Genomic DNA, 50,744 nt, shown 5'->3' with positions numbered 1-50,744 from the left:
AGCCCATCCTGACGGATGGGCTTTTTTGCGTCTGTGCGGGATGAAAACCGCCGGATGCGGCGTACCGCCTTATCCGGCCTACAAAAGCCCGTCAGTGAATGCGTTTCAGTAGGCCTGATAAGCGCAGCGCATCAGGCAACACGTCTGCACACTACCGGATACGGCATATCGCCTTATCCGGCCTACAAAAGCTAGTCCTGCTACCCGCGTACGAGGTTGAGTAACGGGTACGGTCGTCCGAGATCGTCCACCTCTGTACGTCCCGTCACGCTAAATCCCATCTTCTTATAGAATCCAACCGCCTGCTCATTCTGCTCGTTAACGTTGGTTGTTAGCGTTGAACTCATTGATAAAGCATGTTCAATCAGCAGTTTACCAACACCACTACCACGCACATCCGGATCGACAAACAAAGCATCAATATGCTGGTCGGTCAGGAGCATAAAAGCGACGGGCTCATCCTGTTCTGTCACTGCAACCCACAGAGGGGCTTCTGGTAAAAATGAACGTACCAGCTCCTCCAGCTCAATCCGATAATCCGCAGAGAGGAAATGGTGCGTGGCATCTACTGAGCGACACCAAATAGAAACTAACTTATCTCCTTCGTCCTGACGCGAACGACGAATGGTAAGGTTCATAGCATTCTCCTTTTTTTCTTTACTGCACTATTCTACAGCAAGGAGCCGTGAAACTTTCTCAACTTGAGGATGCAAGCTCGACATTCGCATGATTCCTGGGTATCTTCAGCTATCTGGATGTCTAAACGTTTAAACGTATGTTGTGAGGTTATCAGGTTATGCCAATTCGCGTGCAGGACGAGCTACCCGCCGTCAATTTTTTGCGTGAGGAAAACGTCTTCGTGATGACGACATCCCGCGCTTCCGGTCAGGAAATTCGTCCACTGAAGGTGCTCATCCTCAACCTGATGCCCAAGAAGATTGAAACGGAAAACCAGTTCCTGCGCTTACTGTCTAACTCACCGCTGCAGGTTGATGTTCAGCTATTGCGCATCGATGCCCGCGAGTCACGCAACACCCCAACGGAGCATCTGAATAACTTCTACTGTAATTTCGAGGATATCTGCGATCAGAACTTTGACGGATTGATCGTGACCGGCGCGCCGTTGGGCCTGGTTGAATTTAATGATGTAGCTTACTGGCCACAGATTAAACAAGTGCTTGAATGGGCCAAAGATCACGTTACCTCGACGCTATTTGTCTGTTGGGCGGTGCAGGCCGCGTTGAACATCCTGTACGGAATTCCCAAGCAAACCCGCACGGACAAACTCTCAGGCGTCTATGAGCACCATATTCTGCACCCTCATGCGCTACTGACGCGTGGATTCGATGATGCGTTCCTGGCCCCGCATTCCCGCTATGCTGATTTCCCTGCAGCGCTTATCCGCGACTACACCGATCTCGAGATCTTTGCTGAAACCGAAGAGGGAGATGCCTACCTGTTTGCCAGCAAAGACAAACGTATCGCCTTCGTGACGGGTCACCCTGAGTATGACGACCATACACTCGGCAGCGAATATTTTCGTGACGTCGAAGCGGGCTTATCGCCGGAAGTACCCTATAACTATTTCCCGAAAGATGACCCGCAAAACAAACCGCGGGCAACCTGGCGTAGCCACGGTAATTTGTTGTTTACCAACTGGCTCAACTATTACGTCTACCAGATCACGCCATATGATCTGCGTCACATGAATCCAACGCTGGATTAATCTTCTGTAGCAGACGATCCTTAAGCGTTTCAGCATATTGAATCAGGCACCTTCGGGTGCCTTTTTTATTTCCGAAACGCACCTCATCGTGTAATTAAATTTTATTTATATTGTTATCAATAAGTTAATTGATAATTAAATTAAAAATGGAAATTGTTTTTGATTTTGAAATTTAAATGAGTAGTCTTAGTTGTGCTGAACGAAAAGCGCACAACGATCCTTCGTTCGCATTGGGAATGTGTTTGGATCAATGACGAGGAACTACGCAATGAATCAACAGGCAACGACAACCGATGAACTGGTCTTCACCAGGCCGTTTGGCGAACAGGAACAGCAAATTCTGACCGCTGAAGCAGTGGAGTTTCTGACTGAACTGGTGACAAGATTTACGCCAAAGCGGAATAAACTTCTGGCTGCACGTATCCAGCAGCAGCAGGATATTGATGACGGTAAGTTGCCTGATTTTATTTCGGAAACAGCTTCCATTCGTGAAGGTAACTGGAAAATTCGCGGAATTCCTGATGATTTACTGGATCGCCGCGTAGAGATCACCGGACCCGTTGAGCGCAAGATGGTCATCAACGCGCTGAACGCGAACGTCAAAGTCTTTATGGCCGACTTCGAAGATTCACTGGCTCCTGAGTGGAGCAAAGTTATCGACGGGCAGATCAACCTGCGCGATGCGGTCAATGGCACCATTAGCTACACCAACGAAGCGGGTAAAATTTATCAGCTCAAACCTAATCCGGCTCTGTTGGTATGTCGCGTTCGTGGTCTGCACCTGCCGGAAAAACACGTCACCTGGCGTGGCGAATCCATCCCGGGCAGCCTGTTCGACTTTGCCCTCTATTTCTTCCACAACTACAAAACGTTGCTGGCGAAAGGCAGCGGCCCTTATTTCTATCTGCCAAAAACGCAGGCCTGGCAAGAAGCGGCATGGTGGAGCGAAGTGTTCAGCTATGCAGAGGACCGCTTTAACCTGCCGCGCGGTACCATTAAAGCGACCCTGCTGATTGAAACGCTGCCTGCCGTCTTCCAGATGGACGAAATTCTGCACGCCCTGCGTGACCACATTGTGGGTCTGAACTGCGGTCGTTGGGACTACATTTTTAGCTATATCAAAACACTGAAGAACCACCCGGATCGCGTGCTGCCGGACCGTCAGGTGGTGACGATGGATAAACCATTCCTCAGCGCCTATTCGCGTCTGCTGATTAAAACCTGTCATAAACGTGGCGCATTCGCGATGGGCGGCATGGCAGCGTTCATTCCCAGCAAAGATGCGGAACGTAACAACCAGGTTCTGACCAAGGTAAAAGCGGACAAAGCACTGGAAGCAAATAACGGTCATGACGGCACATGGATTGCCCATCCGGGACTGGCAGATACCGCCATGGCGGTGTTCAACGACGTACTCGGTGAAAACAAAAATCAGCTGTTCGTGACCCGTGAAGAAGATGCCCCGATTACCGCAGAGCAACTGCTGGCACCTTGTGAAGGTGAGCGTACCGAAGAAGGCATGCGCGCCAATATCCGTGTCGCGGTGCAGTACATCGAAGCGTGGATCTCCGGTAACGGCTGCGTACCGATTTACGGTCTGATGGAAGACGCGGCCACCGCCGAAATCTCCCGTACCTCCATCTGGCAGTGGATCCACCACGAGAAGACGCTCAGCAACGGCAAGCCGGTTACCAAACCGCTGTTCCGTCAGATGCTGGCCGAAGAGATGCTGGTGATTCAGGACGAGCTGGGCGAACACCGCTACAGCAGCGGGCGTTTTGACGATGCCGCGCGCCTGATGGAGCAAATCACTACCTCTGATGAACTGATCGATTTCTTGACCCTGCCAGGCTACCGCCTGCTGGCGTAATTCACCGCATAACAATATGGAGCATCTGCACATGAAAACCCGTACTCAACAAATCGAAGAATTACAGAAAGAATGGACTCAACCGCGCTGGGAAGGCATCACCCGTCCATATAGCGCGGAGGAAGTGGTGAAATTACGTGGCTCGGTCAACCCGGAATGCACGCTGGCGCAGCTTGGCGCGGCGAAAATGTGGCGTCTGCTGCACGGTGAATCGAAGAAAGGTTATATCAACAGCCTCGGCGCGCTGACTGGCGGTCAGGCGCTGCAGCAGGCGAAGGCCGGTATTGAAGCGGTCTACCTTTCAGGTTGGCAGGTGGCGGCAGATGCCAACCTGGCATCCAGCATGTATCCAGACCAATCGCTGTATCCGGCGAACTCGGTCCCGGCTGTGGTGGACAGGATCAACAACACATTCCGTCGCGCCGATCAGATCCAATGGTCAACCGGTATTGAGCCGAACGATCCGCGCTATGTCGATTACTTCCTGCCGATTGTTGCCGATGCGGAAGCTGGGTTTGGTGGCGTACTGAACGCGTTTGAACTGATGAAATCGATGATTGAGGCTGGTGCAGCGGCCGTTCACTTCGAAGATCAGCTCGCATCGGTGAAAAAATGTGGTCACATGGGCGGCAAAGTGCTGGTTCCGACTCAGGAAGCTATCCAGAAACTGGTGGCCGCCCGTCTGGCAGCAGACGTCATGGGTGTTCCGACGCTGGTGATTGCGCGTACTGATGCTGACGCAGCCGATCTGATTACGTCTGATTGCGACCCTTACGACAGCGAGTTCATCACCGGCGAACGTACCAGCGAAGGGTTCTACCGTACGCATGCGGGCATTGAGCAGGCGATCAGTCGTGGCCTGGCCTACGCACCGTATGCGGATCTGGTGTGGTGTGAAACTTCCACGCCGGACCTCGAACTGGCGAAGCGCTTTGCCGATGCGATTCACGCGAAATTCCCAGGCAAACTGCTGGCCTACAACTGTTCGCCGTCGTTTAACTGGCAGAAAAACCTCGACGACAAAACCATTGCCAGCTTCCAGCAGCAGCTGTCGGATATGGGTTACAAATACCAGTTCATTACCCTGGCGGGTATTCACAGTATGTGGTTCAACATGTTCGACCTCGCGCATTCCTATGCGCAGGGCGAAGGCATGCGCCACTATGTTGAGAAGGTTCAGCAGCCAGAATTTGCGGCGGCTAAAGACGGTTACACCTTCGTATCCCATCAGCAGGAAGTGGGTACAGGCTACTTCGATAAAGTCACCACCATCATTCAGGGCGGTACTTCCTCGGTGACCGCGCTGACCGGCTCGACCGAAGAATCGCAGTTTTGATTAATGCCCGGTGGCGCTGCGCTTACCGGGCCTACGAAGGGATGTAGGCCGGATAAGCGAACGCGCCATCCGGCATGACGTTGTGCCGGATGGGAGAAATCGATGACGCGTGGCCTGGAATTACTGATTGCTCAGACTATCTTGCAAGGTTTCGACGCCCAGTACGGGCGTTTTCTGGAAGTCACCTCCGGCGCGCAGCAGCGTTTTGAACATGCCGACTGGCATGCGGTTCAGCAGGCGATGAAAAGCCGTATTCACCTTTACGATCATCACGTGGGTCTGGTGGTGGAGCAGCTGCGCTGCATTACTGACGGTAAAAGTACCGACGCGGATTTTTTACTTCGCGTGAAAGAGCATTACACCCGGCTACTGCCGGATTACCCACGCTTCGAGATTGCGGAGAGTTTCTTTAACTCCGTCTACTGCCGGTTATTTGACCACCGCTCGCTGACTCCCGAGCGGCTGTTTATTTTCAGTTCTCAGCCAGAGCGCCGTTTTCGTACGATCCCACGTCCGCTGGCGAAAGACTTCTTTCCTGATACCGGCTGGGAGTGGCTGCTAACGCGCGTTCTCAGCGATCTGCCTCTGCGTCTACCGTGGCAGAACAAACATCGTGATATCCACTACATCATCGAACACCTGACCGAAACTCTGGGTGCGGATATGTTGCAGCGCTGTCATTTACAGGTGGCGAACGAACTGTTTTATCGCAACAAGGCCGCCTGGCTGGTTGGTAAGTTGATCACCCCTTCCGGGACGCTGCCGTTTTTATTGCCAATCCACCGGACTGACGAAGGCGAATTGTTTGTCGATACCTGTCTGACCACGACGGCGGAGGCGAGCATTGTGTTTGGCTTCGCCCGCTCCTATTTTATGGTTTACGCCCCTTTGCCCGCGGCGCTGGTGGAGTGGCTGCGCGAGATCCTGCCCGGTAAAACCACCGCCGAACTGTACATGGCGATTGGCTGTCAGAAACACGCGAAGACCGAAAGTTACCGCGAATATCTGCTCTATCTTGCCCATTGCGATGAGCAATTTATTGAAGCACCAGGGATCCGCGGCATGGTGATGTTGGTGTTTACGCTGCCGGGTTTTGACCGAGTGTTTAAAATCATCAAAGACAAATTTGCCCCGCAAAAAGAGATGTCTGCCGCCCACGTCCGCGCCTGCTATCAACTGGTCAAAGAACACGATCGTGTTGGGCGGATGGCTGACACCCAGGAATTCGAGAATTTTGTGCTGGAGAAACGGCAAATCGATCCGGCGCTGATGGCGCTGTTATTGCAGGAAGCCCCGGAAAAAATTACCGATCTCGGCGATCAGATCGTCATTCGCCATCTGTATATTGAACGACGGATGGTGCCGCTGAATATCTGGCTGGAGCAGGTCGAAGGTCAGCAACTGCGCGATGCCATTGAAGAGTACGGCAACGCCATTCGTCAGCTGGCCGCCGCCAATATTTTCCCCGGCGATATGCTATTTAAGAACTTCGGCGTGACCCGTCACGGGCGTGTGGTGTTCTACGATTACGATGAAATCTGCTACATGACGGAGGTGAATTTCCGTCATATCCCGCCGCCACGCTACCCGGAAGATGAGATGAGCGCTGAGCCGTGGTACAGCGTATCGCCGGGAGATGTCTTCCCGGAAGAGTTTCGTCACTGGCTATGTGCCGATCCGCGTATCGGGCCGCTATTTGAAGAGATGCACGCTGACCTGTTCAGCGCTGACTACTGGCGCGGCCTACAGACGCGCATCAAACACGGTCACGTGGAAGATGTTTACGCCTACCGACGTCGTCAGCGGTTCAGCGTGCGTTATGAAACCGACCGTAGGCCGGATAAAGCACTTGCGCCGCCATCCGGCAATGTGCGCCGTGCCTGATGCGCTACGCTTATCAGGCCTACAAATCTGCCCTAACCTTGGATAGCAGGCCGGGTAAGGCGTAGCCGCCACCCGGCAACCCCATCTTAGCGAAATCCACCGTACGCCAGCGTTACTTCTTTCGCCGCTTTGATCGCCATGGCGCCAAACTCGGTCACGCGATCGTCGGTAATACGCGAAATGGGTCCGGAGATGGAAATCGCAGCGAACGGCTCGCGGTGCTCGTCATAAATGCACGACGCCACGCAGCGCAGACCCAGCGCATGTTCCTCATCATCAAAGGAATAGCCGCGCTTGCGCGTCTGGGCCAAATCCTCTTTCAGATGCACTGGCGACACCAGCGTGGCGTGTGTATAAGCATGCAGGCCTTTGCGGTGCAGCAGGCCAGTCACTTGTTCTTCGCTCAGTTGGGATAAAAACGCCTTACCCGCACCGGAGGCGTGCATCGGCAGCTTGCCGCCGATAGGCGCGGACATGCGCATCAGTTGGGTGCACTGCACCTGGTCGATAATAATGGCCTGATGGTCGCTTTGATCCAGCACGGCCAGGTTTACCGTCTCACCGGAATCTTCCATCAGCTTGCGCAGGATCGGATGCACAATTGCCAGCAGATTACGGCTTTGCAAAAAGCTGCTGCCTACGATGAACGCATGCGCACCTACGGCCCAGTGGCCTAATTCACCCACCTGACGGACAAAACCCTGCTGCTGCATGGTGGTCAGCAAACGGTGAGTCGTGGAGTTTGGCAGGCCGGCCTGCTGAGCCAGCTCGGTCAGCGCCACGCTGCCGTTGGATTCCGCAATCCACTCCAGCAGCTTCAGGCCGCGGGTCAGAGACTGAACCTGCCCGGTTGCAGGCGCAGTAGCGGCGGCGGGTTTTCTACCGCGTTTCGCGGGGACAGTGGCTACCATGGCAGACTCCTTTTCTGTATCGTGGAAATCATTTTCGTTTTATTCAATTATAATGCAAGAATTCCTGTACTGATCGGATGAGTGAAGCTGAACATGTCTCATGTTGGCCGTTGTTCTCTTTTCCGCCTCTCAGGTTTGTGCCAGTATGACCTGTTGAGTTTTTTTCGGTCTGGTTGAGCGTTGTCGGGAGCGAGTGTGAGCAGCAAAGTAGAACAATTACGTCAGCAGTTAAATGAACGTATTCTGGTGCTGGACGGCGGTATGGGCACCATGATCCAGGGATATCGTCTGAGCGAAGAGGATTTCCGCGGCGAACGCTTTGCCGACTGGCCGTGCGATCTGAAAGGTAACAACGACTTGTTGGTGCTCAGCAAACCGGAGGTCATCGCCGCCATCCATAACGCCTACTTTGAGGCGGGCGCGGATATCATCGAAACCAACACCTTTAACTCGACGACTATCGCCATGGCGGATTACCAGATGGAATCCCTGTCGGCGGAAATCAACTTTGCGGCAGCCAAACTGGCGCGTGCGGCGGCTGACGAATGGACGGCGCGCACGCCGGAAAAACCGCGCTACGTCGCGGGCGTGCTCGGCCCAACGAACCGTACGGCGTCTATCTCGCCTGATGTTAACGACCCGGCTTACCGCAACATTACCTTTGATCAGCTGGTGGCCGCCTACCGTGAATCCACCAAAGCGCTGGTGGAAGGCGGCAGTGACCTGATCCTGATTGAAACCGTCTTCGATACTCTGAACGCCAAAGCCGCTATTTTCGCGGTTAAAACCGAATTTGAAGCGCTGGGCGTTGAGCTGCCGATTATGCTCTCCGGCACCATCACCGATGCTTCCGGGCGTACGCTCTCCGGCCAGACTACCGAAGCATTCTACAACTCCCTGCGCCACGCCGATGCGCTGACCTTCGGTCTGAACTGTGCCTTAGGTCCGGACGAATTGCGCCAGTACGTGCAGGAACTGTCGCGCATAGCCGAATGCTACGTGACCGCGCACCCGAACGCCGGTCTGCCGAACGCCTTTGGTGAATACGATCTCGACGCCGACACCATGGCGGCGCAGATTCGCGAGTGGGCTGAGGCCGGTTTCCTGAATATCGTCGGCGGCTGCTGCGGCACCACGCCGGAACATATCGCCGCCATGAGCCGCGCAGTGGATGGCTTACCGCCGCGCCGCTTGCCGGAAATCCCGGTTGCCTGCCGCCTTTCCGGCCTTGAGCCGCTGAACATCGGCGACGACAGCCTGTTTGTGAACGTCGGCGAGCGTACCAACGTCACCGGTTCGGCCAAGTTTAAACGCCTGATCAAAGAAGAGAAATACAGCGAAGCGCTGGACGTCGCCCGTCAGCAGGTGGAAAGCGGCGCGCAGATCATCGATATCAACATGGATGAGGGGATGCTCGACGCCGAAGCGGCAATGGTGCGTTTCCTCAACCTGATCGCCGGTGAGCCGGATATCGCCCGCGTGCCGATTATGATCGACTCCTCGAAATGGGACGTTATCGAGAAAGGGCTGAAGTGCATTCAGGGTAAAGGCATCGTTAACTCCATCTCGATGAAAGAGGGGGTTGAGACCTTTATCCATCACGCGAAGCTGCTGCGTCGCTACGGTGCCGCGGTGGTGGTGATGGCCTTTGACGAGCAAGGGCAGGCCGACACCCGCGCACGTAAAATCGAAATCTGCCGTCGGGCGTACAAGATTCTTACCGAAGAGGTGGGCTTCCCGCCGGAAGACATCATCTTCGACCCGAACATCTTTGCTGTCGCGACCGGTATTGATGAGCACAACAACTACGCGCAGGACTTTATCGGCGCGTGTGAAGACATCAAACGCGAACTGCCGCACGCACTGATCTCCGGCGGCGTTTCTAACGTTTCATTCTCGTTCCGTGGCAACGACCCGGTACGTGAAGCCATTCACGCGGTATTCCTCTACTACGCCATTCGCAACGGCATGGACATGGGGATCGTCAACGCCGGACAGCTGGCAATTTACGACGACCTGCCCGCCGAGCTACGCGATGCGGTTGAAGATGTGATCCTCAACCGTCGTGACGATGGCACCGAACGACTGCTGGAGCTGGCAGAGAAATATCGCGGCAGTAAAACCGACGACACGGCGAATGCCCAGATGGCGGAATGGCGCACCTGGGAGGTGAAAAAGCGCCTCGAATATTCGCTGGTGAAAGGCATTACCGAGTTTATTGAGCTGGATACCGAGGAAGCGCGCCAGCAGGCTGCGCGTCCGATCGAAGTTATTGAAGGACCGCTGATGGACGGCATGAACGTCGTTGGCGATCTGTTCGGCGAAGGAAAAATGTTCCTGCCGCAGGTAGTGAAATCCGCCCGCGTGATGAAGCAGGCGGTGGCGTACCTCGAACCGTACATTGAGGCCAGCAAAGAGAAAGGCTCCAGCAACGGTAAAATGGTCATCGCGACTGTGAAGGGCGATGTGCACGATATCGGCAAAAACATTGTCGGCGTGGTGCTGCAATGTAACAACTACGAAATCGTCGATCTTGGCGTGATGGTGCCCGCGGAGAAAATCCTCAGAACGGCGCGTGAAGTGAATGCCGACTTGATAGGCCTTTCCGGGCTGATTACCCCGTCGCTGGACGAAATGGTCAACGTGGCGAAAGAGATGGAGCGTCAGGGTTTCACTATTCCGCTGCTGATTGGCGGCGCGACCACCTCAAAAGCGCACACGGCGGTGAAAATTGAGCAGAACTACAGCGGCCCGACGGTGTACGTGCAGAACGCCTCGCGTACCGTTGGCGTGGTGGCTGCGCTGCTCTCTGACACCCAGCGCGATGACTTTGTCGCCCGTACGCGTAAAGAGTACGAAACCGTGCGTATCCAGCATGCGCGTAAGAAACCGCGTACCCCGCCAGTAACGTTACAGGCTGCCCGCGACAACGATCTGGCCTTCGACTGGGAAAACTACACCCCGCCGGTGGCGCATCGTCTGGGCGTGCAGGAAGTGGAAGCCAGCATCGAAACTCTGCGCAACTACATCGACTGGACGCCGTTCTTTATGACCTGGTCGCTGGCCGGGAAATACCCGCGCATTCTCGAAGATGAGGTAGTAGGAGAAGAGGCGAAGCGCTTGTTCAAAGACGCCAACGACATGCTGGATAAACTCAGCGCTGAGAAGACCCTGAATCCGCGCGGCGTGGTGGGGTTATTCCCGGCAAACCGCGTGGGTGACGATATCGAGATTTACCGTGATGAGACGCGTACGCACGTCATCAACGTGAGTCATCATCTGCGCCAGCAGACGGAAAAAGTCGGTTTCGCCAACTACTGCCTGTCTGACTTTGTTGCGCCGAAATTGAGCGGCAAAGCGGATTACATCGGTGCTTTCGCGGTGACCGGGGGACTGGAGGAAGATGCGCTGGCGGATGCCTTTGAAGCCCAGCATGACGACTACAACAAGATCATGGTGAAAGCGATCGCCGACCGTCTGGCGGAAGCGTTCGCAGAATATCTGCATGAGCGTGTGCGTAAAGTCTACTGGGGCTATGCGGCGAATGAGAACCTCAGTAACGAGGAGCTGATCCGCGAAAACTACCAGGGGATTCGCCCGGCACCAGGCTATCCGGCGTGCCCGGAACACACCGAAAAAGCCACCATCTGGGAACTGCTGGATGTGGAAGCGCACACCGGGATGAAACTCACGGAATCCTTCGCCATGTGGCCAGGCGCGTCGGTTTCCGGCTGGTATTTCAGTCATCCGGACAGCAAGTACTACGCCGTGGCGCAAATCCAGCGCGATCAGGTTGAAGATTATGCCTTCCGTAAAGGCATGAGCGTGGCGGAAGTGGAGCGCTGGTTAGCGCCGAACCTCGGCTACGACGCCGACTGATTCACAAAACTGTCATCTTTCTTTACAACAAACAGGGCGCTCAATGAGTGCCCTGTCTCTTTATTACGTTTAAACCCTTATACTGAAAGGGGGCCGTTGCCGGATGGCGGCGTAAACGCCTTATCCGGCCTACATAGGGATGATTTGTAGGCCTGATAAGCGCAGCGCCATCAGGCAAATGAGCCTCAAAAAACCATAAAAATAAGGAGAACCTGATTCCGTGTTAACTCTGTTACACCTGCTTTCTGCTGTATCTATGCTGGTTTGGGGTACGCATATTGTGCGTACCGGCGTGATGCGTGTCTTTGGCGCCCGCTTGCGTACCGTCCTCAGCCGTAGTGTTGAAAAGAAGCCGCTCGCCTTTTGTGCGGGTATCGGCGTGACGGCGCTGGTGCAAAGCAGCAACGCCACCACCATGCTGGTGACCTCGTTTGTCGCCCAAGATCTCGTGGCGCTTACCCCGGCGCTGGTCATTGTGCTGGGTGCCGACGTGGGGACCGCGCTGATGGCGCGTATCCTGACCTTCGATCTCTCATGGCTATCCCCACTGCTGATTTTCATCGGCGTGATCTTCTTTCTCGGGCGTAAGCAGTCCCGCGTGGGGCAACTGGGGCGGGTTGGCATCGGGCTGGGGTTGATTTTACTTGCGCTGGAGCTGATTGTGCAGGCGGTCACGCCGATCACCCAGGCTAACGGCGTACAGGTTATTTTCGCCTCGCTGACCGGCGATATTATGCTGGATGCGCTGATTGGCGCTATGTTTGCGATTATCAGTTACTCCAGTCTGGCGGCGGTGCTGCTGACGGCCACGCTGACCGCGGCAGGCATTATCTCGTTCCCGGTGGCGTTGTGTCTGGTGATTGGTGCCAACCTCGGCTCCGGCCTGTTGGCGATGCTCAACAACAGTGCTGCGAATGCTGCTGCCCGTCGCGTGGCGCTCGGCAGCCTGCTGTTTAAGCTGGTGGGCAGCCTGATTATCCTGCCGTTTGTTCATCCGCTGGCCAATCTGATGGATGAACTGCCGCTGCCGAAATCTGAACTGGTTATCTACTTCCACGTCTTCTACAACCTGGTGCGCTGTGTGGCGATGGTGCCGTTCGCCGAACCGATGGCGCGTTTTTGTAAGCGCATCATTCGCGATGAGCCGGAGCTGGATGCACATCTGAAACCCAAACATCTGGACGTCAGCGCGCTGGATACGCCGACGCTCGCTCTGGCCAATGCCGCCCGTGAAGCCCTGCGTATCGGCGACGCGATGGAGCAGATGATGGACGGGCTGAAGAAAGTAATGCACGGCGAACCGCGTGAAGAGAAAGAGCTGCGCAGGATGGCGGACGACATTAACGTGCTGTACACGGCAATTAAGCTCTATCTGGCGCGGATGCCAAAGGATGAGCTGGCGGAAGAGGAATCGCGCCGTTGGGCGGAGATTATCGAAATGTCGCTCAACCTTGAGCAGGCTTCCGATATTGTCGAACGTATGGGCAGCGAGATAGCCGATAAGTCGCTGGCCGCCCGCCGGGCATTCTCTGTCGAAGGGCTGAAAGAACTGGATGCGCTCTACGATCAGTTGCTCAGCAATCTGCAGCTGGCGATGTCAGTGTTCTTCTCAGGAGATGTGACCAGTGCCCGTCGTCTGCGTCGCAGCAAGCACCGCTTCCGTATTCTCAATCGTCGTTATTCGCATGCGCACGTTGACCGTCTGCATCAGCAGAACGTGCAGAGCATCGAGACCAGCTCCTTGCACCTGGCGCTGTTGGGCGATATGCAGCGTCTGAACTCGCTGTTTTGTTCCGTGGCTTACAGCGTGCTGGAACAGCCGGATGAAGACGATGAGCGGGATGATTACTAATGAGGACAGGTGAAATATTGCCCGATGGCGCAGTCCGGTAGGCCGGATAAGGCGAAGCCGCATCCGGCAATGTGCGCTGAACTGCCTGATGGCGCTGCGCTTATCAGGCCTACAGTTGTAGCCCGGATAAAGCGAAGCCGCCATCCGGCATCAGACAACAAATCAACTAAAAGCAGTGGCCTGCTTCAACGGCAACCGCTTCTTCACCCGCTTTAAAGATATACGTGGTGTTCGGGCCGCCGAGCACGGACTTACCGTTACTCACCTTAATCCAGTTCCCTTCCGGCAGGCCAATCACCGTCAGCTCCGGTGCCACAACCAGCAGCTCGCGGATACGCTGTTCACGCGTTTCGCCTTTATGGCCTTCCGGCAGCGCGTTGGTGAAGTGTGGGTTAATCTGCAGCGGGAACAGACCCAGCGCATCAAAACCTTTTGGATCGACAATCGGCATGTCGTTGGTAGTGCGGATGGTCTGGCAGGCAAGGTTGGAACCTGCGCTCCAGCCGATGTACAGCGCACCGCGTTTGACGACATCCACAATCGGCGCCAGCAGTCCGCGTTCGCGGCTTTCTTTCAGTAACTGGAAGGTATTACCCCCGCCGACAATCACCAGCTCTGCGTTTTCAATAGCGGCAATCGGATCGGCAACGGTATGAATACCCGTAACGTTGACACCCATTGGCGCAAAGATGGCTGCCGTTTTCGCTGTGTACTCATCCCAGGTTTGCGTCACGCCAGCGAACGGAATAAACACCGCCGTACGGCGACCATTCAGTTGTTCAGCAATCAGCGGCAGCGCATGTTCCATCCAGCCTTTGCCCGGCAGCGTCGAGTTACTCAATAAAAGCAGTTCCATCATTTCTCCATGTAATCAGAAAATTACAAACCGCGCTAATGCTACCACTATCAGGCTAACGCCTTACTGATATGGCTCACGATGTTGGAAGGGGGAGATAGAAGCTGAGGCTATTTTTTAAGTGTCAATTCAATGCCGAGTACCTTCATCACTGCAAGGGTGGTTTTCAGCGTCGGGTTACCTTTCTCACTAAAAGAGCGATAAAGCTGCTCGCGGGATAATCCCGTTTCTGCCGCAATGTTCGCCATTCCCTTAGCGCGAGCTACCACGCCCAGTGCTTTTGCAATGTATGCTGCATCGCCTGTTTCGAGGGCATCGGCCATAAACACGGCAATTTCTTCATCATCAACCAGCGCAGTCGCGGGATCGTAGTGAGTAAGTTTATTCATGGCAGAAGATCTCCTGTGAATCCAGTGTACGGGCGAGCATTTTTGCAAGAGTAATATCGTTGGCTTGTGAGCTTTTATCGCCCCCACATAACAAAATGATGATGCGGCAACCTTGCTGTTTAAAGTAAATCCTGTAGCCAGGACCGTAAGAAATGCGCATTTCGCTGACGCCTTCCCCAACAGGTTTAACATCACCAGCTAAACCATTAGCCAGACGAAAAAGGCGTGTGGCAATGAGCGTTTTAGCTCTCCTGTCCCGTAGGTTTTGCTCTCAACGCCGGAAAACCATTGTCTGAAGAATTTCCATGATGACGTTCCATGTATTTTATAAACTACATTATGAATTGACAAGTTGAGACTAGAGAGTAAAAAAATGGGGAGTAAGGGGAAATGCTTGCTGGAGGAAACAGGAAAGTGTCTCGCAATAATACGTAGTTTTTCAGGATGCTGCGGTTGATACGAGAATCGATGATAGGGGATTGGGAGGGCTTTGTGCCAGGAGCGGAAGCTATATGTCCACTAGAATATGACAGATTCATGCATGGTGATTCACCACTACACGTAGTTGCCGTCTTAGCAGGGTTTTATCTTGGAAAGAATAAAATCCACTCGCTCTTCTACAGAAACACATGGTAATTCAATCAACTGATAGTCATACATACGGTATGTTTTTACCATTGCGTGATATGTCGCGATGGCAACATCGAAAGATTGTTTGCGCTCTGTGTCCTGTACATATATTTCACGCCAGGGTGGTGCAATAAATACGATTCGGTTATAGCGAAATTTCTCGATGGCGTTTTCCAGATGCCTCGGTATGGTAAGTTCAGAAAGACATAAATAACCTACAACATCAGGAACACCACGATCAAAGAAGCAGGGTTGTGTATGCCCTTCCGCTTCATGCCACGAACGCATTTCCCAGGATAGCATCAGCTCTGCAAATGCAGTCTGGTTGGCCCACGGTAATGCATCGCCGCCGATGTTAACCTGGTCTTGGATCACACCTCTTCCAGCTTCTTTAGAACACCAAAACCCTCGTTTTATAATCGTATCAATTATCGTGCTTTTGCCTGACCCTGGGCCACCAGTCAGAATGAATCGATGCTGAAACGCTGAAGACATTGAACTCTCCCAAACCTTCTTAGACGCGATGATTTAGCAATTGATGGCGTACTTTTTGCGTATCGTCATATTACCTGCTGATGGCATGACTAACTACGTTTTATCCCCATTTTAATGTCCGCTATTCTCTCATTTCACAGGCCGATCTACTTTATTTCTCACTCGCCGAGGCGTTCCGCCATCTTGATTGTAGCCATCTCACTACTGAAGAAAATCTGGCGCTATCGTTTGGCTGTGAAGAGGCGCTGGCAGGGTTGTACCAGACGCTGAATTTTATGGGCGAAAGCCTGCTGACCATGGCGGGTGAAGGTCAGGAACATTTTGCGTATGAGAGCATATGCCAGTTAGGACACAGTCTGGTCAACATCAGCCAGTTGATTCCCGCACTGGTGCAGTTAGAAGCGAAAGCTGACCAGCAACTGTTCGCTGTTGCATAGTACCTAAAATTGACAGAGCGCCCACCCCTGGCGCTCTGTTCCTGCTCTCTTACCCCGCCCGCGCAAATTCTGCCGCTTCGGCGATTAGCGCGTCATCTGGGCGTACGCCGGTGTACATGGCGAACTGCTCTACGGCCTGTAAGGCAATCACCTCTGCACCGCTGATGGTCTTTTTACCTAATTGCTGTGCCAGTTTGATTACCGGTGTTTCCGGCGGCAGGGCGACGACGTCAAACACCACGCTGGCGGCAGCGACCATTGCTTCGCTGTAGGCCAGTTCATCGCTCTCTTTACCGCCAGCCATGCCGACTGGCGTCACGTTGACCAGAATATCGCAGGTAATCCCTTCCGGCTGCGGTTGCCACTGGAAACCGTACTGTTTTGCCAGCGCCGGACCGCTCTCCCGGTTACGGGCGGCGACGATCACATCGCGAAAACCGGCATCGCGAAATGCAGCAATGACCGCTTTACCCATTCCACCGCTGCCGCGGATCATGACGCGTGCGTGGTTATCAAGCTGGTGGCTGGTAATCAGGCTTTTTACCGCAATGTAGTCGGTGTTAAATCCTGTCAACGTACCGTTGTCATTAACAATGGTGTTAACGGAATCAATGACTTTTGCGGAAGGGTCGATGGCATCCAGAAACGGCATGCAACTCTCTTTAAACGGCATAGAGACCGCACAGCCGCGAATCCCGAGTGCGCGAACGCCTTTCACTGCGGCCTCAATATCCTGCGTAGTAAAGGCTTTGTAGATAAAATTTAACCCTAACTTTTCATATAGATAGTTATGAAAGCGTGTGCCAAAGTTGCCGGGGCGACCGGCAAGCGACATGCACAACTGGGTGTCGCGGTTAATCATGTTAAATTTCCTCGGCGTGAGACAATATGTACTGTTCGGCTTCCTGCGACCAGATCCCCTGATGACGCTCCAGGATATCGCGCAAGGCCGGATCGTCAATCTGGGTGAGCGCAGTTAACGGCAATGCTTTTCCGGTGTAAACCAGTTTTTTACCCCCACCGACTTGCGGCAGTTCCAGCGTTGTTTCACCTGCCGCATTCAATCCCAGAATGTGTGTCACCACTTTTGCCGCCTGAACTTTCTTCTCTTCGATCAGTTTTACCGCCGTGCGCATGTCGTCGGTATTGCCGCCAGATGTCCCAACATAATGGGTGAAGGCATAGTGCACGTCGTAGAAGTTAATCGGCGCGCTAAACTGCTTATCCTGCGGACCGGCAAAAAAGTTCATGCAACCATCAGCAACCAGCAAAGAAGAGGCCAGCGTAACCAGCTGTTCGTTGGGCACAAAAACAAAGATGTCATCAAACCCGTGTCCGCCGCTCAGCGCCATCAAGGTGTCATAACCCGCATCCTGGGCGTGGAGATAATGGATCAACGTTTGTGGTTCTGATGGATAGTGCTTGCGGGCGTAGTTCAACTTGTCGTTATTGGTGTCGGTCACCACCAGCAGCGCCGGGTTAACCGGTCCATGCAGTGCATAGTCGATCGCCAGTAGTCCCATTGGCCCGGTACCGCCGAGGATTAACGTGCGCCCCTGCGGACGAATGCCCATCTTATGGTTATAAGTGCCTTCCTGTAGGTGATAGTTGGCGTTGAATGCGCCAATCACGCAGGACAGCGGCTCAACCAACGAGCCTTCAAAATAGGTTTCACCTTCGTAGGCTAACAGGCAGTCCTGCTCCATGACTTCATCAGGAATGATGACGTGCGTGGCTTCACCGCCTACCCACGGGAAGGAGTAGCCGGGGCAGTCCGGGCGATCCGGCAGTTGCAGGTTAGCCTGAATGACATAGCGCTGGCCGGGCTGAAACTTATGCTGCCATTTTTTGCCTACGGCAATGATATCGCCGCAAAACTCGTGACCGATGATGATCGGGTTGGTAGCCACATCGTCCGGCACCTTTTTGTGGTTCTCGCCCTGGTTAGCCTCTTTCCAGGAAGAAAGGCACAGGCTGTCGGTTACGACTGAGGCCAGAATTTCATCGTCCTGCATTTCAGGAAGATCGAAGGTTTCCAGGCGCAGATCGCGTTTACCATAAAGACGTAAAGCTGTTGTTGTTTGCATTGTTACCACCTCTTCCTCTTTCGAGGACTATTTGTTGAAGTTGCCCCGGCATCGCCGGGGCGAAAAAATCAGGACAGGAAGCCCAGCGCGTTACCGATAATTCCCAGCGCAAACAGGGCGAAGATCAGCCATACCGGATTAATTTTCCTGTTGAGCAGACGCACCATCAGCAGCGTCAGACCCAGCGCCAGCAGGCCGGGGCAGAGTTGGTCGAGAATGTTCTGCACGGTCATGGTGACGGTGGTGCCGTCTGCGCCAGGCGTTTGCGATACCACCAGCGGCACGTTGATGCTGGTCCATTTGGTGACCAACACCCCCATGACAAACAGGCCGAGAATCGATGCGCCTTCGGTCAGTTTCTGCAGCAGGTTGCCGCCCATGTCGCTGACGATATTGACCCCTTTACGAAAGCCAAGCTGTAAGCCGTACCACTTCATGGCAAGACGTACTGCATTGAAAATAAAGAAGAACAATAGTGGGCCGAGAATGTTTCCGGACAGCGCCAGCGATGCGCCGAGCGCGGCGGTAATCGGGCGCAATGTTCCCCAGACCAACGGGTCGCCAACACCGGCCAGCGGGCCCATCAGCCCAACTTTGATGCCGTTGATGGCCCCGTCGTCAATTTCCGCACCATTAGCGCGAGCTTCTTCCATCGCGGCGGTCACGCCAATCACCGGGCCGCACACGGCAGGCGTGGTGTTGAAAAACACCAGGTGGCGTTTGAGTGCTGCAACCTGGTCCTCTTTCAGCGGATACAGGCGCTTGATGGCAGGGATCATGTCGTAGCAAAAGCCCAGTCCATGAATGCGTTCAAAGTTGAATGACGCCTGTTGCAGATTGGAGCGAACAAACATGCTAAACAGGTCAGATTTGGTCAGTTTTTTCTGTTCCATGGCTGGCTCCATTAGTCATCAAGCTGATCGAGAGCTTGAGAAGAGGCGGGTTGCGCCTGCGGTTCGGCTTTACGCCACTGTGGGTTCAACTGGATGTAGACCAGCGCGATAATCACGCCAACCCCACCGAAAGCCAGCAGGCTCAAATCGAGATAACCCCCAGCGATAAACCCGAGGAAGAAGAAGGGCATCAGGTACTTCACGCCCATCATGCGCAGCACCATGGCGTAGCCGACCACCACGATAAAGCCACCGGCAATCTGCAATCCGCGGGTGACGAATTCCGGAATGGCGTTGAGCATATTGCTGACCATATCGGCGCTGACAAACAGCGAGACGATTAATGCAGGGATGGCAACGCGCAGCGCCTGTACGCCGAGAGCGGAAACGTGCAGCATGTCGATGGTGCGAAAGCGAGCGTCTTCGGCTGCTTTATCTGCCGCGTGCTGGAACACCACGGTGATGGTACGGGCAAAGACAGTTAGTACCTGACCTGCCGCCGCGACTGGCAGGGCGATGGCGATACCGGTAGCAATGCTTTGCTGACCGACGATAACCAGAATGGCGGAGATAATACTGGCGAGCGCCGAATCGGGAGACTGCGCTGCGCCGACGTTCATCCAGCCAAGAGCGATTAACTCCAGCGTGCCGCCGAGCATAATCCCGGTTTTTAAATCACCAAGGATTAGGCCGATAACGGTACAAGCAATTAGCGGACGGTGGGTCTGGAACTCATCCAGCACGCTGCCCATTCCGGCAATACAGGAAAATAGGAATATGGCGATAATTTGTAGGGTACTTATTTCCATAATATGTCACCTTGTGAATGTGATCATCCCTGCCTGTTAAAGCATAAGTACACAGGCATTTTTATTTATTCAGCAAACGATTGTTCTTCTATTTTTTCGAGAATATTAATAGATGGATCGGATGCGACAACGCGTAAATCCAGCGTAACACCCAGTTTATCTAACTCACGAAACGCATTAATGTCGTCGCTGTCTAAAGAAATGGCTTTGGTTAATTGTTTTTTACCTGGTCGCCAGGCCATGCCGCCAATATTTAACGTGGCAATTTTTACCCCTTGTTTTACCATTGCTAATGCATCCTGTGGGCGGGTAAATAGATAAAAAACGGTTTCGTTCTGGTATTGCGGATTATGGTAAACCGCGACCGCCTTTTCGATATTAACGACGTTCACTTTCATTCCCGGTGGGGCAGCCTGACGTAATAATGTGCGACGTACTTCATCGTTATAAACGTCGTCATTACAGATAATAATCCGTTGGGCATTCGCCACCTTCGACCAGACGGTGGTGACCTGACCGTGAATCAGGCGGTCATCAATACGAGCAAGGGTAATGTTCATCAGAAATCCTCTTCGGCCGTTTCCAGATGCTTCCAGACGACACAGGTTTGTTGAGCAATGGTCGTCAGGTGTTCGCACAGTTCATCTACATTCATACTGCTTTGGTTGTCTACCAGCTCCAGCGCCAACGGCAGTGATAACCCGCTAATGACCCGTATCGCCGGATTGTGCATCGCCAGCGTCGCGGCAGCATTCCAGGGACTGCCACACTGTAAATCGACAGCAATCAGCCATTCATCGCCGGTGTGAATACTTACTAACTTTTTTAGCTTTTCCACAATGTCGCTGGCGTTCTCTCCGGGGACAAATGCCACGGCTTCAACGTTGGCATCACCGTAGACCATCTGTACCGATTCCAGCATGGCGCAGGCCAGTTTGCCGTGAGCACAGAAGATTGCATTGACCATAAAACCTCCTTAGCCGCGCGTTTTTCCGCCCGCAATGTTAGTGGTTACTCCGGTGATGTAACTGGCGCGCTCAGATAAAAGATAACAAACAAAATCAGCGACTTCGCTTAAGCGCCCTGATCGACCAATCGGGATCGCGTTCTTGGTGTAGCCCTCGCGCAGCTGTTCGACGGTGATGTTGCGGGTCCAGGCCAGCGCTTCTTCATACTCGGGGGTCCGCAGTCCGGTTTTTTCCAGAATGCCAGGTGCAATACCAACCACGCGGATGCCGTGTTTGCCCAACTCTTTCGACCAGGAACGGGTAAAACTATTCAATGCGGCTTTGGTCGCGGCGTAACAGCTTTGACCTTCAGAACCTTCCAGTCCGCTTTCGGAAGAGACATTCACAATCACGCCGTTACGCTGTTTTATCATTTGGCGTGCCGCTGCCTGCGACATTAAGAACACACCTTTCTGGTTGATATTAACCATTTTTTCGAAAGCAGCTTCGTTGAGTTCGTATTGCCCGGCGGGTGCTTTTTCATCGACCAGCAGACGCGGAAAATTAACGCCAGCATTATTTACCAGCCCATCAATATGTCCGTAGCGTTGGATAATTTCAGCGACAGTATGATTAACCTCTTTGGCACTGGAAATATCCGTTGGCCAGAAATGATACCCGTCATGGCTATCGTATTTACCTTCTCCGCCATGAATATCTGCCATTTGTACATTAGCGCCTTGCGCTAATAACTCTTCGACAATCGCCAGACCAATTCCGGATGCACCACCGGTAACAATAATGACTTTGCCCTGCAAGTTTAACCACGTTTGCATAATAAACTCCCGATTCAGATAAGGGGATCCCACATAAAATTAATTATGGCAGGACCAATTAGAATTTATTTACTTCAACAATAATTCAGCGGTATGACTGTTGGTGACTAAACAGTTAATATAATTCCCACGTAATGCGCCTAATATCCCACTGTATTTTTCTTCACCCATTGCAATGCCAATGGAGTAACGCGCCTGTTTTAATTTATTGGTTTCGATGGAGAGCGTCTTTTCACTCATATTGGTCTCTACGGTTACACCGTTGATATCGTAAAAGCGCGAGCAAATGTCTCCGGCGACCTGGCGGGCATGCAGGTCATCACTCTCTTCACTGCCGTAAAAGGCGTGCCAGTTGGCGCCATCACGTATCGCCGGAGATCCAATCCCGACCAGCGCGATGTCCAGATTATCCCAGTACGCAGAAATCGATTTAAAATGTCGTGACTGCATGATCCCGTTACGGATCAGCGGGTTTTCCAGCAGTGCCGGGAAATCTGCCAGGTGTGATTCCCCTTTGAGCTTTGCCGCAGCGCCGTAGGTCAGCGTATTGACGTGGTAGCGGCTTTCAAGCTTGCCGGATGGTCCGCCGATAATCGGCACACAGATCAGCTGGCGCGACTGGCTGGCAGGAGATAATCCTTCCACCAGTCCCCGTACCGCGCGGCCCCATGAGAACCCGATAATGTCCCCAGGTTCCAGTAAGCGTTCCAGCAACTGTGCGCCATGTACGCCCATCATATTAAGTTGTTCATCTTCCTGCTCGCTATCGCAGGAGACTACGACCGCCTCTTTCAGGCCAAATTTCTGTTTTAGCTGCTGTTCCAGCCACAGATTTTCGTTGTAGTCGTAATTAATGGCGATGGTGACGATACCCTGCTCGCGTCCACGTTTTAGTAACCGGCTGATTGTGGTGCGATAAATACCCAGCTCGCGGGCGATTTGCGCTTGTGTCATATCCTGTTCGTAATACAGCTGCGCTATTTTTACGATCAGGCGGATATCATCGCTGTTTTCCGTCGCCATTTTTGGACTCCTGCACATTTGTGCAAATCACGAAATTGCCTTCTTGATCTGATATAACCCCATCTGTTCTCCATCTCAAAGCTATTTTCACTTATTTCAGCGCCCTGAAATGACCGATTGTGTTGCACATTTGATGTGGTGATGGCGCGTTGTCGGCACAGATGTGCATACCTCTCTAATGTATTGATTCTGCTTGTTTTCACTCAACAAAATTGCAGGGATGGATCGCTGACACTTTTGTGTCAAAAGGTGTGACGGATCACAAATAGCGCGTGGACAGTCGAACACGATTATTTTTTATCGTCCGCAAGGTAGGGTATATTTCGCTGTCAAAGGAGAAACTATGCTGCCCGACTCATCCATCCGATTAAATAAATACATCAGTGAAAGCGGAATCTGCTCGCGCCGCGAGGCGGATCGCTTTATCGAACAAGGGAATGTCTTCCTGAATGGTAAACGCGCCACCATCGGCGATCAGGTGATGCCTGGCGACGTCGTAAAAGTAAATGGTCGGTTGATTGAGCCGCGTGAAGCGGAAGATCTGGTTTTTATCGCGCTGAATAAGCCGGTAGGGATTGTCAGCACCACCGAAGACAGCGAACGCGACAACATTGTTGATTTCGTGAATCACAGCAAGCGCGTGTTTCCAATTGGTCGTCTGGACAAAGATTCTCAGGGACTTATCTTTCTGACCAACCACGGCGACCTGGTGAATAAAATCCTGCGTGCCGGTAACGATCACGAAAAAGAATATCTGGTGACGGTCGATAAGCCGGTCACTGATGACTTTATCCGTGGTATGGGGGCCGGTGTGCCCATTCTCGGTACCGTCACCAAAAAATGTAAGGTGAAGAAAGAAGCGCCGTTTGTGTTTCGCATTACGCTGATTCAGGGGCTTAACCGTCAGATCCGTCGTATGTGCGAACACTTTGGCTATGAAGTTACCAAGCTTGAGCGTACGCGTATCATGAACGTTGGTTTGTCTGGTCTGCCGCTTGGTGAATGGCGCGACCTGACAGATGACGAACTGATCGATCTGTTCAAGCTGATTGAGAACTCGTCCTCAGAAGCCAAACCGAAGGCGAAAGCGAAGCCAAAAACCGCAGGCATTAAGCGTCCGGTGGTGAAAATCGAAAAATCAGCGGAGAAAGAGAAATCGCGCCCGGCGGCAAACGGTAAGCGTTTTACTTCGCCGGGACGTAAGAAGAAGGGACGTTAACGTCTGCCGCGCGTCGGCGTATTTGCTGACCAGGAAAACGATGCTTCCGCATCCGGTTTATAGGCCTGCTTTTTCTTCAACTGGCGGGCTTTTTTAGCTTCTGCTTCGCGCAAGGCCATCAGTTTATCGATGTACTCTTTCTTGATGCTGTTGGTCTCTGCGTTGGTCAGCAGGCGACCATGCGCAATGCGCGCGCGGTCGAGCAGCGTTTTCAGTTCACGCTGTTCGCGCTCGGTCATCTCTTTTTGGGTAATGCGGGGGAGTGCCATATGGGTGCCCTCTGTTAGCCGATATCCTCAGTGTACGGTAATCCAGAACCTGCTGATAGCGTCATGTATTGTATTATTCAGCAATACGTAATTTTCCGGCAAAGTCCTGCTGTGTATAGCCCGTTGTTCTGAATCGCTTGTCTGTGATGATGTTATCGATCTCTTTTAATGTGGCGATACACATCACACCGTCCTGGCCAAATTTTGTATGGTCGGCAAGAATTACCGACTTTTTACTCATAGCAATCATTGATTTGGCAACATAGGCTTCATCGAAGCTTTTCACCAGCACACCATGTTGAGGTGAAATACCACCCGCGCCGATGAAGCAGATATCTGCGTGAATAGTGTTTATTTGCTGACAAACGGAGACGCCGAGATTGGCGCGGAAATGGTAGTCATATTCACCACCTAATACATAAACGCGCGCTTTGAGATTATGTTCTTTGATTTTATCGGCAATCAAGGCTGAATTAGTAATAACGGAATAGGCCAGAGGAGGTAATTGTTCGGCCAGAATAAGATTGGTTGTGCAGGAATCAATGAATAGAGTGTCGTGCTCGCTGACCATCCCGGCGGCAAGTTTACCAATTGCCATTTTTTCTTCGCGGTGTATATCAATCCGCGCGCCAAATTCATCTTCCTGAACAACCTGCTTCTTGACGGCTCCACCGTGAATCTTGGTAATTTGCCCTTCAGACTCCAGGATGGAGAGATCGCGGCGAATGGTCTCTGATGTGACTTTTAGCGTTTCCGATAATTTGATAACCGTCACTTCACCGAATTTATTTAATTCATCGAGGATATGTTTTCTTCTTTTAATCGGGTTCATTATTTTCCGCCAACGTCGTGCTTTGGCGCATGGTAACTGGATGTGCAGAGCAACGCAACCACTCCAACGCACAGACAATACCCTCATCATCATTAGAGGCCGTCACATAGCTGGCTTGTTGTTTTACTGCCTCTGGCGCATTCCCCATTGCAATACCAATGCCGGCGGCGGAAAACATACTGATATCGTTTTGCTGGTCGCCAATCGCCGCAACCTTTTCTGCTGTTATATTTAACTGGCGCATTAACATGCTAATAGCATAACCTTTATTTATTTCGCTACGTTGGATATCAATGTAATTCTCCCCAGTGATAGTCGCTGTATAGCCATAAGGTAATTTATTATTCACTTCTGCAAACAGTGCATTTATTTTTAACTGCTCAGTAACGAGTGTGATTTTATAAATATCATGCCGGTTTAAAATATTTCCAGGTGCTGCCGAAATAAGTGGTAATTCAAATAAACGGGCTTCATAAGTTGTCCATGGCGCTACCTGTAGGTCGCAACGATGATAAATAGCATCGGCGCTAAAAAAGTGATGAGGGCAGAGGGAAAGTGCAATATGTCGGTCAATATCCCGAAGATTCATACAAGAGAGCGCTGCAGTATGAATATTGCGCTGCTGCGCCATCTCGAGGATCTGACCTCCGTTAAAGCCTGCGCACCAGCCAAACAGCGCATTAACCTGCTGCTGCTGTAGCAGGCGCATCATAGAGGAGACCGGTCTGGCGGAACAGGCGGCCAACAGGCCACCGCGCTGGTGGAATTCTACGAGTGCTTGACGAGTGCGTGGACTGATTGTCTTTTGCGAAGTCAGTAGTGTTCCATCCAGATCGGTGACCAGTAACATGCTTTTTTTCCCTTAATATCAATGCGCAATAAACGGTGTGACAGCCTCTTTGGCGGCGTTGCAGACCATATTGTCGATTGCCGTACCGACGACCAGAATATTGACCCCGGTATCCTTAAACGCTTTGGCATTGGCGAGGTTAATTCCGCCTTCCGCCAGCGTCGGCACGCTTACCGCGCCGACCAGTGCCCACAGGCGATCTTTAATGGCTTGCGGAATATCACCTGCGGCTACGCCTTCGTAGCTCATACCGGTCATTAAACCAATCATGTCGACGCCAATTTCCTGCATCCGTTTTGCTACGCTGGCGACCTCTTCCGGAGTGCGCGCAGGAATACCGAAGGTATGCAGGTCATCCGGGTGACCAATATAAGCATCAACGGTCAGGCCATACTGATGGGCGAGATTAACGATGTCCTGTAGATCGTCCCAGTCGGATTTATGGGTGTGTAAGCCATCGGCACCAGCACGGGCAATCTCCAGTATCTCTGTTTCCGTGAGCGGGACTGGTAACGTTTCGGTAAAGCCACCTGCGATACCGACGGTAATGAAGATATCGTCAGGGACCACATTACGTACGCCATGTACTGCTTCGGCCATCTGGCTGTTAGTAATTTCGTGGCGGATTTGTTCCGCCGCGTGCATGTTGCTCACCCCCTTATGCCCACGCGCTAACGCCAGTGCGGGATGGTTCGGTTCGAGCAGCTTAACGCCCGCCTCACATACTGCTTTTGCCAGACGCGCATCGTCGCCGGTTATCCCTGTGCTGAGGATGGTCTGCCCGCCGTGCAGCGTGATGGCATCTTTCACTTTCTGTAACGCTTTAGCGCGTTTTTTATTCATATCGCCTTTAAACATGGTGTACCTCTGGTGTTGGTGCATTAATTAATGGGCTGACGCGGTAGATTCTTTCTGTGCGACAGCCTTAAAACGGTTGGCAATAATGGTGGAAATACAGGTCAGGCCCATGACGGTAACCATCACAATCGCCATTTGCAGCGCATTGCTGGATAAGAACGGAGAGGCAAATGCGGGGACATAAGCCACGCCTTTGACGTTAAAGAAACCCAGCATCATGCCGCCCAGACCGGCCCAAACGATCGCTGAACCAAAGACAATTTTGTTGGCAAACATGAACGGATAGGCCGATTCAACGAAGGTCCCAAAGCCGAGGTTGATAAGCAGGCCGGGCGTCGCGACGGCTGCTTCGCTTTTTTCTCGTGGTGCGATGACGTTAGCCAGGTTGATTCCTGCAGCAACCATCACCAGGCCTACCATATCGACAGCGCCGAGGAAGCTGACTCCGGATTTTTCCATTTCCAGGAGCACCAGCGGCAGAATGACTGCGTGATAGACTCCCCCCAGAATAGCTGGCCAGATAACCAACCCAGCCAGCAGGCCAGCAAGAATAGGGCTGAAGGCCAGCGTGCTTTCGATAGCCAGTTTGATGTAATTACCTGCTGACAGCGCCAGCGGACTCAGCAGATAGTGCATGATTAACCCAGCGGCCAGGCCTGAGATCCCACCCGCTACAATGTTGACGGTGGTCATCGGAAAGCGCCAATTCAGGCATAATTCGAACAGCCAACGAACGAAAATCCCGGCCATCAAACCACCGATGATCCCTCCAATCAGACCGCCTTCGACGGAAAGTACTCCGGCGACCACCCCGGCAACAATTGAGACTTCATCCAGTTCCGAAATCTGTTTTGCTGCGAGAACCGCAACTAAAACCGGTAGGCCCTTCAGTAGAATTTCAAAGATATCGTTGAGTTTTTCCAGGCCCGGAATGTGACTGAGTGCGAGCACGATTGCCATGGCAATAAAGCCCGGCAGCGCAGGGATCATTATGCTGCGAATATTGAAGCGCTTAAGCAGACTTTTTCCAGAACCGCCCTGTGAAGGAGAGGCACTGCCCAACTGTGGTTTGTATTTAACGCCCCAGTGCTTACACAGTGATGCGATGAAGGAGACTGCGCGGGTCCGGCTGGTGGTACCCGTCGTGCCCGAGGTTGCGACGACATTTGCCCCTTTTGCCGCCACTAGCGCCATTGAGGTTCCGCCGGTGCCAACAATCGGTGTTTTCATTTCAACAGCTGCGGCAAAGACCGCCTGGTTGGCCTTCACCGGATCGGCGCTCATCACGATGATCCCGTCGATCTCACCGTTACGGATCATTTCAGCAATCCTGCAATCGCTCTCAACTACCGAGTCGTTCACATCTGAAAGTTTGCCCTGAAATATCCTTTGTGGTTTTTGTTGGTTTTCTGTGGTTAGTGCAAATACCGACGCTGGCGTGTGAGCTTTGGCAACGTCCATTGAGGCTTCTGCCGCAATGAACTGCACAGCGGCAACTTCCACTCCTGCGGCTTCGCACTGCTGGTAAATTTCCTGGAGTAGCTTTTCTGGTTCAGCACCACCCAGGTTGTAGAGGTTGCCTCCACTGCTTCCAATAATCGCAATTTTTTTCATAGCGGCCTCGAAGATAGGGTAAGGGTTTATCTGTGTTGTAGTGGAATTATATTCCCAATTAAAACAAACCAAATCAACATGCATAAAATGATTGAATTGGGGTTTTAAACAGGTTTATTTGTATATTTGATTGAAATATAACAATTAAATAATTATTTTGTTTTGTGTTGATATTTGTTGTTTTGTGATGGGGTTCAAATGCAGGTAGGGAGAAATGGAGGATGCCTCCTCCATTTATGAAGATTAGTGTTGTTTTACTGCGTGTGGTTTCTCTTCAATCGGCTTACCGGACCAGTAGCCAGCCAGCAGCGAACCGGAAAGGTTGTGCCAGACGGAGAACAACGCGCCGGGCAGGGCGGCAAGCGGGCCAAAGTAGATCTTGCCCAGCGCAGCGGCAAGTCCTGAATTCTGCATGCCCACTTCGATAGCCAACGTCCGGCAGGTTGACTCGTCGAAACCAAACAGTTTTCCGCCCCAGTAGCCGCCGAGCAGGCCAATGGTGTTATGCAGGATTACGGCGATAATCACCACAAAGCCGACCGACGCAATGTGCGAGGCAGAACCCGCCACGACGGCGCTGATGATTGCCAGAATGCACACCATAGAAAATGCGGGCAGATAGGGTTCCACGGCTTTTACGACGCGTGGGAACAGGTGGTGAATGACCAACCCCAACGCAATCGGAATGACCACGATCTGCAGGATACTCAGCAACATACCCATCACATCGACCTGGATATGCGCATCGACATACAGCCGTGTCAGCAGCGGTGTGGCGACAACGCCGACCAGCGTTGAAACCGATGAAATAGTCACAGAGAGTGCCACATCGCCTTTTGCCAGATAGATCATGACGTTTGATGCCGTTCCGCTGGCGACGCTACCGACCAGCACCATCCCTGCGGATAATTCCGGCGGCATGTTAAATGCCAGCGCTAAAATCCATGCGGCGAGCGGCATCACCAGATAGTGCAGGAAAATACCCGCCGCGACGGGTGCTGGACGTGAGAGTACGCGTTTAAAGTCGTCCACCTTCAGGTGAACGCCCATGCCGAACATGATCAGCATCAGTAACGACGGCACGAATGGCCCGACAGGCGTAAAGGTGGTGGGCGTGTAATACGCAATCACAGAGAGCAGCAGCGCCCATAACGGGAACAGCCGCGTGAGAGTAGCGAGCATGTTATATTCCTTGCGATTGAAATGTGTTGTGTTGTTATAAAAAGCCGGGTTCGAGCCCGGCTATAGTTATTGTTTATCGCGTGATGAAATATTATTCAAACAAATTATGTTTATGTTCCGCTGCGAACGTTTTCCCAGCTCAGCCCGAAGCGGGCGAGATATTTTCGCAAGCGGTCTGCATCGTTAGGATTGGCTTTTTTCTGCCGTGAGACGGCAAACAGTTCGCGTCCGGCTTCCGACAGCGACGCGCTGCGGCGGCACACTTCCAGAACCGTTTCTAACTGGCGGCGATCGAAAAGGTCAATGTCCATGTCCATGTTCAGTTCCGGTTGCGTAGCGGTAATCTGCCAACTCTCTTTTAATAACGCAATTTCTTCTTCGACAAGGGATAAGGTGATGCGTCCCTGTTCGGCAAGCGTCGCCATTCGCGCGATGGATGAACTTAGCTCACGAAAATTGCCGCGCCACTGCGCCTGTGGGGAGCAGGCAAATGCCAGATAACAAGCACGTGCCTCTTTGTCGAAACGGATCTGCATCTGTTTACTGCTGGAAAAACGGTGTAGCTCATACTCGACGTTCGGAGCGATATCTTCCCGCCGCTGCGCCAGACCGGGCAGGGCGAAGTTCCACATATTGATACGCGCGTAGAGATCTTCGCGAAAACGGCCCTCGGCGACCCATTGCTGCATGTCGCGATGGGTTCCGGCTATCAGTTGAAAATCGCTGTGTACTTCTTTGTCCGATCCAAACGGGAAAAAGGTTTTTTCCTCTATCGCTTTTAGCAGCATGGCCTGCTCGTCCAGCCCTAACTCGGCTATCTCATCAAGGAACAGCACGCCGCCATCCGCTTCACGCAGCAGTCCGCTGCGCGCCGTGAGTGCGCCGGTAAACGCCCCTTTCACGTGACCGAACAACGTAGACATCGCATTGTCGCCACGCAGGGTTGCGCAGTTGACGGCGACCAGTTTCCCTGCCACCAGATGCCTCGACTGGCGTAGCTGAAAAATACGTTTCGCCAGGAAGGATTTACCCGCGCCGGTGGGGCCGGTGAGCAGGATCGGGTCGGTCGAACGTAATGCTACACGCTCAATGCGATCGATCAGTTTATTGAAGGTGGCGTTGCGCGTATCAATCCCGTCTTTCAGAAAGGAGACAGACTGTTGCTGTTCGCGCTGAAAACGACTGGTGAGCGTGGCGTAGCGGCTTAAATCGAGATCGATTATCGAGCAAACGCCGGCGGCGACGGCCTCATCCGATGAACCGGCTGGTGCCGGGCTGGTTTGCAGCAGGCTGGCGGGCAGGTAGCGGGCTTCCGTTAGCAGAAACCAGCAGATCTGCGCGACGTGCGTCCCGGTGGTGATGTGCACCAGATACTCTTCGTTTTCTGTATCAAAGCTGTAGTGGGTGGCGAAGTCGAGAAAGGCGGCGTAGACCTCCTCAAAATCCCAGGGGTCGTTAATAGTCACGGCATGCGGACGTACTTCGGTGTCAGGTGAGAGCAGCGCGACGTCTTCAATCAACCTTTGCGCCATGCCTTCATCGCGTGGCTGGTGGAGTAGTTCCAGTCTGTCGACAGGGAAATCAGGCTGTTGGCACAATCCAACCGTGGGGCGCCACTTTTTAAACCGATTGGCGCGTTTACCGCGTTTGTCCAGCACCGTACCCAGTACGCCAATTACAACCCGCCGCTTTTTCATGGTTTATCCAAAAAGATAAGTTAAGAGATTAAAAGATAAAAAAATTAACCAAGTGAGACAACTGCCAATATTGGCGAAAACAATTAAATTTATATAAATCAATTTATTAAAAATAAATTCTGACGATTTTCATTTCTGGCACGCTTCTGGCAATAACTCTTACGTCAATCACGCTGAAAACGCAGGGGGTTAAACCCCGCCGGCACGTCAGGAACGGCACAGGCTGTTTTCCGGGAGTGTTCCGTCAGCCGCTGACACACAGTGGGTTCGATTCCCAATTTCATCCTCCGAATGAAAACTGGTTGTTAATCATAGAAATAAAACGGAGCGATGCGCAGTTAGCACGCTCCAGAACAGGCTGCCGGTAAAGATGCCGTGCGACAGGCAAAAGGGAATTCCCCTGCCGCTTCGCCCCTGCACCCGCACCTGACTCACAATAAGGAATAAAAAATGAAGAAAAAAATCACTATTCGTAAAGGCCAGCTTGGCCTGTTATCCCGACAGGGTGATTACTATCAGATACTGGATGCAGGTGAACACCGTTTGCCATGGTTTAACACACCGGATGTTCTGGTGATCAATACCGATGGCAGCGAAATTCCGGAAGCGCTTGCGGAGTATTTACGTCGCTTCCAGCCTGCATGGGTGGAGCAGTACTGTGTGGTGGCCGATTTAACCGATACCGAAGCGGGTGCGCTGTATGTGAACGGCGTCTTGCAGGAAATTTTGCCACCGGGAACGCGCCGTCTGTATTGGCGCGCAGAGGAAGCACTGAAGCTGGTGCGTATGGATACGCGTCAGGTTTCGGTACCGGTTGAGGTGATGAATGCAGTGCTACAGCCACGACGTAACGGTACGGTGAAAGGTCGTGAAGCTATCTTAACGGTACAGGTTCCTGCGTGGCATGTTGGTGTGCTGAAAATTGATGGCGAAACCCAGACGCTGTTGCCGCCAGGGTTGACCGCATACTGGAAGGTAAACCATCTGATTGAAGCCGAAGTTGTTGATACTCGTTTACAGGTACTGGAGGTCGGTGGACAAGAGATCCTGACCAAGGATAAGGTCAACCTGCGTTTAAATCTGGCCGCAAACTGGCGTTATGGCGATGTGTTGCTGGCTTTTGGCCAACTAACCAAACCGCTGGATCACCTTTACCGCGAATTGCAGTTTGCCCTGCGGGAAGCGGTGGGAACGCGCACGCTGGACGAGCTGCTGGAAGATAAGCAGGTGATCGATGAGGTGGTGAGCGCACAGGTGAAAGCCCGAATGACACCGTTTGGTATCGAGGTCGCTTCGCTCGGCGTGAAAGATATTGTCCTGCCGGGTGATATGAAGGCCATCTTGTCCCAACTGGTTGAAGCTGAGAAATCCGCCCAGGCCAACGTGATCCGCCGTCGTGAAGAGACTGCCGCGACGCGATCGCTGTTGAATACCGCGAAAGTGATGGAAAACAACCCGGTGGCGCTGCGCTTAAAAGAGCTGGAAACCCTTGAAAGAGTCGCTGAACGTATCGATAAAATCTCGGTGTTCGGAGGCCTGGACCAGGTGCTGCACGGCCTTGTGAACATAAAAGGATAAGAATAATGAGCTACAACACAGTGGACGGCGCGATGCGCGAAAGGGTATTGCGCCAGCTAAAAGAGGTAGAGCAGCGCTATGGCGTCAGGGTGCTGTATGCCTGTGAATCCGGCAGTCGTGGCTGGGGATTTGCCTCGCCGGACAGCGACTACGACGTGCGATTTCTCTATGTTCATCCGCCTGAGTGGTATCTGCGGGTTGAAGCGCCACGAGATGTTATCGAGTTGCCGATAGATGATGAGCTGGACGTCTGCGGCTGGGAATGGCGCAAGGCGCTGGGGTTACTGAAAGGCGCAAACCCTACGCTTATTGAGTGGCTGGATTCGCCAGTGGTCTATCAACAGGATGAAGTGACCGTGTCGGCGCTGAAAGCGTTGGTGCCCAAATGGTTTTCCCCGCTACGTGCCCGCTGGCACTACTACTCGATGGCGCGGAAAAACTTCCGTGGCTATCTGCAAGGTGACGACGTGCGATTGAAAAAGTACTTTTACGTCATTCGCCCGCTGCTGGCGGTGCGTTGGGTGGAGGAGGGGAAAGGCGTGCCACCGATGCGTTTTGCCGATCTGCTGGCGGGAAGTGAACTGGATGCGCCATTGCGTCAGGAAATTGATGAGCTGCTGGAGCGCAAGCAGTGTGCGGGTGAAGCGGAATACGGCCCGCGTCGTCCACTGTTGCATGCGTTTATCCGCGCCGAGCTGGAAAGAGGAGAGATTCCGCCGACGTTACCGGATAGTCGGGAAGGCGATGTCAGGGAGTTGGACAGATTGTTATATGAAACGGTGATGCGGTGAAAATGCCCGATGGGACAAGAGCCATCGGGCGTTGGCATCTACTCACTCAAACAAATTATGGTGCAGCTTCTGTACCACCTGTTCGGCTTCAGTACCGGGCACCAGGAAGCACAGGTTATGGCTGGACGCGCCGTAGCAAATCATGCGGATGTTGAATGGCTCCAGTACGCCGAACACCTCTTTACCCACTCCACAGGCTTTGGACAGGTCGTTGCCAATCAGTGCCACCAGCGCCAGGCCTTCTTCCACTTCAACCCGACACAGGGCAGACAGTTCCATCAGCAGAGACTGTGTTAACAGTGTATCGCCGGTGGAGGTCGAACCGGTGGTATCCAGCGTCAGCGCCACGCTGACTTCGGATGTGGTAATTAAATCGACCGAAATATTGTGGCGCGCCAGGATGCCGAACACTTCCGCCAAAAAGCCGCGAGAGTGCAGCATATTCAGGCTATGCAGCGTCAGCAGCGTTTGCTTACGACGCAGTGCCAGCGCCCGGAACAGCGGTGGATTCGCGGTTTTATTGCATACCAGCGTACCGCCTGCTTTTGGATCCTTACTGGAGCCAACAAACACCGGGATATCGCTACGCACGGCAGGTAACAACGTTGCCGGGTGCAGCACTTTCGCGCCAAAGGTCGCCATTTCTGCTGCCTCTTCAAAGGCGATTTCATCAATACGCTGCGCCGCCGGAACAACGCGCGGATCGGTCGTGTAAATGCCAGGAACATCGGTCCAGATATCGACGCGCGTGGCGTGCAGCGCTTCGGCCAGCAGGGCAGCCGTATAATCGCTCCCGCCGCGCCCCAACGTGGTGGTGCGGCCTTTACCTTCACTGCCGATAAAGCCCTGAGTAATCACCAGACCTTCGCTCAGACGCGGGGCCAACTGGAGCGTTGCCAGTTCGGCCAGCGCCGCGACGTCAGGTTCTGCGCGGCCAAAACGATCGTTGGTGCGCATCACTTTACGTACGTCAAACCACTGCGCCTGCACGTTGCGCTCACGCAGGATCTCGACGAACAGCAGGGTAGACATCAGTTCACCGTGGCTAACCAGTTCGTCGGTCAGCGCGGTTGAGGTCGCCAGTGACGCTGCTTCTGCCAGCGTGGTGATGTTTTCCAGCAGACGTTCAATCTCTTCACGTATCACGTTTGGATAACGCAGGCGTTCCAGAATATTGAACTGAATTTGACGAATGGCATCGAGTTTTTCGAAGCGCGCGGTTGGCTCCAGCCCTTCAGCCAGTGCGACCAGCAGGTTGGTGATTCCCGCAGAAGCGGAAAGTACCACTACACGGACGTTAGCATCAGAAAGTACTACATCAGCGCTGCGATTCATGGCATCAAAATCCGCCACGCTGGTACCGCCAAATTTGGAGACAACTACATCAGTCATAACTACCTCGTGTCAGGGAATGAATAGAGCGACCATGGCACATAAGGCAGAACAGAAACCGGTGCAGGCGCAAATGCAAATACCGTATTTATAAATAAAATGTGTAGCTTGCACTGTCAACGCTGGGATTATGCGGATTTTTCATGCTGCAACTGCGTTGAGTAACGGTACTAATAACAACGCTGATAACCGCTATACTATTTAGCCACGTTTGGCGGATGCCCTGGCAATGGCATTAAAACAATCACACTTTTCTGTGACTGGCGTTACAATCGATCTCAGTCACAATTCTCAAAATCAGAAGAGTATTGCTAATGAAAAACATCAATCCAACGCAGACCTCAGCCTGGCAGGCACTACAAAAACACTTTGAAGAAATGAAAGACGTTACTATCGCGGATCTTTTCGCGAAAGATAGCGATCGTTTCACTAAGTTTTCCGCGACGTTTGACGATTTGATGCTGGTGGATTTCTCCAAAAACCGCATCACTGAAGAGACGCTGGCTAAACTGCAGGATCTGGCGAAAGAAACCGATTTGGCGGGTGCCATCAAGTCCATGTTCTCCGGTGAGAAAATCAACCGCACTGAAGACCGTGCCGTGCTGCACGTGGCGCTACGCAACCGTAGCAATACGCCTATCATCGTTGACGGCAAAGATGTCATGCCGGAAGTGAATGCTGTGCTGGAGAAGATGAAATCCTTCTCTGAAGCGATCATCTCCGGAAGCTGGAAAGGCTATACCGGTAAAGCCATCACTGATGTAGTAAACATCGGTATCGGCGGTTCTGACCTCGGCCCGTTCATGGTGACTGAAGCGCTGCGTCCTTACAAAAATCACCTGAACATGCACTTTGTGTCTAACGTCGATGGTACGCACATTGCCGAAGTGCTGAAGAAAGTGAACCCGGAAACCACGCTGTTCCTGGTCGCTTCCAAAACCTTCACCACCCAGGAAACCATGACCAACGCCCACAGCGCGCGCGACTGGTTCCTGGCGACCGCAGGCGACAACAAGCACGTTGCCAAACACTTCGCAGCGCTCTCCACTAACGGTAAAGCGGTTGGCGAGTTTGGTATTGATACTGCCAATATGTTCGAGTTCTGGGACTGGGTTGGCGGTCGTTACTCCCTGTGGTCTGCAATCGGTCTGTCCATCATCCTGTCCGTAGGCTTCGACAACTTTGTTGAGCTGCTCTCCGGCGCGCATGCGATGGACAAACACTTCTCCACCACTCCGGCTGAGAAAAACCTGCCGGTGCTGCTGGCGCTGATCGGTATCTGGTACAACAACTTCTTCGGTGCCGAAACCGAAGCAATTCTGCCGTATGACCAGTATATGCACCGTTTCGCGGCCTACTTCCAGCAGGGCAACATGGAATCCAACGGTAAATACGTTGACCGTAACGGCAATGCGGTGGATTACCAGACTGGCCCAATCATCTGGGGTGAGCCGGGTACTAACGGCCAGCATGCGTTCTACCAGCTGATCCACCAGGGCACCAAAATGGTTCCATGCGATTTCATCGCGCCGGCCATCACCCACAACCCGCTGTCGGATCACCATCCGAAACTGCTGTCTAACTTCTTCGCGCAAACCGAAGCACTGGCATTCGGTAAATCTCGTGAAGTGGTTGAGCAGGAATACCGCGACCAGGGTAAAGATCCGGCAACGTTGGACCACGTTGTGCCGTTCAAAGTGTTCGAAGGTAACCGCCCAACGAACTCCATCCTGCTGCGCGAAATCACGCCGTTCAGCCTGGGTGCGCTGATTGCACTGTACGAACACAAAATCTTCACTCAGGGCGCTATCCTGAACATCTTCACCTTTGACCAGTGGGGCGTTGAGCTGGGCAAACAGCTGGCGAACCGCATTCTGCCAGAGCTGAAAGATGGTTCCGAAGTGAGCAGCCACGACAGTTCTACCAACGGTTTGATTAACCGTTATAAGTCCTGGCGTGCCTGATAGCACACACTTGTAGGCCGGATAAGGCGTTTAGCCGCATCCGGCATTAATGAAATAAAAAGCCGATATTAATATCGGCTTTTTTATAAGAATGCTCCAGGATATCTACGTTTTAACTTCATACCTTAATTGAGCTTAATCCTAAAATAATTTTATTAATGTTATTCAATTTCTGATGTTTTCGGATTTACCGGATATTGCATTTTAATTTTTATATTTTAATTTATTGATTTAATTGTTTTTGTTGTATTTTTTAATCATTTTTCCTTTCGTTATCTAATTATCCTAAATTCCCGCGTGGCGTAATTTGCACACTTTGGCTTGTGTATACTCGATCTCGCCCGAAATTCTTTTGGGTAAATCTCCATTCATACAATGAAGGGAATTTGTGATGAAAAAAGTTCTGTATGGCCTGTGGGCTATATCTGCGCTTGCGGCAACTTCTGTCTATGCCGCCCCCGTTCAGGTGGGTGAGGCTGCAGGGTCGGCTGCCGCGTCGGTTTCGGCAGGAAGTTCCTCCGCAACCAGCGTGAGCACCGTAAGTTCTGCAGTGGGGGTCGCCCTGGCGGCGACCGGTGGCGGCGATGGTTCTAATACCGGAACCACAACCACCACAACCACCAGTACCCAGTAATAAAGGTACGTTTAATTCTAACCACACTTCGGTGTGGTTATTTTGAATTGCCAAAAGTATGTGGGATTTGTAGGCCGGATAAGCGTTGCGCCACCCGGCAATAATGCGGAGAAACGTCGTGAAGCGACCAGCGCTCATAATGGTTTGCCTGTTACTGCAGGCGTGCTCAGCCACCACCGAAGGGTTGGGGCATTCGCTGTGGGATAGCGTGTTTGGTACTCCCGGCGTACAGATGACGGACGATGAAATCCAAAATATGCCCTACGCCAGCCAGTATATGCAGCTAAACGGCGGTCCCCAACTGTTTGTGGTACTCGCATTTGCGGAAAACGGACAGCAGAAATGGGTGACTCAGGATCGGGCTATTCTCGTCACGCAGCATGGGCGCATTGTGAAAACGCATCTCGGCGGGGACAACCTAATTGAGGTGAATAATCTGGCGGAAGACCCACTCATCAAACCCAATCAGATAGTCGATGGCGCAACGTGGACCCGCACAATGGGCTGGACTGAACATCAGCAGGTACGCTATGCCACCGCGCGATCGGTTTTCAGATGGGATGGCGCAGACACCATCAAGGTCGGCAGCGATGACACCCCGGTACGGATCCTCGATGAAGAGATAACTACCGATCAAACGCGCTGGCATAACCGCTACTGGATCGACAGTGAAGGGCAGATTCGCCAGTCGGAACAGTATCTTGGCGCGCATTACTTCCCGGTGAAAACCACGCTGATTAAGGCGGCAAAATCATGATCAAACGAGTCGTTATGGCGCTGCTGTTGAGCCTGAGCGCAGCGTCTGTTTTTGCTGCGGGCAGCGTCAAGGTCTTTACCTCCGCCAGCGAAGAGCCAAAAACGCTGACCGGGGCCGAACATCTGCTCGACCTGGTTGGACAGCCGCGGTTGAGTAATAGCTGGTGGCCAGGCGCGGTTATCAGCGAAGAGCGGGCAACGATGGAGGCGGGACGTCAGCAGCAGGCATTACTGGCTCGCCTGGCGACACTGGGCGCTGAAGAAAGCGGTGACGATGCCGAGGCTATCAACACCTTACGCCAGCAAATTCAGGCGCTGAAGGTGACCGGCAGACAGAAAATTAACCTTGACCCGGATGTGGTGCGCGTCAGCGAGCGAGGTAACCCGCCGTTGCAGGGCAATTACACGCTGTGGGTCGGAGCGCAGCCAACGCATATCACGCTGTTTGGCCTGCTAAGCCATCCGGGTAAACAACCGTTTATGCCCGGGCGTGATGTTGCCAGTTATCTCGATGGGCAAAGTCGGCTCAGCGGCGCGGATCGTAGCTTCGCCTGGGTTATCTATCCTGACGGGCGCACGCAAAAAGTACCGGTCGCTTACTGGAACAAACGTCACGTTGAGCCGATGCCCGGCAGCATCATTTATGTCGGACTCTCTGATGCTGTCTGGAGCAGCACCCCGGATGAAATTAATGCCGACATTCTTCGCACCCTGACCCAGCGGATACCCGAATAATGAGAAAAACTTACCTGCTCAGCTTACTGGCGCTGGGCGTAAGCGTTGCCTGCCACGGTGAAACCTGGCCCGCGCCCATTGGACCTTCGCAGTCCGATTTTGGCGGCGTGGGGCTGCTGCAAACCCCAACCGCACGCATGGCACGTGAGGGCGAAATGAGCCTCAATTACCGCGATAACGATCAGTACCGCTACTACTCTGCGTCGGTGCAGCTCTTCCCGTGGTTGGAAACCACGCTGCGCTACACCGATGTGCGTACCAAAAAATACAGTAGCGTGGAGTCGTTTTCTGGCGATCAGACTTACAAGGATAAAGCTTTTGATCTCAAACTACGGCTGTGGGAAGAGAGCTACTGGATGCCGCAGGTGGCGGTTGGCGCGCGAGATATTGGCGGAACTGGCCTGTTCGATGCGGAGTATATTGTGGCGAATAAAGCCTGGGGGCCGTTTGATTTCTCGCTTGGCCTGGGCTGGGGATATCTCGGGACCAGCGGTAACGTCAGCAATCCGTTTTGCTCATACAGCGATAAATTCTGCTATCGCGATAACAGCTACAAGCAGGCCGGTTCTATTGACGGCAGCCAGATGTTCCACGGCCCGGCATCACTGTTTGGCGGCGTCGAGTATCAGACACCCTGGCAGCCGTTGCGTCTGAAACTGGAGTATGAGGGAAACAATTACCAGCAGGATTTTGCGGGCAAGCTGGATCAGAAGAGCAAGTTTAACGTCGGCGCTATTTATCGCGTCACCGATTGGGCCGACGTTAACCTCAGCTATGAGCGCGGGAACACCTTTATGTTTGGGGTCACGCTGCGGACTAACTTCAACGATCTGCGGCCAAACTATAACGACAATGCCCGCCCGAAATATCAGCCACAGCCGCAGGATGCCATCCTGCAACATTCGGTGGTGGCGAATCAGCTAACGCTGCTGAAATATAACGCCGGACTGGCCGATCCTAAAATTCAGGTGCAGAGCGATACGCTGTATGTGACCGGTGAACAGGTGAAATACCGTGATTCGCGCGAAGGGATCGAACGTGCCAACCGGATCGTGATGAACGATCTTCCCGACGGGATCCGCACGATCCGTATTACGGAAAATCGTCTTAACTTGCCGCAGGTGACGACCGAAACGGAGGTTTCCAGCCTCAAGCGTCATCTGGAAGGTGAACCGTTGGGCCATGAAACCCAGCTGGCGCAAAAACGTGTTGAGCCCGTGGTGCCGAAAAAGACCGAGCAGGGCTGGTATATCGATAAGTCACGCTTCGATTTCCACATCGATCCGGTGCTTAACCAGTCGGTGGGCGGCCCGGAAAACTTCTATATGTATCAGTTGGGCGTGATGGGAACGGCGGATTGGTGGGTTACCGATCACCTGCTGACCACCGGGAGTTTGTTCGCCAACCTCGCCAATAACTATGACAAATTTAACTACACCAACCCGCCGCAGGATTCGCATTTGCCACGAGTGCGTACCCATGTGCGCGAGTATGTGCAAAACGATGTCTACGTGAATAACCTACAGGCCAACTACTTCCAGTCACTCGGAAACGGGTTCTACGGACAGGTTTACGCTGGTTATCTGGAAACCATGTACGGCGGAGCGGGGGCAGAAGTGTTGTATCGTCCGTTAGACAGCAACTGGGCGTTTGGTGTTGATGCCAACTACGTGAAACAGCGTGACTGGCGTAGCGCGCAGGACATGATGAAATTCACCGACTACAGCGTGAAGACCGGGCATTTGACGGCGTACTGGAATCCGTCATTCGCTCAGGATGTACTGGTGAAAGCCAGCGTGGGCCAGTATCTGGCGGGAGATAAGGGCGGAACGCTGGAAGTGGCGAAGCGCTTTGACAGCGGCGTTGTGGTAGGCGGCTATGCGACCATCACCGACGCCTCGCCGGATGAGTACGGAGAGGGTGATTTTACCAAAGGGGTGTACGTATCCGTGCCGCTGGATCTGTTCTCGTCAGGTCCGACCCGCAGCCGTGCAGCGATTGGCTGGACGCCGTTAACGCGTGATGGCGGCCAGCAGCTTGGACGTAAGTTTGGTCTGTACGACATGACCAGCGACAGAAGTGAGAACTTCCGTTAATCGAGCCGTTTGCCAGCCGGATGACGCTACGCTTATCCTGCCTGTACTGCAGGCCGGATAAGGCGTTTACGCCGTCAGCTGGCAAGTTACAGGCGACGCAATAATTTTGCCGGGTTTCCTGCATACACGCCTTTCTCGGTGATCGATTTGGTCACCACGCTCCCCGCACCGATGACCGCGCCATCGCAGATGGTGACCGCCAGAATGGTCGCTCCACTGCCGATTGAGACATCGTTGCCAATCGAAATTCTTCCCCAACTGTTGCGGTCGGCGTTGGGTTTTCCTTCGCGAAACATATCGTTGGCGAACATCACGCCATGACCGATAAAACAGCGGGCGCCCAGGGTGACATATTCGCAGATGAAAGTGTGCGACTGAATTTTGCTGTCTGCGCCAATTTGCGTATTACCCTGGATTTCAACAAATGGCCCGACAAAAACGTTGTCACCCAATGTGCAATTGTAGAGATTTGCGGGTTCATAAATCACCACGTTCTCACCGCAGGTAACGTTGCGGACAGCGGATTGTCTTAGCTGCATACTTCATCCTGTGAAATGTGTCGTGACATTCATCATTCCCCGCTGACCTTTCTTGCACAAAACATAAACAAAAAATGTAGATCTCTGTCACATTTTTGCGTTATACAGGAACCTCGCCACTGAGTAAGAGGTGCTGTTATGACGTCGCTATCTCGTCCGCGCGTGGAGTTTATCTCCACCATCTTACAGACCGTGTTGAATCTGGGACTGCTGAGTCTGGGCCTGATCCTGGTTGTATTCCTCGGGAAAGAAACGCTGCATCTGGCGGATGTGCTGTTCGCGCCGGAACAAACCAGCAAGTATGAGCTGGTGGAAGGGCTGGTGGTTTACTTCCTCTATTTTGAATTTATCGCGCTGATTGTGAAGTACTTTCAGTCGGGGTTTCACTTTCCGTTGCGCTATTTTGTTTATATCGGGATCACCGCGATTGTGCGGTTGATCATTGTCGATCATAAAGCACCGATGGATGTGCTGATCTATTCTGCGGCGATCCTGCTGCTGGTGATCACCTTGTGGCTGTGTAATTCAAAACGGCTGAAGCGAGAGTAAAAGACAACACGCCGCAATCGGGCTGCGGCGTGTTGCAGGTCAGGATTACTGCGCAGAGGCAGGCTGGGTTTTCTCTGCGGCGGGTTCCCACAGTTCTTCAAGTTCTTCCAGCGTTTTGCCTTTGGTTTCTGGTACAAACTTCCACATAAACAGCGCCGCCAGAATACCCATACAACCGTAAATCCAGTAGGAGAAACCGTTGTGAAAATGGGAAACCAGCCACGAATTTTTGTCCATCATCGGGAAGGTCCAGGAGACGAAATAGTTCGCCAGCCATTGTGCGGCCACCGCAATGGCGAGCGCTTTGCCGCGAATCGCATTGGGGAAGATTTCTGCCAGCAGCACCCAGCAAACCGGTCCCCAGGACATGGCGAATGCGGCGACGTAAAACAGCATCGACAGCAGTGCAACCAGCCCGGAAGCCTGGGTATAAAACGCGGTACCGAGGCTGAACATACCGATGGCCATGCCCAGAGCGCCAATAATCTGCAGCGGTTTGCGACCAAATTTATCCACCGTCATAATCGCCAGCACGGTAAAGCTCAGGTTGATCACGCCAACAATGATGGTCTGTAACAGCGCCACATCGGTGCTGGCTCCCAGCGTTTTAAACACCTCTGGGGCGTAGTAGAGCACGACGTTAATACCGACGAATTGCTGGAAGATAGACAGCATTACGCCGATGACGATAACGCCTGCGCCAAACATCAGCAGGCGACCACCGGTTTTACGACCATGGTCCAGAGACTGATTGATCTCCTGCATGGCCTGGGTGGCGAGGGTGCTGCCCATAATTTTGCGCAGAATACCTTCCGCCTGCTCGTGTCTGCCACGCGCCATCAGCCAGCGCGGGCTTTCTGGCACGGTGTACAGCAGTAGTAAAAACAGCAGGGCGGGAATACTTTCGGACGCAAACATATAGCGCCAGCCATCGGTATTCAACCAGTTAGCGTCGCCAGAACGGGCGATAAAATAGTTAACGCAATACACCAACAGTTGACCAAAAATAATGGCGAATTGGTTAAATGACACCAATTTTCCACGAATATGTGCGGGTGCCAGTTCAGCAATATACATTGGTGAGAGCATTGAGGCTAAACCTACGCCAATACCACCAATGATACGATAAATAACAAATTCGGGAACGTATCCGGCCAAATAAACAGGTACGGCGTTATCTGGATTAATAGTTGTAAAACCTAATTCTGGCCAGGCGGAACCAATACCGGAAATAAAGAACAGCAGAGCCGCGATTTTCAGCGAGTCCCGGCGGCCAAACCGGTTACTGCAATAGCCGCCCAGTGCACCGCCGATGATGCAGCCTATCAACGCACTGGCGACGCAAAAGCCCAACAGCGAGTTGGCGGCGGATTCACTTAAATGTTGTGGCGCGACAAACACGGTATTCAGGGATTCTACCGTACCGGATATGACCGCAGTGTCGTAGCCGAATAATAGCCCTCCTAACGTTGCCACTAATGTAATCGAAAAAATATAACTGGAATTATATTGAGAGTTCATTCAGACCTGCCTTAGAGGATACAGCTCTTTTGATCAGTGCCGTGATGTTGAATTTAACAGGCAGGGAAGACAATTATCATTTTTTACATTGCAATTACGTTTTGTCTTTTCTGTGATCTTAATTCTGTTTAATTTATCTATATTCAGACAGGAAATAGAATTGCAGTGATGGAGAGCACGAAAGGAAATAATCGTAACAGTGATGCAAAATAACATAAAAAAAGGGCGCTCCGTAGAGCGCCGAATAACAGTCACAGGTTGGGATAACATAAGTTGAGGGTTGCAGTGGCATTGCCCGTTGCCGGGCAGGTACTTCGGTAAAACTTAACCTTTCACACCACCCGCGGTCAGACCGTTGACTAGCCAGCGCTGCGCCAGCAAGAACACCAGAGTGATCGGAATGGCTGAAAGTACAGCCGCGGCGGCAAAGTCGCCCCACAAATAGTTCTGTGGGTTGAGGTACTGCTGCATACCTACCGCAAGGGTATAGCTGTTCACATCACGCAGCAGCAGTGACGCGACCGGTACTTCGGTAATAGCGGCAATGAAAGACAGAATAAACACGACCGCCAGAATCGGAACGGAAAGCGGCAGCAGCACCAGGCGGAATGCCTGCCATGGCGTAGCGCCATCCAGCGCGGCCGCTTCTTCCAGTGAACCATCGATAGTTTCGAAATAGCCCTTTATCGTCCATACATGCAGCGCAATACCGCCGAGGTAGGCGAAGATCACGCCGCCGTGCGTGTTCAGGCCGATAAACGGAATGTACTGGCCCAGGCGATCAAACAAAGCATACAACGCGACCAGAGACAGCACCGCCGGGAACATCTGGAAAATCAGCATCCCTTTCAGCAGGGTTGCTTTACCCGGGAAACGCATACGGGCAAAGGCGTAAGCACAGGTGGTGGAAAGCGTCACGATACCGATCGCGGTAATGCTGGCCACTTTCACCGAGTTCCACAGCCATAACAGTACCGGGAACGGCGGTGGCGTCACGCGGCCATCCGCGTGTTCAACGCTAAAGCCCAGCGCCAGTTTCCAGTGTTCCCAGGAGATGTTTTCCGGGATCAGGCTGCCGGTGGCAAAGTTACCTTCGCGCAGCGAGATAGCGATAACCATCAGCAGCGGGAACATGATCGCCGCGATAAAAATCAGCAGCCCTAAGTGCGTTGCGAATAAACGTAACTTTTGTGATTTCGGTTGGACCATAGCCATTGTCGTTATCTCCCTTAATCAAACTTCATACGTGTGGCTTTCAGGTTCACAATCGCCAGCGCACCAACCAGCAGGAAGATCAGCGTGGCAATCGCCGCCGCCAGACCGAAGTCCTGACCACCGCCGCCTTCAAAGGCGATACGGTAGGTGTAGCTCACGAGCAGGTCGGTATAACCGGCTGGTGTGGTGGTACCAAGACGGTCCGGACCACCGTTGGTCAACAGCTGAATCAGCACGAAGTTGTTAAAGTTAAAGGCGAAGCTGGCGATCATCAGCGGCGTCAGTGGCTTAATCAACAGCGGTAGCGTTATCTTAAAGAAGTTCTGGAACGGACCTGCGCCATCCATCGCCGAGGCTTCATATAGGTCGTCAGGAATCGCTTTCAGCAGACCCATGCACAGGATCATCATGTATGGATAACCGAGCCAGGTGTTGACGATAATAATCATCGAACGCGCGGTGGTTGGGTCGCTGAACCAGGCCGGTTTGATGCCAAACAGCGCGCTCAGCATCATGTTGATTTCACCAAAGCTCTGGTTGAATAAGCCCTTGAAAATCAGAATCGAGATAAACGACGGTACGGCATACGGAAGAATCAGCAGGACGCGGTAAATCGCTTTGCCTTTGAGAGACTCCCACTGTACGAGACAGGCCAGCACCATGCCCACGGCAACGGTCAAAATAACGGTCAGTACCGAGAAGACCACCGTCCAGACGAAGATGGCGAAGAATGGTTTCTGGATGCCTTCGTCGGTAAACACGCGGGTGAAGTTATCCCAGCCGATGGCAACGGTGTAGCCCGGGCTGAGTTTTTCGCTACCCCAGCTACCGTCAGCGTTAATCGCCTGATAATAACCAATATCGTTGTTGGCGCGGTATTTTACGCCGCTCTGGCTGTTGGTGAGTGTGCCGTCTTCAGTGAGCGTATAAAGTGGCTGCGTGCCGGAAAACTGGCGCAGCGAACTCATGGTAACTTTGCTTTCATCCGGCAGGATGGCGGTCAATTGGGTAAGCGCCTGGCGATTCTGCGTGATGATACGCAGCGTTGCACGTTCGCCTGCCGGTAGCGCCTCGGCTTCTTTCAGTTGCAGTTTCTGCTCGCCGCCAAATTTAAAGGCGTCAGAAAGGTAATTCTTGCCGGTTTCACCGTCGGTGAGGGCCAGTTGCCACTCATCACCCGCCGGATACAGGCCAAAGTTGTAGGTTTTCCCAGCCTGGTACGAACGATCCATCAGGACTTCCTGAGCACGTTCAAATGTCAGCTGGTTGGTACTGCTGTAGTTGGTAAAAGCAATGGCGATCGTACAAACCAGCGGAAACAGGACAAACAGCCCCATACCGGCAACGCCCGGGTAAACATAGCGCCAGGCATAGGTTTTACGGTTAGCGAAAATATACAGGCCAGCAGAGCTTAAAATCAGCGTCATGATGGCAAACAGGTACTCCCCCTGAGCGTACATCAAAACAACAAGGTAACCGACCAGCAGCCCAAGCAGACCCATCACTGACCATTTCAGCGTGTCGCTTTGCCACCAGTGTTTCTTTTTAATGACATCCATGGGGTTCAATCCTCAACAACAATGAAAACCTGTTGGTCAGCGTGCCTGATGGCGCTGCGCTTATCAGGCCTACATACCCTGTAGGCCGGATAAGGCATTTATGCCGCCATCCGGCACGTTCACAACTGCATTACTTGGTGATACGACCCTGCGCGTCCTTCAGTGCGGCATCGACGGTCTGACGGCCGCTGGCTGCGTTGATCACTGCGGTACGAACGGCATACCAGAATGCGGACATCTGTGGGATGTTCGGCATGATTTCGCCTTTCTGGGCGTTATCCATGGTGGCGGCGATACGTGGGTCTTTCGCTAACTGATCCTGGAAGGATTTCAGCGCAACGGCACCCAGCGGTTTGTCCTTGTTCACTTCATCCAGACCTTGATCGGTCAGCAGGTAGTTTTCGAGGAACTCTTTCGCCAGTTCTTTGTTCGGGCTGGCGGCGTTGATACCGGCGCTCAGAACGCCAACAAACGGTTTAGACGCTTTGCCTTTGAAGGTTGGCAGTAGCGTGACGCCGTAGTTGATTTTGCTCTTATCGATGTTGGACCACGCCCACGGACCGTTGATGGTCATCGCGGTATCGCCTTTGTTAAAGGCCGCTTCGGCGATGGAGTAATCGGTATCCGCGTTCATGTGTTTGTTCTTGATCAGATCAACCAGGAAGGTCAGACCCGCTTTCGCGCCAGCGCTATCCACGCCAACATCTTTCACGTCGTACTTGCCGTTTTCAAACTTGAACGCGTAACCACCGTCGGCGGCAATCAGCGGCCAGGTGAAGTACGGTTCTTGCAGGTTGAACATCAGCGCGGATTTACCTTTCGCCTTCAGCTCTTTATCCAGTGCAGGAATTTCTTCCCAGGTTTTCGGTGGATTTGGAACGAGGTCTTTGTTGTAAATCAGCGACAGCGCTTCAACCGCGATCGGGTAGGCAATCAGTTTGCCGTTATAGCGTACGGCATCCCAGGTGAAGGGATAGAGCTTGTCCTGGAACGCTTTGTCAGGCGTGATTTCAGCCAGCAGGCCAGATTGAGCGTAGCCGCCAAAACGGTCATGTGCCCAGAAGATGATGTCCGGACCGTCGCCAGTCGCGGCAACCTGCGGGAATTTCTCTTCCAGTTTGTCAGGGTGCTCAATAGTGACTTTGATCCCGGTGTCTTTCTCGAATTTTTTGCCCACTTCAGCGAGGCCGTTATAGCCTTTGTCGCCGTTAATCCAGATAACCAGCTTACCTTCTTCAATCTTGGCGAGAGCCGAGGCGGAAAACATCATCGTCGTTAATGCAGACAATGCGAGGATGCGTGCGCCAGTTTTGATTTTCATAGTTCCCATCCTGTTTGGTGATTTTGCAGAGGTGGCTTAACGGTTACTAGTTTCTTTATACGACAACCTCTTTCCATCCTCCTTACCCCTACGCCCCACCCGCTCTTTATGTGATCTGTGTTACATAAATGTGAGTATTGCGTACTGGCGCACATAAAAACCCACCGATTTTTGCAGGCTGCATCACGAAATTCCTCTGAGGCTGGTGGCCCGGGTCTCAGACGCTGCTCTCTCATCCTCCCGCCTCCTCCCCCATAAAAAAGCCGGGGGGTGGAGGATTCACGCAGTCAAGGGATCGCGCATAGTCAGCCCATCATGAATGTTGCTGTCGATGACAGGTTGTAACGAAGGGAGAAGGGCATGGCGAGCGTACAGCTACGAAATGTAACGAAAGCCTGGGGTGACGTGGTGGTATCGAAAGATATCAATCTCGACATTCACGAAGGGGAATTCGTGGTGTTTGTCGGACCGTCAGGCTGCGGTAAGTCGACCTTGCTGCGTATGATCGCCGGACTTGAAACCATCACCAGTGGTGACCTGTTTATCGGGGAGACCCGGATGAACGACATTCCGCCCGCCGAACGCGGTGTGGGCATGGTCTTTCAGTCTTACGCGTTGTATCCCCATTTGTCTGTCGCGGAGAACATGTCGTTCGGCCTCAAACTGGCCGGGGCGAAAAAAGAGGTGATGAACCAGCGTGTGAATCAGGTTGCGGAAGTTCTGCAACTGGCGCACCTGCTGGAGCGTAAACCGAAAGCGCTTTCCGGCGGACAACGTCAGCGTGTGGCGATTGGCCGTACGCTGGTCGCCGAACCGCGCGTATTCCTGCTGGACGAACCACTGTCGAACCTCGACGCTGCTCTGCGCGTGCAGATGCGTATTGAAATATCCCGCCTGCATAAACGTCTCGGCCGCACGATGATTTACGTCACCCACGATCAGGTCGAGGCGATGACGCTGGCCGACAAAATTGTGGTGCTGGATGCCGGTCGCGTCGCGCAGGTTGGTAAGCCTCTGGAACTGTATCACTACCCGGCTGACCGCTTTGTCGCGGGCTTTATCGGTTCGCCAAAAATGAACTTCCTGCCTGTGAAAGTTACCGCAACGGCGATTGATCAGGTGCAGGTTGAATTACCAAACCGCCAGCAAGTCTGGCTCCCGGTAGACAGCCATGCGGTACAGGTTGGCGCCAACATGTCTTTAGGTATCCGCCCGGAACATCTGCTGCCCAGCGATATCGCCGATGTCACCCTCGAAGGTGAAGTGCAGGTGGTCGAGCAGCTTGGTCACGAAACACAAATTCATATCCAGATCCCCGCCATCCGTCAAAACCTGGTTTACCGCCAGAACGACGTGGTGTTGGTAGAAGAGGGTGCCACATTCGCTATCGGCCTGCCGCCAGAGCGTTGCCATCTGTTCCGTGAAGATGGCACTGCATGTCGTCGGTTGCACCAGGAGCCAGGCGTTTAAGGTCCCCATAAAAAAACGAAACGCAAAACCATTCGCAGTTTTAGAAGGTGGCAGCGTTTAAAGAAAAGCAATGATCTCAGGAGATAGAACGATGATTACTCTGCGCAAACTTCCTCTGGCGGTTGCTGTGGCAGCAGGCATTATGTCTGTTCAGGCAATGGCTGTGGATTTCCATGGTTATGCTCGTTCCGGTATCGGCTGGACGGGTAGTGGCGGCGAACAACAATGTTTCCAGGCAACAGGTGCACAAAGTAAATACCGTCTCGGTAACGAATGTGAAACCTACGCTGAAATTAAATTAGGCCAGGAAGTGTGGAAAGAAGGCGATAAGAGCTTCTACTTCGACACCAACGTCGCCTACTCCGTAGCACAGCAGAATGACTGGGAAGGGACTGACCCGGCCTTCCGTGAAGCCAACGTGCAGGGTAAAAACCTGATTGAATGGCTGCCAGGCTCTACTATCTGGGCCGGTAAGCGCTTCTACCAACGTCATGACGTGCACATGATCGACTTCTACTATTGGGATATTTCAGGTCCTGGTGCCGGTATTGAAAACATCGATCTGGGCTTCGGTAAACTGTCTCTGGCCGCGAGCCGTTCTCAGGAAGCGGGTGGTTCATACGCGTTCAGCAGCCAGAATATCTATGATCGTACCAAAGACACCGCTAACGACGTATTCGACGTTCGTTTAGCGCAATTGGCAACAAACACTGATGGTATGTTGGAACTGGGTGTTGACTACGGTCGTGCGAATACGACAGATGATTACAGCCTGGCAGACGGCGCATCAAAAGATGGCTGGATGTTCACCGCTGAACATACCCAGAGCATGCTGAAGGGCTACAACAAGTTTGTTGTTCAGTACGCGACAGACTCCATGACCACGCAGGGTAAAGGTCTGAACCAGGGTTCTTATGGTTCTTCTTCCTTCACCATTACTAACCCAGACGGTAGTAAAACCAATTACGCCAATAACGTGATTAATAACAACGGTAGCCTGGTTCGTATTCTCGACCACGGTGCCATCTCCTTGGGCGACAAGTGGGATCTGATGTACGTCGGTATGTACCAGAACCTCGATATGGATAACGATCTGGGTACTGAATGGTACACCGTCGGTATTCGCCCGATGTACAAATGGACGCCAATCATGAGCACCCTGATGGAAGTCGGCTACGACAACGTCAAATCTCAGCAGACCGGCGATCGCAACAGCCAGTACAAAATCACCCTCGCGCAACAA

Annotated in this window: 44 protein-coding genes and 1 pseudogene (1 of these 45 only partly in view); 18 read left to right on the top strand and 27 right to left on the bottom strand. The window is 52.8% G+C overall.

Going from position 1 to position 50,744, the window contains the following annotated elements:
- Window positions 1–200: 200 nt before the first annotated feature.
- Window positions 201–638 carry an acetyltransferase gene (locus OGX86_RS00795; protein WP_003826501.1) on the bottom strand — a complete coding sequence of 146 codons (438 nt, stop codon included), beginning with the start codon at window positions 636–638 and terminating at the stop codon, window positions 201–203.
- A gap of 158 nt (window positions 639–796) precedes the next feature.
- Here OGX86_RS00795 and metA point away from each other — a divergent pair, with 158 nt between their 5' ends.
- From metA to aceK, 4 genes are all read left to right on the top strand, one after another.
- Window positions 797–1,726: a homoserine O-acetyltransferase MetA gene (gene metA, locus OGX86_RS00790; RefSeq protein ID WP_003826503.1), complete on the top strand. Its 930-nt coding sequence runs from the start codon at window positions 797–799 to the stop codon at window positions 1,724–1,726.
- A gap of 268 nt (window positions 1,727–1,994) precedes the next feature.
- Window positions 1,995–3,596: a malate synthase A gene (gene aceB / locus OGX86_RS00785; protein WP_048227503.1), complete on the top strand. Its 1,602-nt coding sequence runs from the start codon at window positions 1,995–1,997 to the stop codon at window positions 3,594–3,596.
- A 31-nt stretch (window positions 3,597–3,627) separates the two neighbouring features.
- Window positions 3,628–4,932 carry an isocitrate lyase gene (aceA, locus tag OGX86_RS00780; protein ID WP_016155323.1) on the top strand — a complete coding sequence of 435 codons (1,305 nt, stop codon included), beginning with the start codon at window positions 3,628–3,630 and terminating at the stop codon, window positions 4,930–4,932.
- A 102-nt stretch (window positions 4,933–5,034) separates the two neighbouring features.
- A complete protein-coding gene (gene aceK / locus OGX86_RS00775) occupies window positions 5,035–6,816 on the top strand; it encodes a bifunctional isocitrate dehydrogenase kinase/phosphatase (RefSeq protein ID WP_213786447.1) in 1,782 nt (593 codons plus the stop codon).
- An 86-nt stretch (window positions 6,817–6,902) separates the two neighbouring features.
- Here aceK and iclR read toward each other — a convergent pair whose 3' ends face one another.
- Window positions 6,903–7,727, bottom strand: coding sequence for a glyoxylate bypass operon transcriptional repressor IclR (gene iclR, locus OGX86_RS00770; RefSeq protein ID WP_003826510.1), 825 nt, complete (start codon window positions 7,725–7,727; stop codon window positions 6,903–6,905).
- Between the two features lie 195 nt (window positions 7,728–7,922).
- On the opposite strand from iclR, the gene metH reads away from it, so the two are divergent.
- Complete coding sequence (gene metH / locus OGX86_RS00765; RefSeq protein ID WP_048215150.1) at window positions 7,923–11,606, top strand: methionine synthase; 3,684 nt, start codon at window positions 7,923–7,925, stop codon at window positions 11,604–11,606.
- A gap of 220 nt (window positions 11,607–11,826) precedes the next feature.
- Window positions 11,827–13,458: a Na/Pi cotransporter family protein gene (locus OGX86_RS00760; RefSeq protein WP_048213962.1), complete on the top strand. Its 1,632-nt coding sequence runs from the start codon at window positions 11,827–11,829 to the stop codon at window positions 13,456–13,458.
- A gap of 166 nt (window positions 13,459–13,624) precedes the next feature.
- Here the strand turns inward: OGX86_RS00760 and pepE are convergent, their stop codons facing one another.
- The 4 genes and pseudogenes from pepE to OGX86_RS00740 all read right to left on the bottom strand — a co-directional run bounded on the left by pepE (window position 13,625) and on the right by OGX86_RS00740 (window position 15,828).
- Complete coding sequence (pepE, locus tag OGX86_RS00755) at window positions 13,625–14,314, bottom strand: dipeptidase PepE (protein WP_003841421.1); 690 nt, start codon at window positions 14,312–14,314, stop codon at window positions 13,625–13,627.
- Window positions 14,315–14,424: 110 nt separating this feature from the next.
- Window positions 14,425–14,703, bottom strand: a complete 279-nt coding sequence (locus tag OGX86_RS00750; RefSeq protein WP_032942057.1) for an addiction module antidote protein — start codon at window positions 14,701–14,703, stop codon at window positions 14,425–14,427.
- Window positions 14,696–15,013 (bottom strand): annotated as a pseudogene (locus OGX86_RS00745) (type II toxin-antitoxin system RelE/ParE family toxin). The gene OGX86_RS00750 and the pseudogene OGX86_RS00745 overlap by 8 nt, the downstream one beginning before the upstream one ends.
- 263 nt (window positions 15,014–15,276) lie before the next feature.
- The gene (locus tag OGX86_RS00740) at window positions 15,277–15,828 is read right to left on the bottom strand and encodes an AAA family ATPase (protein ID WP_048215148.1); all 552 of its coding nucleotides are present in this window, start codon (window positions 15,826–15,828) and stop codon (window positions 15,277–15,279) included.
- A 275-nt stretch (window positions 15,829–16,103) separates the two neighbouring features.
- Here OGX86_RS00740 and OGX86_RS00735 point away from each other — a divergent pair, with 275 nt between their 5' ends.
- Window positions 16,104–16,265 (top strand): hypothetical protein, encoded by a 162-nt coding sequence (locus tag OGX86_RS00735; protein ID WP_233097552.1) that lies wholly within the window; start codon window positions 16,104–16,106, stop codon window positions 16,263–16,265.
- A 49-nt stretch (window positions 16,266–16,314) separates the two neighbouring features.
- On the opposite strand, the gene OGX86_RS00730 is transcribed toward OGX86_RS00735, so the two are convergent.
- The 8 genes from OGX86_RS00730 to OGX86_RS00695 form a co-directional block, all read right to left on the bottom strand.
- A complete protein-coding gene (locus OGX86_RS00730; protein ID WP_032942070.1) occupies window positions 16,315–17,127 on the bottom strand; it encodes a shikimate 5-dehydrogenase in 813 nt (270 codons plus the stop codon).
- Between the two features lies 1 nt (window position 17,128).
- Window positions 17,129–18,352 (bottom strand): L-sorbose 1-phosphate reductase, encoded by a 1,224-nt coding sequence (gene sorE / locus OGX86_RS00725; RefSeq protein ID WP_286639038.1) that lies wholly within the window; start codon window positions 18,350–18,352, stop codon window positions 17,129–17,131.
- 68 nt (window positions 18,353–18,420) lie between these two features.
- Window positions 18,421–19,245, bottom strand: a complete 825-nt coding sequence (locus OGX86_RS00720) for a PTS system mannose/fructose/sorbose family transporter subunit IID (RefSeq protein ID WP_048215145.1) — start codon at window positions 19,243–19,245, stop codon at window positions 18,421–18,423.
- 11 nt (window positions 19,246–19,256) lie between these two features.
- On the bottom strand, window positions 19,257–20,054 hold the full coding sequence (locus OGX86_RS00715; protein ID WP_003826527.1) for a PTS mannose/fructose/sorbose transporter subunit IIC: 798 nt from the start codon (window positions 20,052–20,054) through the stop codon (window positions 19,257–19,259).
- Between the two features lie 65 nt (window positions 20,055–20,119).
- Entirely contained in the window at window positions 20,120–20,614 is a 495-nt protein-coding gene (locus OGX86_RS00710) for a PTS sugar transporter subunit IIB (protein ID WP_286639035.1), read from the bottom strand.
- Window positions 20,614–21,021, bottom strand: a complete 408-nt coding sequence (locus OGX86_RS00705; RefSeq protein ID WP_003031647.1) for a mannose/fructose/sorbose PTS transporter subunit IIA — start codon at window positions 21,019–21,021, stop codon at window positions 20,614–20,616. The genes OGX86_RS00710 and OGX86_RS00705 overlap by 1 nt, the downstream gene beginning before the upstream one ends.
- A 9-nt stretch (window positions 21,022–21,030) precedes the next feature.
- Complete coding sequence (locus OGX86_RS00700; RefSeq protein ID WP_136392421.1) at window positions 21,031–21,837, bottom strand: SDR family oxidoreductase; 807 nt, start codon at window positions 21,835–21,837, stop codon at window positions 21,031–21,033.
- A 69-nt stretch (window positions 21,838–21,906) separates the two neighbouring features.
- Window positions 21,907–22,860 carry a sugar-binding transcriptional regulator gene (locus tag OGX86_RS00695; protein WP_032942077.1) on the bottom strand — a complete coding sequence of 318 codons (954 nt, stop codon included), beginning with the start codon at window positions 22,858–22,860 and terminating at the stop codon, window positions 21,907–21,909.
- Between the two features lie 343 nt (window positions 22,861–23,203).
- Between OGX86_RS00695 and rluF the strand changes: the two genes are divergently transcribed.
- The gene (gene rluF, locus OGX86_RS00690) at window positions 23,204–24,079 is read left to right on the top strand and encodes a 23S rRNA pseudouridine(2604) synthase RluF (protein WP_008786901.1); all 876 of its coding nucleotides are present in this window, start codon (window positions 23,204–23,206) and stop codon (window positions 24,077–24,079) included.
- On the opposite strand, the gene OGX86_RS00685 is transcribed toward rluF, so the two are convergent.
- From OGX86_RS00685 to rtcR, 7 genes are all read right to left on the bottom strand, one after another.
- Window positions 24,076–24,348 (bottom strand): YjbD family protein, encoded by a 273-nt coding sequence (locus OGX86_RS00685; RefSeq protein WP_003826541.1) that lies wholly within the window; start codon window positions 24,346–24,348, stop codon window positions 24,076–24,078. The two genes, rluF and OGX86_RS00685, sit on opposite strands and share 4 nt — an antisense overlap.
- A 73-nt stretch (window positions 24,349–24,421) precedes the next feature.
- On the bottom strand, window positions 24,422–25,180 hold the full coding sequence (locus OGX86_RS00680) for a DeoR/GlpR family DNA-binding transcription regulator (RefSeq protein ID WP_032942078.1): 759 nt from the start codon (window positions 25,178–25,180) through the stop codon (window positions 24,422–24,424).
- Window positions 25,167–26,030 (bottom strand): Cof-type HAD-IIB family hydrolase, encoded by an 864-nt coding sequence (locus tag OGX86_RS00675; RefSeq protein ID WP_128317009.1) that lies wholly within the window; start codon window positions 26,028–26,030, stop codon window positions 25,167–25,169. Before OGX86_RS00675 ends, OGX86_RS00680 begins: the two co-directional genes overlap by 14 nt.
- Window positions 26,031–26,048: 18 nt before the next feature.
- Window positions 26,049–26,888 (bottom strand): beta/alpha barrel domain-containing protein, encoded by an 840-nt coding sequence (locus OGX86_RS00670; protein WP_032942081.1) that lies wholly within the window; start codon window positions 26,886–26,888, stop codon window positions 26,049–26,051.
- Window positions 26,889–26,915: 27 nt separating this feature from the next.
- Entirely contained in the window at window positions 26,916–28,502 is a 1,587-nt protein-coding gene (locus tag OGX86_RS00665; RefSeq protein ID WP_057068619.1) for a hypothetical protein, read from the bottom strand.
- 243 nt (window positions 28,503–28,745) lie between these two features.
- Window positions 28,746–29,684 carry a ketopantoate/pantoate/pantothenate transporter PanS gene (panS, locus tag OGX86_RS00660; protein ID WP_043018056.1) on the bottom strand — a complete coding sequence of 313 codons (939 nt, stop codon included), beginning with the start codon at window positions 29,682–29,684 and terminating at the stop codon, window positions 28,746–28,748.
- Between the two features lie 110 nt (window positions 29,685–29,794).
- Complete coding sequence (gene rtcR / locus OGX86_RS00655) at window positions 29,795–31,381, bottom strand: RNA repair transcriptional activator RtcR (protein WP_286639032.1); 1,587 nt, start codon at window positions 31,379–31,381, stop codon at window positions 29,795–29,797.
- Window positions 31,382–31,831: 450 nt separating this feature from the next.
- Here rtcR and OGX86_RS00650 point away from each other — a divergent pair, with 450 nt between their 5' ends.
- Together OGX86_RS00650 and OGX86_RS00645 are read left to right on the top strand one after the other, a co-directional pair.
- Entirely contained in the window at window positions 31,832–32,959 is a 1,128-nt protein-coding gene (locus OGX86_RS00650) for a slipin family protein (protein ID WP_286639030.1), read from the top strand.
- 5 nt (window positions 32,960–32,964) lie between these two features.
- On the top strand, window positions 32,965–33,750 hold the full coding sequence (locus OGX86_RS00645) for a nucleotidyltransferase domain-containing protein (RefSeq protein WP_168978985.1): 786 nt from the start codon (window positions 32,965–32,967) through the stop codon (window positions 33,748–33,750).
- Between the two features lie 42 nt (window positions 33,751–33,792).
- Here OGX86_RS00645 and lysC read toward each other — a convergent pair whose 3' ends face one another.
- Window positions 33,793–35,142 carry a lysine-sensitive aspartokinase 3 gene (lysC, locus tag OGX86_RS00640; RefSeq protein WP_003826556.1) on the bottom strand — a complete coding sequence of 450 codons (1,350 nt, stop codon included), beginning with the start codon at window positions 35,140–35,142 and terminating at the stop codon, window positions 33,793–33,795.
- A 314-nt stretch (window positions 35,143–35,456) separates the two neighbouring features.
- Here lysC and pgi point away from each other — a divergent pair, with 314 nt between their 5' ends.
- The 5 genes from pgi (at window position 35,457) to OGX86_RS00615 (ending at window position 41,327) form a co-directional block, all read left to right on the top strand.
- Entirely contained in the window at window positions 35,457–37,106 is a 1,650-nt protein-coding gene (gene pgi / locus OGX86_RS00635) for a glucose-6-phosphate isomerase (protein WP_003826559.1), read from the top strand.
- Window positions 37,107–37,497: 391 nt separating this feature from the next.
- Window positions 37,498–37,740: an exopolysaccharide production protein YjbE gene (gene yjbE, locus OGX86_RS00630; protein WP_003826562.1), complete on the top strand. Its 243-nt coding sequence runs from the start codon at window positions 37,498–37,500 to the stop codon at window positions 37,738–37,740.
- A 118-nt stretch (window positions 37,741–37,858) separates the two neighbouring features.
- Complete coding sequence (locus OGX86_RS00625) at window positions 37,859–38,497, top strand: YjbF family lipoprotein (protein ID WP_213786438.1); 639 nt, start codon at window positions 37,859–37,861, stop codon at window positions 38,495–38,497.
- Entirely contained in the window at window positions 38,494–39,231 is a 738-nt protein-coding gene (locus OGX86_RS00620) for a capsule biosynthesis GfcC family protein (protein WP_286639026.1), read from the top strand. The genes OGX86_RS00625 and OGX86_RS00620 overlap by 4 nt, the downstream gene beginning before the upstream one ends.
- Window positions 39,231–41,327 carry a YjbH domain-containing protein gene (locus OGX86_RS00615; RefSeq protein ID WP_286639023.1) on the top strand — a complete coding sequence of 699 codons (2,097 nt, stop codon included), beginning with the start codon at window positions 39,231–39,233 and terminating at the stop codon, window positions 41,325–41,327. Before OGX86_RS00620 ends, OGX86_RS00615 begins: the two co-directional genes overlap by 1 nt.
- 86 nt (window positions 41,328–41,413) lie before the next feature.
- On the opposite strand, the gene OGX86_RS00610 is transcribed toward OGX86_RS00615, so the two are convergent.
- Window positions 41,414–41,866, bottom strand: a complete 453-nt coding sequence (locus OGX86_RS00610; protein WP_008786912.1) for an acyltransferase — start codon at window positions 41,864–41,866, stop codon at window positions 41,414–41,416.
- Between the two features lie 138 nt (window positions 41,867–42,004).
- On the opposite strand from OGX86_RS00610, the gene psiE reads away from it, so the two are divergent.
- Window positions 42,005–42,415 (top strand): phosphate-starvation-inducible protein PsiE, encoded by a 411-nt coding sequence (psiE, locus tag OGX86_RS00605; RefSeq protein WP_003031674.1) that lies wholly within the window; start codon window positions 42,005–42,007, stop codon window positions 42,413–42,415.
- Window positions 42,416–42,460: 45 nt separating this feature from the next.
- Here psiE and xylE read toward each other — a convergent pair whose 3' ends face one another.
- From xylE to malE, 4 genes are all read right to left on the bottom strand, one after another.
- Window positions 42,461–43,936 carry a D-xylose transporter XylE gene (xylE, locus tag OGX86_RS00600; protein ID WP_008786913.1) on the bottom strand — a complete coding sequence of 492 codons (1,476 nt, stop codon included), beginning with the start codon at window positions 43,934–43,936 and terminating at the stop codon, window positions 42,461–42,463.
- Window positions 43,937–44,260: 324 nt separating this feature from the next.
- Entirely contained in the window at window positions 44,261–45,151 is an 891-nt protein-coding gene (gene malG / locus OGX86_RS00595) for a maltose ABC transporter permease MalG (protein WP_003826575.1), read from the bottom strand.
- Between the two features lie 14 nt (window positions 45,152–45,165).
- Window positions 45,166–46,710 (bottom strand): maltose ABC transporter permease MalF, encoded by a 1,545-nt coding sequence (gene malF, locus OGX86_RS00590; protein WP_286639021.1) that lies wholly within the window; start codon window positions 46,708–46,710, stop codon window positions 45,166–45,168.
- Window positions 46,711–46,840: 130 nt separating this feature from the next.
- Window positions 46,841–48,031, bottom strand: coding sequence for a maltose/maltodextrin ABC transporter substrate-binding protein MalE (gene malE / locus OGX86_RS00585; protein ID WP_048215135.1), 1,191 nt, complete (start codon window positions 48,029–48,031; stop codon window positions 46,841–46,843).
- A gap of 360 nt (window positions 48,032–48,391) precedes the next feature.
- On the opposite strand from malE, the gene malK reads away from it, so the two are divergent.
- Together malK and OGX86_RS00575 are read left to right on the top strand one after the other, a co-directional pair.
- A complete protein-coding gene (gene malK / locus OGX86_RS00580) occupies window positions 48,392–49,501 on the top strand; it encodes a maltose/maltodextrin ABC transporter ATP-binding protein MalK (protein ID WP_008786916.1) in 1,110 nt (369 codons plus the stop codon).
- Between the two features lie 91 nt (window positions 49,502–49,592).
- Window positions 49,593–50,744 carry the 5' portion of a maltoporin gene (locus OGX86_RS00575; protein WP_038636248.1) on the top strand. The gene runs 204 nt beyond the window's last position, so the window shows 1,152 of its 1,356 coding nt (coding positions 1–1,152); it begins with the start codon at window positions 49,593–49,595; the stop codon falls past the right edge of the window.

It is taken from the genome of Citrobacter sp. Cpo040, assembly GCF_030332915.1.
Classification (GTDB): domain Bacteria; phylum Pseudomonadota; class Gammaproteobacteria; order Enterobacterales; family Enterobacteriaceae; genus Citrobacter; species Citrobacter portucalensis.
This window is presented reverse-complemented; position numbering and strand designations above follow the sequence as displayed.

Bases quoted from the DNA above. Each gene is read 5' to 3' on its own strand.
- OGX86_RS00795 (WP_003826501.1), bottom strand. From the start codon at position 638: ATGAACCTTACCATTCGTCGTTCGCGTCAGGACGAAGGAGATAAGTTA.
- metA (WP_003826503.1), top strand. From the start codon at position 797: ATGCCAATTCGCGTGCAGGACGAGCTACCCGCCGTCAATTTTTTGCGT.
- aceB (WP_048227503.1), top strand. From the start codon at position 1,995: ATGAATCAACAGGCAACGACAACCGATGAACTGGTCTTCACCAGGCCG.
- aceA (WP_016155323.1), top strand. From the start codon at position 3,628: ATGAAAACCCGTACTCAACAAATCGAAGAATTACAGAAAGAATGGACT.
- aceK (WP_213786447.1), top strand. From the start codon at position 5,035: ATGACGCGTGGCCTGGAATTACTGATTGCTCAGACTATCTTGCAAGGT.
- iclR (WP_003826510.1), bottom strand. From the start codon at position 7,727: ATGGTAGCCACTGTCCCCGCGAAACGCGGTAGAAAACCCGCCGCCGCT.
- pepE (WP_003841421.1), bottom strand. From the start codon at position 14,314: ATGGAACTGCTTTTATTGAGTAACTCGACGCTGCCGGGCAAAGGCTGG.
- OGX86_RS00750 (WP_032942057.1), bottom strand. From the start codon at position 14,703: ATGAATAAACTTACTCACTACGATCCCGCGACTGCGCTGGTTGATGAT.
- OGX86_RS00740 (WP_048215148.1), bottom strand. From the start codon at position 15,828: ATGTCTTCAGCGTTTCAGCATCGATTCATTCTGACTGGTGGCCCAGGG.
- OGX86_RS00735 (WP_233097552.1), top strand. From the start codon at position 16,104: ATGGGCGAAAGCCTGCTGACCATGGCGGGTGAAGGTCAGGAACATTTT.
- OGX86_RS00730 (WP_032942070.1), bottom strand. From the start codon at position 17,127: ATGATTAACCGCGACACCCAGTTGTGCATGTCGCTTGCCGGTCGCCCC.
- sorE (WP_286639038.1), bottom strand. From the start codon at position 18,352: ATGCAAACAACAACAGCTTTACGTCTTTATGGTAAACGCGATCTGCGC.
- OGX86_RS00720 (WP_048215145.1), bottom strand. From the start codon at position 19,245: ATGGAACAGAAAAAACTGACCAAATCTGACCTGTTTAGCATGTTTGTT.
- OGX86_RS00715 (WP_003826527.1), bottom strand. From the start codon at position 20,054: ATGGAAATAAGTACCCTACAAATTATCGCCATATTCCTATTTTCCTGT.
- OGX86_RS00710 (WP_286639035.1), bottom strand. From the start codon at position 20,614: ATGAACATTACCCTTGCTCGTATTGATGACCGCCTGATTCACGGTCAG.
- OGX86_RS00705 (WP_003031647.1), bottom strand. From the start codon at position 21,021: ATGGTCAATGCAATCTTCTGTGCTCACGGCAAACTGGCCTGCGCCATG.
- OGX86_RS00700 (WP_136392421.1), bottom strand. From the start codon at position 21,837: ATGCAAACGTGGTTAAACTTGCAGGGCAAAGTCATTATTGTTACCGGT.
- OGX86_RS00695 (WP_032942077.1), bottom strand. From the start codon at position 22,860: ATGGCGACGGAAAACAGCGATGATATCCGCCTGATCGTAAAAATAGCG.
- rluF (WP_008786901.1), top strand. From the start codon at position 23,204: ATGCTGCCCGACTCATCCATCCGATTAAATAAATACATCAGTGAAAGC.
- OGX86_RS00685 (WP_003826541.1), bottom strand. From the start codon at position 24,348: ATGGCACTCCCCCGCATTACCCAAAAAGAGATGACCGAGCGCGAACAG.
- OGX86_RS00680 (WP_032942078.1), bottom strand. From the start codon at position 25,180: ATGAACCCGATTAAAAGAAGAAAACATATCCTCGATGAATTAAATAAA.
- OGX86_RS00675 (WP_128317009.1), bottom strand. From the start codon at position 26,030: ATGTTACTGGTCACCGATCTGGATGGAACACTACTGACTTCGCAAAAG.
- OGX86_RS00670 (WP_032942081.1), bottom strand. From the start codon at position 26,888: ATGTTTAAAGGCGATATGAATAAAAAACGCGCTAAAGCGTTACAGAAA.
- OGX86_RS00665 (WP_057068619.1), bottom strand. From the start codon at position 28,502: ATGAAAAAAATTGCGATTATTGGAAGCAGTGGAGGCAACCTCTACAAC.
- panS (WP_043018056.1), bottom strand. From the start codon at position 29,684: ATGCTCGCTACTCTCACGCGGCTGTTCCCGTTATGGGCGCTGCTGCTC.
- rtcR (WP_286639032.1), bottom strand. From the start codon at position 31,381: ATGAAAAAGCGGCGGGTTGTAATTGGCGTACTGGGTACGGTGCTGGAC.
- OGX86_RS00650 (WP_286639030.1), top strand. From the start codon at position 31,832: ATGAAGAAAAAAATCACTATTCGTAAAGGCCAGCTTGGCCTGTTATCC.
- OGX86_RS00645 (WP_168978985.1), top strand. From the start codon at position 32,965: ATGAGCTACAACACAGTGGACGGCGCGATGCGCGAAAGGGTATTGCGC.
- lysC (WP_003826556.1), bottom strand. From the start codon at position 35,142: ATGACTGATGTAGTTGTCTCCAAATTTGGCGGTACCAGCGTGGCGGAT.
- pgi (WP_003826559.1), top strand. From the start codon at position 35,457: ATGAAAAACATCAATCCAACGCAGACCTCAGCCTGGCAGGCACTACAA.
- yjbE (WP_003826562.1), top strand. From the start codon at position 37,498: ATGAAAAAAGTTCTGTATGGCCTGTGGGCTATATCTGCGCTTGCGGCA.
- OGX86_RS00620 (WP_286639026.1), top strand. From the start codon at position 38,494: ATGATCAAACGAGTCGTTATGGCGCTGCTGTTGAGCCTGAGCGCAGCG.
- OGX86_RS00615 (WP_286639023.1), top strand. From the start codon at position 39,231: ATGAGAAAAACTTACCTGCTCAGCTTACTGGCGCTGGGCGTAAGCGTT.
- OGX86_RS00610 (WP_008786912.1), bottom strand. From the start codon at position 41,866: ATGCAGCTAAGACAATCCGCTGTCCGCAACGTTACCTGCGGTGAGAAC.
- psiE (WP_003031674.1), top strand. From the start codon at position 42,005: ATGACGTCGCTATCTCGTCCGCGCGTGGAGTTTATCTCCACCATCTTA.
- xylE (WP_008786913.1), bottom strand. From the start codon at position 43,936: ATGAACTCTCAATATAATTCCAGTTATATTTTTTCGATTACATTAGTG.
- malG (WP_003826575.1), bottom strand. From the start codon at position 45,151: ATGGCTATGGTCCAACCGAAATCACAAAAGTTACGTTTATTCGCAACG.
- malF (WP_286639021.1), bottom strand. From the start codon at position 46,710: ATGGATGTCATTAAAAAGAAACACTGGTGGCAAAGCGACACGCTGAAA.
- malE (WP_048215135.1), bottom strand. From the start codon at position 48,031: ATGAAAATCAAAACTGGCGCACGCATCCTCGCATTGTCTGCATTAACG.
- malK (WP_008786916.1), top strand. From the start codon at position 48,392: ATGGCGAGCGTACAGCTACGAAATGTAACGAAAGCCTGGGGTGACGTG.